The sequence below is a fragment of the Salipiger marinus genome, from assembly GCF_035481585.1.
GTDB lineage: Bacteria > Pseudomonadota > Alphaproteobacteria > Rhodobacterales > Rhodobacteraceae > Salipiger > Salipiger marinus.
Map to the genome: position 1 here is coordinate 150,120 of NZ_JAYKSL010000005.1, position 55,600 is coordinate 205,719.

Here is a 55,600-nt window from a genome sequence, read left to right on the forward strand (position 1 = left end):
CTCGGCAACGCCGCAGCCGAACTTTGGACCAAGAATGCCCAGATCCTCGCGCAGCGCCCATAAAAGCGGTTTGTCCGCGCTGCCCTCCAGCGCGACCGCGCGTCCATTGACGGTGAATTCGACCATGTCCCGGCTCCGTATCTGATCGGACGAGCTGCCGGTCGGTGGGACCGGGCACCCCTTATACTATACGGTATAGTATACTCAAACTCGGGGTGTCAATCTGGCGCCGATTGGTGCATACGCTATCGTGATCGAGGCCCGAGCTATGAAAAAAGACGACAAACTCTCCCTGCCCGCCCGTATCCTGAGGGCCGCCTTCATCACCTTTGGTGAGCGTGGCTATGACAAGGCGTCGATGGATGAGGTGGCGCAGGCCGCCGGGACCACGAAGCGCACGGTCTACGCGCATTTCACCAACAAGGAGACGCTGTTCCGCGCGTCCTTCGGGCAGGCCGTCGAATGGTTTCTGGCCGAACTCCCCGAGCTTGACCCCGCAGGCGATGTAGCGGCGGAGCTCACGCATTTCACCAGCCGGTTCAGCGATCTGTCCACATGGCGCGGGCCGGTGCGTCTGCAGCGCGTTGCGATCAGCGAGGCAGAGCGCCTGCCCGATCTCGCCGAGATGCTGCACGAGCGGGTCATCCGCGGCGCGGAGGACCGCATCGCCCGGTTTCTGATGGAAAGCCCCGGCTTCGGCAGCGTGGAGGCGGAGCGGGCGCTGCAGCTGGCCCGGCTGCTTCTGAACATGACGACGGCTCCGCAGCGCTTCGCCACCCTGATGGAGGCGACAAAGCCCGTTCACCTCCACCCCTCCGTCTCCGGCTTCGACCGCGACGAGGCATGGATCCGCCTTGCGGTGGAGTTCTTTCTTGGCGGTCTTTTCGCAGGCCAGTCGCAGGCCGGTGACGGGAACGCCCGGTAGACGCGGCCCCGCCCCCGCCTTTCCGCGGCGCCCTGACCAATGCCGCCAGCATCGCGGAACTGAAGGTGATGATCCCCCATGTCCCCAGCTCTTGCGGTGTGCCGGTGGGGGTGGAATGCCACCGCGTCGCCAACTGCGGGCTGGCCAACGAGGGGCTGCAGGCATGACCCCGGGAAAGCCTAGCACCCGGAACGCGGGCGGGCGGGGCGCCTCGGCCTGCCTGCCCGCCCCAAGGCTCTGCCCAAGTTTCGGGTCGGGCCCGCACCGTCTGCCCGAACTTCGGGCACTGCCTTGGCAAGACGCGCCACGCCGCCAGAAAAATATGTTAGACAGGTCCATTACGCTTTGAATGGGGCATCGCGCCTTCTGCCCTCCGTCCCGGGCAGGCGCGCAGGATATGGACCGCCCATGCTGAATGTCCGACAGATCGAGGCCTTCAAGGCCGTCATCGAAACCGGCACGGTCAGCCGCGCCGCCGCGCGGCTCTGCGTGTCCCAGCCCGCGATCAGCAAGCTGATCCAGCATCTGGAGCAGGATACCGGGCTGGAGCTTTTTGAACGCAGCCCCGGACGGATCCGGCCCACCGGCGACGCGCTGCTGCTGTTCGAGGAGATCAGCCGCCTTTATCGCGGGCTGGAGCGGCTGGAAACGGCGGCCTTCGACATCCGCAACAGCAACGGCACCATGCTGACCATCGGCGTGATGCCTGCGCTGTCGACCGGGTTCATTCAGGATCTGATCGTGGAATACCAGACCGCGAACAGCAGCGCGCGGGTCGCCCTGCACGCGCGTAGCACGATGAAGATCGCCGACATGCTGATTTCCGGCGGGCTCGACATCGGCCTGTCCTCCCATCCGGTCGACGATCCGGAGATCGAGCTGATCCCGCTCGACCGTCGCCCCTATGTCTGCGTCATGCCGCATGGCCACCCGCTGGCCGCGCGCGCGGCGCTGACGCCGCAGGATCTGGCCGGGATCCGCTTCATCAACTTCACGCCGACCTCGGATGTCCGGGCGCAGATCGACGAGATCTTCTCCTCTGCCGGGGTGCAGCGCGACATCGTGACAGAAGCCTCCATGGCGCCCAGCATCTGCGCCATGGTGGCGCGCGGATCGGGCGTGGCGCTGCTCAACCCGCTTTACCTTGGCGCCTTCACCGAACTGGTGACCTGCCGCCCCTTCACGCCCACGGTCAGCTCCGAAGTGTCGCTGCTGCTGTCCCGCCACCGGCCCCGCACCTCGCAGGTGGCGCGGTTCATCGATCTGGCCCGGGCCCATGCCGAAAGCCTGAGCCCGGCGCTTGGCACGCCGCTGCCCGGCACCGGTCGGGTCACCGCCACCTCCTGACCGCGCCGCCCGCAAGGGAAAGGCCCCGCCAGCCCGGCGGGGTCTTTCGGCATGGAACCAGCGCGCCCATAACCTGAGTTTCGCGCATAGCAATTATTTGGAATTTGACCGAAGAGGTCGCCGCATCCCAACCTGAGACCATGAGAACCCCCTGAAATCATTGCTCCGCAGGTGCGCAGTCGCGCCCCGCGGCAACGGGAGAGCCTTGGCTTGCTGGTCACCCAATTCATCATCCGCCGTCTGGTCTTTTCGATCTTCCTGCTGTTCGGCGTCAGCGTCATCGTCTTTGCGCTGGTCAATGCCGTGGGCAATCCGATCGAGATCCTGCTGGCCGAACGCCCCGGCATCAGCCAGCAGGCCATCGACCAGATGACCGCCTATTACGGGCTCGATCAGCCCGCGACGACACGCTACCTGATCTGGGCGGGAAACCTGCTGCAGGGCGATTTCGGCACCTCCATCATCTACAACCAGCCGGTCTGGCAGATGATGACAAGCTGGGGGCTGGAAACCCTCAAGATACAGGTGCCGGGCATCCTGATCGCGCTCGCGCTGGCCACGGCCATGGCGGTGACGGCGGCGATGCGCCAGTACAGCCGTGTGGATTTCGGCGTGATGGCCAGCGCGATGCTGGGCCAGTCGCTGCCGGGCTTCTTCGTCGGCATCCTGCTGATCCTGATCTTTTCCTACTGGCTGGGCATCTTCCCGTCTTACGGCGCCTATTCCATGCGCTCCCCGCTCTGGGGCAGCCATCTGCTGGACGCGCTCTGGCACATGGTGCTGCCGGTGGCGATGCTGACCTTCTTCAACACCGCCGCGCTGACGCTGCTGATGCGGTCCAACCTCGTGGACATCCTGCGCCACGATTTTGTCACCGCCGCCCGGGCCAGCGGCCTGCCGGAACGGCGCATCATCTACGGCCATGCGCTGCGCAACGCGCTGATCCCGGTGCTGACCTATCTGTCGCTGCTCTTTGGCCTGATGCTGGGCACGGCGCCGGTGACCGAGACGGTCTTCACATGGCCCGGTGTCGGCTACCTTTATATCAACGCGATCCAGCAGCTCGACTATCCGGTGATCCTTGGCGTCACCATGGCCATCGCGGTGATGCTGGTCGTCGTCACGCTGCTGACCGACATCGCCTACGTCCTCATCGACCCCCGCATCAGATTGGACTGATCCATGGCCTCCATCGACCATATCTCCGCCGCCAGCACGGCGCGGACAGACAAACCGCGCGGCATGTGGGCGCAGGGCTGGGCGCGCTTCCGCCGCAACCGGACCGGCATGCTGGGGCTGGGGCTGGTCAGCTTCGTCGTGCTGGTGGCGATCCTGTCGCCGCTGATCGCGCCCTATGCGGCCAATGACCAGTCGGCGATGATGAATTTCGGCTCGCGCAGCGGTCCAAGCCTTGCCCATCCCTTCGGCACCGACCGGATGGGGTATGACGTGCTGACCCGGATCGTCTATGGCGCCCCCACGGCGCTGGCGGTCGGGCTGGGCACCATGCTGGTCGCCTCGGTGCTGGGGCTGCTGATCGGCGGCATCAGCGGCTATGTCGGAGGCTGGGCCGACGAGGTGATGATGCGCCTCACCGAATTCTTTCTGGTGCTGCCGGTCTTCGTGGTGATCCTTGCGGTGGTGCGGCTCTTCGGCGTGATCGTCGTGGGCACGCCGCTGGAAGACATCCCCTATCTCAACCTGACCACCATCGTGCTGCTGCTGGGGCTCTTCGGCTGGCCCCCCATCGCGCGGATCGCCCGGGCGGAATTCATGCGGCTGAAAAGCATGGAATTCGTCGAGGCCGCGCGCTGCATCGGCGCCACCCGGTCGGACATCCTGCTGCGCCACATCCTGCCCAATGCCATGCCCTCGCTGGTGGTGGTGATCGCGCTCGGCATCGGTTCGGCGATCCTGTCAGAGGCGATGGTCAGCTTTCTTGGCTTCGGCGACCCCGAGGCGATCAGCTGGGGCCAGCTGCTTTATTTCAACTATGCGCAGCTCAAGGTGTCGCCCTGGGCCTCCATCGCGCCAAGCACGGCGATCTTCATCACCGTTCTGGGCTTCAACCTTCTTGCAGATGGGCTGTCCGATGCTTTCAACCCCCGTGTCAAATAAACCCGCCCCGCAATCCGAACCGCTGCTGGACGTGCGCGGCCTGTCGGTCAGCTTTGGTCGCGGCACCAGCGCCGTGCCCGTGGTGATGGGTGTCGATCTGCGCGTGGGACGGCAGGAGACGCTGTGCCTTGTGGGCGAAAGCGGGTCGGGGAAATCCGTCACCTCGCTGGCGCTGATGGCTCTGGCACCGGGCGGGGCGGAGATCACCGGCGGGCAGGTGCTGTTCGAGGGGCAGGATCTGACCGCGATGGGTCCGGCGGCGCTTGGCAAGGTGCGCGGGCGGCGGATGGCCATGGTGTTCCAGAACCCGGCGCATTCGCTGAACCCGATCCTGACCGTAGGCAAGCAGCTTGGCGAGATCTATGCGTGGCACACCCGGGCCAACCGGCGCCAGACCCGCGAGCGCGTCGCCGACCTGCTGCGGCAGGTGGGGATCACCGATGCGCATGGGCGGCTGGACCAGTTCCCGCACGAGCTGTCCGGCGGGATGAAACAGCGCGTCTGCATCGCGCGCGCCCTGCTCTGCGATCCGGCGCTGATCCTTGCCGACGAGCCGACCACCAATCTTGACGTGACGATTCAGGCGCAGATCCTCGATCTGCTCGACGAGATCAAGGAGACCTTCCGCACCTCCATCCTGCTGGTGACCCATGACATGGGCGTGGTGGCGCGGATGGCCGACCGGATCTCTGTCATGTATGCCGGGCGCATCTGCGAAAGCGGCGAAGCGCGCGCGGTGTTCCGCGATCCGCAGCATCCCTATACCCGCGCGCTGCTGGACAGCACGCCGCGCATCGACATGCGCTACGAGCCGGGCGCGCGCGATCTGCCCGCCATCGGCGGACGCCCCCCCAATCCGGCGCAGCGGCCGGACGGCTGCCAGTTCCACCCGCGCTGCGCCGAGGCGGGCGAGGACTGCCGCACCCTGCTGCCGCGCATGACCGCCAGCGGACCCGGCCACGCGGTCAGCTGCCTGCGCCGTGGCTCTCGGGTCGAGGAGAACGCCGCATGAGCGCCCCCCTGCCCTTCCCCGCCCGCGACCTGCTGGAGGTGCGCGGCCTGCAGAAGCTTTATCCGGTCAGCCGGCGCGGCATGTTCCGCCGCCACCGCATTGGCGAGATCCGCGCCGTGGATGACATCTCGTTCGGCGTGGCGCGGGGCCAGACGCTGGGGCTGGTCGGCGAAAGCGGCTGCGGCAAGTCGACCACGGCCCGGGCGATCCTGCACCTGATCGACGCCAGCGGCGGCGAGGTCCGGCTGGGCGGGCAGGATCTGCTGCAGACGCTGCGCGGACCGGACCGCAAGGCCGAACTGGCGATGCGGCGGCGCGTGCAATACGTGTTTCAGGATCCCTACCTGTCGCTGAACCCGCGCTGGACCATCGCGCAGACCCTGTCGGAACCGCTGCGGGTGCATGACCTGCTGCCCCGGCCCGCGTGGCGGGACAGGGTGATCGAACTGCTCGACCTTGTGGGGCTGGAGCCGCATCACGCCGACCGCTACCCGCACGAGTTTTCGGGCGGCCAGCGGCAGCGCGTCGGCATCGCGCGGGCGCTGGCGGTGGATCCCGAACTGCTGATCCTCGACGAGCCGGTGTCGTCGCTCGACGTGTCGGTGCGGGCGCAGATCCTGAACCTTCTGGCGCGGCTGCAGGCGGAACTGGGACTGACCTACCTGTTCATTTCGCACGATCTCAGCTCGGTGCGGTTCCTCAGCACCCGCGTCGCGGTGATGTATCTGGGCAAGATCGTCGAGATCGCCGATGTGGACCGCCTGTTCGAGGCGCCGCGCCACCCCTACAGCCGCGCCCTGCTCAGCGCGATTCCGGTGCCCGATCCCGACCGCCCTTCGGCGCGCAACACCCTGCTGGGAGAGATCCCCAGCGCGATGAACATGCCCGCCGCCTGCCGCTTTCACACCCGCTGTCCCCGCGCCAGCGCCGTCTGCAAGGCGCATGAGCCCCCGATGGAACCCGGCCCGCAGGGCAGCGCACTGGCCTGCCACCACCCGCTGGAGCCCCCCGCGCCCTGATGAGGCGCGGCAAAGATGACCCACACAAAACCGACAACAGGGAAAAGACCATGCAAGTGAACCAGACACGACGGAATTTCCTCAAGACCACCGGTGCTGCGGCAACCGCGCTGGCAGGCGGCGCCGGAACCATGGCCCGCGCTCAGGCGCCGTTCTTCCGCATGTACATGATGATCCCCAACAACCAGCCCGCCCGGATGATCTGGGGCACGCTGGCGGCGCAGCAGATCTCCAAACTGGGCATCGACGTGCAGTCCAGCTATGTGCCGTGGTCGGTGATCACCCCGCGCCGCACCAATGGCGAGGGCAAGCCCCATGCCGACGGCGGCTGGGATGCCTATCTGGAGCGCTATTACTACAATTCGATCACGCCGGTGCCGAACAACCTGTTCTCGTCCTCGGCCTTCCCGCCGAACGGGCAGAATTTCTACTATGTCGATGACCCGGAAATCGACGCCTCGCTTGCCGATTACGCCGCCGCCCGCGAGGAAGCCCCCCGCATGGAGGCGATCACCCGCTTCCAGAAGCGCTGGTATGACATCCAGCCGATGACCATCCTGTTCTACCCCGAGGACGTGATCGCCACCAATCCCAAGCTTTCGGGGTTTTCGGGCACCACCTTCAATCCGGTGTTCTTCCCCGATCCCGAAAACTGGACCATCGCGGATGCGGGCGACGAGGCCAGCGCGGCCTTCGCCTCGTGGCAGCCGCCGCAGAACCTGACGCCGATGTATACGGGCGGCTATTCCGACGCCAATGTCTTTGGCCCGGTGTTCAACCGGCTTTATGAATACAAGGACTGGGACAGCAAAGAGATCCAGCCGGCGCTGGCCACCGGCCACACCGTGTCCGAGGACGGGCGGCACTGGGTCATCACGCTGCGTGAAGGCGTGCGCTGGCACAGCGGCGAGGAATTCACCGCCGAGGATGTGGTGTTCACATGGGCGATGATCCTGAACGAGGCCTATGCCTCGCCCTTCAACGCGCCGTTCAAGGAGATCTTCGCCTCGCCCGAGGCGTTCAGCGCCACCGGCAAATACGAGGTCACCGTGGATCTGCCCAAATTTACGGTGCAGTTCGAACACTGGGTGATGAACGCGATGCAGGTGATGCCGAAACACGTGCTGGAAGGCATCGCCCCCGAAGATCTGCGCGCCCATCCGTTCAACACATGGAACGGCACCTTTGATGTCACGCTGTCGGACGGATCGACCTATTCCGCGAAGGGCGGCGTGGGCACCGGCCCGTGGATCAGCGAGGGTCAGGACCAGATGCGCAACACCTTCGTCTACACGAAGAACCCCGATTACTGGAAAGAGACGCCGGGCAATGTCACCACCTATTATCTGGTGAACATCCAAGGGTCGGATGCGGTGCTGTCGGCGCTGCGCGCGGGAGAGATCGACGCGCATGATCCCATGTATGACATCGGATCGCTTGTCGACACGATCGACCCGTCATGGGGCAAGGTGCAGACCTATGACAGCTACAAGTGGCAGCATGTCTGCTACAACCTGAGGCACCCGATTTTTGGCACCGGTGTCGACACGCCCCTTGGCCGCGAGGATCCCTCCCGTGCGGCAGAGGCTGCGGCCTATGTCCGGCAGGCCTTCAGCCATGCGATGCCGCGCGAACAGATCGTGCAGGAAATCGCCAGCGGCTTTGGCGCGCCCGGCACGGTGCCGATGCCCTTCACCGCACCGGAATACGCGGCGGATCTGCTCAAGCCCATCGAGTACGATCTCGAAATCGCGCGCGAATTCATGACCAAGGCCGGTTACGTCTACTGACGGCCCGCCGGACGCGGCGCGGCCCGCGTCCGGCCCCCCTTCCAGAACCGTCCGAACCTATGGAAAGCAGAACCATGACCAAAAAGATGATGCGGCTCGGCCTGTCGATGCGCGGGCTTGGATACCACCCCGCCGCGTGGCGTCACCCCGATGTGCCGGTCAATGGCGCCAGCGAAATCGAGCATTACCACACCGTCGCCCGCCATGCCGAACGCGGCAAGATCGACATGATCTTCTTCGCCGATGGCGCGGGCGTGCGGGCCAAGGACACGCCAAAGGGCTCGCTGGCGCGGCTGGGGCAATACATCACCGACATCGAACCCACGGTGCTGCTGGCCTCGATCTCGGCGGTGACCACGCATCTGGGGCTCGTGACCACGGCATCCACCGCCTATAACGAACCCTATAACCTTGCCCGCCGCTTTGCGGGGCTGGACCTGATGAGCCATGGCCGCGCCGGGTGGAACATCGTGGCCTCATGGTCGAACGAGGAGGCCAAGAATTTCGGCCTTGAACAGGTGCGCGACTATGGCGAGCGCTACGAGCGCGCCGCCGAATGCGCCGAGGCGGTGACCGGGCTCTGGGACAGCTGGGAAGACGGGGCCTTCGTGCTCGACAAGGAGTCGGGGATCTTCTTCGACGAAAGCCGCATGCACCGGCTGAATTTCGAGGGCAAGCATTTCAAGGTGCGCGGTCCGCTGAACGCCCGGCCTTCGGAACAGGGGCGGCCCATCGTGGTGCAGGCGGGCAATTCCCCCGCCGGGCGCGACATCGGCGCCAAGCTGGCCGAGGTGATCTATACCGCGTCCAACACCATCGAGGACGCGCTGACCTATTACGCCGACATGCGCGAGCGGCTGGCGAAATTCGGCCGCCCCCCCGATGCTCTGCGGGTGATGCCGGGCTTCCGCACCTATATCGGCAGGACGCGCGAAGAGGCGCAGGAGAAGTTCGAGATGCTGCAGGATCTGATCGATCCGGTGGTGGGGCTGTCCTTCCTTGCCGACACGTTCGGCGATCTGTCCGGCCTGCCGCTGGACGAACCGATCCCGGCGGATTTCAAACCCGCAGGCGACCGGGAAGGGATCAGTGGCTGGGCCGACCGGCTCATCGCGCGGTCCCGTCAGGACGGCAAGACCATCCGCGAGCTTTACCTTGAACAGGCGGGGCAGGCGTCCAGCAACTACATCGGCACCGCCGCCGACATCGCCGACATCATGGAGGACTGGTTCCACAAGGAGGCCTGCGACGGCTTCAACCTGACCGTGCCCCACCTGCCCGGCGGGGCTGCCGATGTGTCCGACCTGCTGGTGCCGGAACTGCAGCGCCGGGGGCTGTTCCGCACCGAATACGAAGGGCGCACCCTGCGCGAGAACCTTGGCCTGCCGCCGCATCGCAACCGCTATACCGGCGCCGACCGGGTGCGCGAGGCCTCTATCGCCTGAGATCCGGTGCGGCCCCCGGACCGGGTCATGCAAAAAGGGCGGACCTGCGGGTCCGCCCCAAGGGATGCCGGAAAGAGGGAGCGCCCTCCGGCATCATGCTCTGGCCTCAGTGCGACACGGCGATGGCCTCGTCCGAGGCCGACTGCGCGTCGCCGCTGCGCAGGTTCGGGCGCAGTTCCAGCCCCAGCCGCGACCGCAGCGTGTCCCCGGCATAGTCGGTCTGCGCCAGACCCCGGCGCCGCAGTTCCGGCATCAGCAGCGTCAGGAAATCCTCGGCGCCGCCCGGCATGTAGGGGGCCATCAGGTTCCAGCCGTCGCAGGCGCCATCCTCGAACCAGTCCTGCATCAGATCGGCGATCTGCGCCGGGGTGCCGCAGCAGACATTATGCCCGGACGAGATCGAGATCTCCTCATAGACCTGCCGGATGGTCATCGGGGTGCGTTCCAGCCGCCGTTCCCACTGCACGATGGCGCTTTTGACGCCGTTCGATTCCGGCAGCGGCAGCGGCATCAGCTCTTCGGGGTCGCGGTCGCTGAGATCGCCGAACATCTTGGAAATCAGCTGCAGCCCCACCGCCGGATGGACCAGCGATTTCATCTCGTCAAGCTTGGCCTGCGCCTCGGCTTCGGTGGTGCCGATGATCGGCATGATGCCCGGCATGATCATCACCTTGTCGGGATCACGCCCGGCGGCGGCCACGCGCGCCTTCATGTCGGCATAGAACTCCTGCGCGATGCCCTTGTCCTTCTGCCCGGTATAGATGATGTCGGCGATGCGCGCGCCAAGATCGCGCCCCGGCCCCGATCCGCCCGCCTGCGCGATCACCGGATGCCCCTGCGGCGAGCGTGCAAGGTTCAGCGGCCCGCGCACCTGATAATGCGGCCCCTTGTGATTCAGCAGATGCATGCCTTCGGGCCGGAAATAGCGCCCCTCCGCCTTGTCGCGCACGAAGGCGTCGTCATCCCAGCTGTCCCAGAGCCCGGTAACCACGTCGAAGAATTCATTGGCGCGCTCATAGCGTTCGGAATGGTCCATCAGCGCATCGCGGCTGAAATTCAGCGCCTCTTCCTCGGACCAGCCGGTGACCACGTTCCAGCCCGCGCGCCCGTCAGAGATGTGATCCAGCGAGGCGAACTTGCGGGCCAGCGCATAGGGTTCGTTATAGGTGGTGGAGGCGGTGCAGATCAGGCCGATCCGGTCGGTGACGGCCGCCACGGCGGCCAGCAGGGTCAGCGGCTCGAACCGGTCGATATGGCCGTGGCGGCTCAGTTCTTCGGCATCCTTGTGCGGGATGCGCACGGCGGCGCCGTCGGCCAGGAACATGAAGTCGATCTTCTGCTCCTCGGCGGCCTTGATGATCCGGGCATAGCCTTTGAAGTCATTCGCGATCCCGGCATCGGCATCGGGATGGCGCCAGCCCGAATTATGGGCGCCGTTCTGCACCATGTTGATGCCGATCTTCATGCGACGGGGGGGGTTGGTCATGGTCGTCTCCTTTTCCGGCGGCGCCGGGTGGTCAATGGTCGGAAGCGGGGGCGGCCCCCAGCGGGAAATGGCAGGCACAGCCCCGCCCCCCGTCATGGCTGGCCAGAGGCAGATCCTCGACGCAGCGGCGCGGAAGCTCGTGACCCCCCTGCGCCACCCGCGCGGCGGCGGGCAGGCCGGGCGCCACGCGCCGCGCCTGCGGACAGCGGGTGTGAAAGACGCAGCCCGAGGGCAGCGCGAGCGGGCTGGGGATGCTGCCCTCCAGCAGCGCCACCTCGCGGCCGCGCTCAAACTCGGGATCGTCGCTGGCCACCACGGACAGCAGGCTTTCGGAATAGGGATGGCGCGGGCTCATGCAGACGTCGCGCGCAGGGCCCTGTTCGACGAAGCGGCCCAGATACATGACGCCCGTGTCATCGGCGAAATGGCTGACCAGCGCCAGATCATGGGTGATGATGACATAGGTCAGCCCCAGCCGGTCCTGCAGTTCCACCAGCAGGTTGACGATCTGCGCCTGAATCGACACGTCAAGCGCGCTTACCGGCTCGTCGAGCACAAGGATTTCCGGCTCGAGGATGATGGCGCGGGCGATGGCCACGCGCTGACGCTGGCCCCCCGACAGTTCGTTGGCGTAGCGGTCCAGATGCGCGGGGCTCAGCCCCACCTGACGGATGACCCGTTCGATCCGGGCGCGCTGGTCGGCGCGGTCGCGGGTGATGTCATGCACCACCAGCGCCTCGCGCAGCACCTCGCGCACCCGCATGCGCGGATCGATGGAGGCGCGCGGATCCTGCAGCACCAGCTGCACCCTGCGCCGCAGCCGCCGACGGTCGCGGGCGGTCAGCCCCGACAGGCGGGTGCCGTCCACGATGACCTCGCCAGAGGTCATCCGCACCAGCCCGACCAGCGCGCGGGCGAGCGTGCTTTTGCCCGACCCGCTTTCGCCGACAATGGCGTAACAGCTGCCGCGCGGGACGCTGAAGCTGACATTCTGGACCGCGCGCACATGGCGCTGCACCCCGGTCCGGAAGAAGGAGCGCCCGACCGGGAAGGACACGCAGAGATCCTGCACCTCCAGATGGCGGGCGGCAGGCGCGGTCGCGGGGGCCTGCTGCGCCGGGCTTTCCTGCGCGGGCTGGGCAGGGCGAAGGTGGCGCAGGTCACGCGGCATGAAGGCTCTCCGTCTCGTCGGGAAAATGGCAGGCCACGTCGGCCTTGCCGCAGCGGGTCAGTTCGGGCGCGTGTGTGGTGCAGGCCGCCCGGCCCCCGGACCGCGCGCAGCGCGGCGCAAAGGCGCAGCCCGGCGGCAGCTGGCCCAGCATCGGCGGCTCGCCTTCGATGGCGGGCAGCATCCGGGTGCCGCCGCCATGGCGCAGCTTGGGCGTGGAGGCCGCCAGCGCGCGGGTATAGGGGTGGCGGGGCCTGCGGAACACCTCCTCCACCGGCCCGGTCTCGACGATGCGTCCGGCATAGATCACCGCCACGTCATCGGCATACCTCGCCACAAGGCCCAGATCGTGGGTCACCAGCATCATCGCCATGTCCCGTTCTTTCTGCATCTGGCGCAGCAGGGTCAGGATCTGCTGCTGGATGGTCACGTCCAGCGCCGAGGTCGGCTCGTCCGCAAGCAGCAGTTCAGGCTCCTGCGCCAGCGCGATGGCGATGACGATGCGCTGTTTCATCCCGCCGGAGAACTGGTGCGGCCACGCGTCCAGACGGCTTTCGGGATCGGCGATCTGCACCGCCTTCAGCAGCGCGATGGACCGGTCGCGCACCTCTGCCGGGGTCATCCGGCGGCCCGAGGTAATCGCCTCCGCCAGCTGCGCGCCCACGGTCATCACCGGGTTGAGCGCGCTTGCCGCGTCCTGAAAGACCACGCCGATATGCTGCCGCCGCAGCGCCTGCACCTGCGCCCCGCTGAGCGACGAGACCTCTTCGGACCCGATCCGCAGCGAGCCGCCCGACACCAGCGCCTGACCGCGGGGCAGCAGCGTGGCGACGGCGCGCAGCAGCGTGCTTTTGCCCGACCCGCTTTCGCCCACCACGGCCAGCGTGCGCCCGCGCCGCAGCGCAAAATCCACGCCGCGCACCGCCGGAAGCGGACCCTTGTCGGTGAGATAGGAAATCTCCAGATCCCGCCCGATGGCGGCAGCATCGCCCACGGTTTCTGCCCGGGCCCGCGCCTGTGCGGCGGTTTCGCGGGGCACCGGCAGCGCCCGCCCGCCGTTCAGCAGCCGGGCCAGCAGCCCCTGCCCCCGCCGCCGCCGCGCGCTGGTGGGATCGTAGATGTTGCGCAGTTCCTCGCCCAGCAGGTTGAAGCCAAGTGCCGACAGCGCAAGGAACAGCCCCGGAAAGGTCGCCATATAGGGATGGGTGCGGATGTAGGACCGGCTTTCGCCCAGCATCGTGCCCCATTCCGGTTCGGGCGGCTGGGTGCCGAGGCCAAGAAAGCTCAGACCGGAGGCGTTGAGCAGGGTCGAGGCGAAGAGCAGGCTGCAGAGCGTGACAAGGATGCCGCCCATATTGGGCAGGACGTGCCGCCCCATCACCCGCAGCGGCGAACAGCCCAGAGAGACGCTGCCCTCCACGAAGGGTTCGGCAAGGGTGCTCATGGCGACGGCGCGGGTGGTGCGGATGAACACCGGCACCGACACGATGCCCACGGCAAGGATCACGTTCAGCGTGCTGGGCCCCATGATCGCCACGATGGCCAGCGCAAAGACGATGTCGGGAAAGGACAGCAGGATGTCGACGCCGCGCATCAGCAGGCTGTCGAAGGTGCCGCGCAGATAGGCCGCCGCCAGCCCCAGCGGCACGCCGATGACAAAGGCCACCGCCACGCCGCCCACGCCGATGCCGATGGAGGTCCGCGCGCCCAGCAGGATGCGGCTGAACACGTCGCGGCCCAGCTGGTCAGTGCCGAACCAGTGCGCCGCCGAAGGGGGCTGCAGCGTGGCCATGAAGTTCTGCGCGTAAGGATCCTGCGGCGCGAGCCACGCACCGAACAGCGCAAGGATCATCATGAAGCCGACCAGCAGCAGCCCGATCAGGCCTTTCGGCGCGCGGGCGATGCGGCGCAGGGTGGCCAGCCGCGGATGCATCAGCAGGCCTGCGCGGGGCGCTGCGGCGGAAGGATGTGTCATGGTCATCGGAGGCCCCTTTTCACGCGGCGGTGTAATCGCGCGTCCGCGGGTCGAGCCATTGCCCGAGCAGATCCGTCGCAAGGTTGATGAGAACGAAGAACACCGCGAACATCAGCACGCTGTACTGGATGACCGGATAGTCGGAACTGCTGACGGCGCTGACCAGCAGCCGCCCCAGCCCGGGCACGCCAAAGACGGTTTCGGTCACCACGGAGCCGCCCAGCATGCCGCCGAACTGCACCCCCGCCACGCTGACGGCGGCAATCAGCGAATTGCGCAGCGCATGGCGCAGGATCACCACATGTTCCGACAGCCCCTTGGAGCGGGCGGTGTCGAGGTAATCCTTGCCCATCACCTCCAAGAGGTTGGCGGTGACCAGTCGGCTGAACAGCGCGGCAGGCCGGGTCGCCACCACCAGAACCGGCAGCACGTAATGCGCAGGCGTCGCCGCCCCCGCCGCCGGAAGCCAGCCCAGATTCACCGCAAAAAGCCAGATGCAGAGCAGGCCCAGCCAGTAGATCGGCATGGAAATGCCCGCCAGCGTCAGCACCGTCACCACGGCATCGAACCACCCGCCCTGCCGCAGCGCGCAGATGACGCCCGTCACCACCCCGAAGGCAAGCCCGATCACCAGCCCGCCGATGGCGATGATCAGCGTCTTGGGCATGCGCTCGGTGATTTCCAGAACCACCGGGCGCGAGGTCCGGAACGAGGTGGCGATCTCGGGATCGACCACGCCGCGCAGGAACAGCATGTAGCGTTCCAGCGGCGGGCGGTCGAGCCCGAGGTGATGCCGGATGTCGGCAAGCTCGTCTTCGGTGGCCATGTTCCCCGCAAGGTGCAGCGCCGGATCGCCGGGGATCAGGTCGACGAACCAGAAGGCCAGCAGACTGACCACAAAGAGGGTCGGAATGGCGACGGCGAAACGTCTGAGGATGAACATGGCCTGCCGTCCTCAGCCGTCGACCGAGACTTGGACGGTGTCGAACAGCATCGTCTCGTCCGGGCGGATGGTGAAGCCGGTGACGGTGTCGGCGATGCCGATGGCCTGCTTCTGATACCACAGGAAGACGAAGGGCATCTCGTCCCAGACGATCTGCTGGATCTCGGCGTAGATCTTCTTCTGCTCCTCAAGGTCGGTGGTCGCCCGTCCGTCGGCCAGCAGGCTGTCGACCCGCGCATTGTTGAACCCGGTGGTGTTGGCGGACACTCCGCTGCGGAACAGGCGGTAGACGGTAAAATCGATGCCCGCCGTGGCCCGCCCGATCATCGACATGTCATAGCTGCGCTCTTCGATCGGCACCTGATGGGCCGCGGACCAGCTGGGCAGATCCAGCACGTTGGGCGTGGCCTTGACGCCGATCGCCTGCCACTGGCCGGTCAGCGCCTGACAGACCTGCGAGTCCTTGATGTAGCGGCCGTTGGGGCAGTTCACCCGCAGTTCCAGCGGGCTGTCCGGCCCGAACCCGGCCTCGGCCAGAAGCGCCTTGGCGCGTTCGGGATCATAGGGTTTGGGCTCGAAGGTCACGCGCAGCGCGTCCTCGGTGCCGGGGCCCACCTGTCCCTGCGACGGCGTGCCGAGCCCGCCGAGGATGCCCTGCACCATGCCGTCGCGGTCGATGGAGATATTGAGCGCCTCGCGCACCCGCTTGTCTTCGAGCGGGCCGCGCAGCACCATTTCCATCGAGATGGAGAACATGCTGTCGGGCAGGATCACCGAGGCGGTATCCAGCGCGTCGATGGTCGGGATCGATTCCGCGGGCACCCGGTCGACGATGTCGACCTCGCCCGTCTCCAGCAGCGCCATGCGCGCGTGCCGTCCTCCGGCACGGCCATGAAGGTGATCCGTTCCAGCGTGGCCGGGCGCGCGCCCTTGTAATCGGGGTTCGGCACCAGAGTGAACCGCTCGCCGCCGATGAACTCCTCGACCATGTAGGGACCGCTGCCCACCGGCTTGCGGCCATATTCCGCCCCCATCTCGGCATTGGCGTCGGTGTCGATGATCCCGGCGGCGCTGTTGGCCAGCAGCATCAGGACGTGGCCATTGGGTTCGGCCATGTGAAAGACGACCGTATCCTCGCCCTGCGCCTCGGCCTTGCCGAGCGAGGCATAAAGCCCGGCATAGATCGAGCCGCTGTCAGGATCGAGCAGCTGGTTGAACGAGGCGGCGACCGCCTCTGCATTGACCGGCCTGCCATTGGTGAAGCTGTGCCCGGTCTCGAAGCTGACGGTAAAGGTCATGCCGTCTTCGGACCAGCCGTAATCGGTGGCAAGCGCGGGCACCACCTTGTTGTCGGCATCGATGCGGAACAGCTGCTGGAACACCAGCCCGTCCACCGTATTGCCCACGGGCAGCGAATTCACATGCGGATGGAAGGTGGTGGCATCGGCCCCCACGGCGATGCGCAGCTCGCCCTCGGGGGCGGCGATGGCGGCAAGCGGCAGCGCCGTCGCCAGCAGCAGCGAGGCGGCCACAGTGCGGGCGCGGAAGGAAGATCGGACAGCAGAAAGGATCTGGTTCATGGCGGTTCCCGTTGGCATCAGGTTTCTGGCCTCCGAAGCGACAGGCCACGGAGATCGTTCAAGAAGATCCGGATTGTCCCAAGCTGTCGGGCGGCGTTCTGCGGTCGCCTCGCGGCATTGGGTAGGACCAGCTTGGCCAAGCCGCACCCCTGCTGTCAAATTATGATTGACGGGTATCTATATCCTGAAGTTATGCTCTGGCATGAATTACCGACAATGCGAGATCTTCGTCACCGCGCTGGAAGCGGGGTCCGTCACCGCCGCGGCGGACCGGCTTGGCCTGTCCCAGCCCGCCGTCAGCAAATCGCTGAAGCTGCTGGAGACGGAACTGGGGGTGCGGCTGTTCCGGCGCGGCGCCAAGGGGCTGCAGCCCACCGACGAGGGGCGGTCGCTTTATCTGGAGGCGGCGCGGCTGACCGAAAGCTTCAGCCATCTCGAAGGCTATGCGCAGGGGCTGGCGCGGCTGGAGCATGCCCGGCTGGAAATCAGCTGCATTCCCGCCCTGTCCATCGCGTGGCTGCCCGAGGCGATTTCGGACTTTCTCAGGGAATATGGCGACCTGTCGCTGTCGTTCCGGTCCTTCAGCTCTCCGGAGACGGTGCAGCGGGTGGCGCGGGGCGAGCTGGACATCGGCATCTCTCAGGCGAGAAACGAAGATCTTTCCATCGAAAAGACACGGCTTTTCGATCTGCACGCGGTCTGCGTGCTGCCGCCGCGGCACCGGCTGGCAGGGGCCGCGCAGATCCGGCTCGACCAGATTGCGGCAGAACGCATCCTGTCGCTGAGCACCGCCGACGAGATCCGCCGCAAGTTCGAGGCGCTGATGCTGATGGCCGGTCATCCGGTTCAGGGCGGGATCGAGGTGGCCATCGGCGCGATGCTGTGCCGGATGGTCGCCGACGGCCACGGGCTGGGCATTGTCGACGCGGAATCGGCGCGGCTTTTTGACGGGGCCGGAATCGTCGTCCGCCCGCTGGCCGAAGAGATCTCGGTGCCGATCTATCTGCTGCAGAACCCGCTCAAGCCGCAGTCGCTGATCGCGCGCAAATTCGTCGATCACCTGCTGCAGGTCACCGCCCCGCGCCGGGACGCTCCCCGCGCCCCATGAACCGCAGGTTATGGATCCATTCTGCACCACTGCCCGGCAGGCCGTAAAAATGCCGGTTTGATATGCATATTTTAGAGCGGGGCGCCGGTTCACGCCTTCTGGCGCGTCCGTCAGCCTGACGCCACGCGGGCTTGCAGCTTGGTCCGGCCTGCATCGCTCCGGCCAAGGATAACCCCCCGGATCTTGCCCTCCCCCCGCTCGCTGCAGCTGCGGCAGGAGCTGACCCTCCGGCGTTTCGCGGTGGCATGCCATGCCCCCGATCCAAGATCCGGACTGCGGGGCGGTCGCATTTTTGGTGGTCCGTGTCGCAATTCCCGCCATGCGCAGGACCACGGCATGAGAGCCTGCGACACCAAGGCACGGGACCGGAGGACCGACACACCGTCCTTCCCCACATGACAGCCAGCCCCGGATTCCGACGCGCCGCGCCGGACCAAGCCAAAGAAGATGCCGATGCGCTTGCCGTCCGACGTTCTGTCCACCCTGATGCGGCGCAAGCCGGACCATGCGCTTGCGCAGGATTTGTAGTGTGATCCCGGCGTGTTTCAGGTCGATCTTGATCTGATCTGGTATCGGGACTGGCTGTTTTCGATCCCCGCCTGTGAAATTCCCAAGGCTGGCAGCTATGTCGTCCACGAGGTGGGGGTCTATTCCGTGGTGATCGTCCGCGGCAGCGATGGCGACATCCGCGCCTTCCACAATTCCTGCCGTCATCGCGGATCTGTGCTGTGCAAAAGCAAGAATGGCACCGGCGCAAAGCTGGTCTGCCCCTATCACCAGTGGACCTATGAACTGGACGGGCGGCGGCTTTGGGCGCGCGACATGGGCCCTGACTTTGACGCGACCAAGCACGGGCTGAAGCCGGTGCATTGCCGCCACCTGTCGGGCATGGTCTATATCTGCCTTGCCGAGATCGCGCCGCCCCTCGAAGAACTGGCCGCCGAAACCGCACGCCATCTTGCGCCGCATGATCTTGAAAACTCGAAGGTCGCTTTTGAAAGCACCATCATCGAGAATGGCAACTGGAAGCTGGTCTGGGAAAACAACCGCGAATGTTACCATTGCGCCGGCAATCACCCCTCGCTCTGCCGCACCTTCCCCGAGGATCCGCGCACCATCGGCAATGACGGGTCGGGCGAGATCGCGGGCCTGCGCACGCCGCTGCTGGACACCGCCGAAAGCTATACCATGGACGGCAGGGTGGCGGTGACCAAGCCCAACTCCTCGCTGCCGTTCCGCGATGGCGGCGCGCTGCTGAAGTTCAAGTATTCGGGCTGCTGGACCCATGTCCTGTCCGACCACATCCTGCTGTTCCGGGTCACGCCGATCAGCGCCACCCAGACCGAGGTCTGCACCAAGTGGCTGGTCCACAAGGATGCGGTGGAGGGGCAGGATTACGACCTGAAGCGGCTGACCGAGGTGTGGATCGCCACAATGACGAGGACCGCGAGGTGGTGGAAAACAACCAGCGCGGCATCCGCTCCCCCGCCTACCAGCCCGGTCCCTATTCGCCGACCCATGAAGGCGGCAACATCCAGTTCGTCGACTGGTATGTCGCGACGATGATCCGGGCGATCACCGGCACAGCCGCCCCGCTTGCGGCGGAATAGGGCGATGGCGCTGTCATCCGCCCTGACCGCCACAGCCGAGCCCGGGATCTGGACCGATGCCGAGCCGCTTCTGTGCTGCTCGGTGGTGCCCGAGGCCCCAACGCCGCAAGCTTCAGCTTCGTGTCGCCGTCAGGGTCGCAGTTCCGCTATGAGCCGGGGCAGTTCGTGACGCTGGACCTGCCGCTGCCCGGCGGAACGGTCTGGAAAACCTGCACGATCTCCTCCTCGCCCTCGCGTCCGCTGACCCTTTCCGTCACGGTCAAGGCGCAGGCGGCCAGCCTGGGCACGCGCTGGATGGCTCGATCATTTGACGCCGGGGATGCGGCTGCGCGCCTCTGGTCCTGCGGGGATCTTTACCCTGCCGCGCGCCGAACGGAAGAAATACCTGTTCATCTCGGCGGGCTCGGGGATCACCCCGTCGCTGGCGATGACCACCTATCTTTATGATCGCGGCACCGATATCGACGTGACCTTCGTGCATTGCGCGCAGCGTCCGCAGGACATCATCGCGCGGCAGCGGCTGGAACAGATGGCCTCGCGCGTGCCGTCGATCCGGCTGGTCTTCATCGTCGAACAGGACGACCCCTACCGGGTCTGGACCGGGCTGCGCGGGCGGCTGAACCAGCTGATGATCGGGCTGATCGCCGGGGATTATCTGGAACGGGAGGTTTATTGCTGCGGGCCGGAGCCGTTCATGGATGCGGTGCGGGAAATGCTGATCGCGCTTGGCTTCGACATGGCGCGGTATCATCAGGAAAGCTTTGGCGCGCCGGTCCGGAAAGAAGACCAGCTTGCGCAGCATGACGATGTGATCCCCGACGAGGAGGCCGCCGCCAGCATCGCCTTTGCCCGGTCGGCGGTAAAGGCCAGCTGCACCCAGACCGACACCGTTCTGGCGGTGGCGCGCGGCGCGGGGATCGTCATCCCTTCCGGCTGCACCTTCGGGGTCTGCGGCACCTGCAAGGTCAGAAAGACCGCGGGCGATGTTCACATGGTCCATAACGGCGGCATTTCCGAAGAGGACATCGCCGAGGGATATATCCTTGCCTGCGGTTCGAAACCCATCGGGGCGGTCGCACTGGATCTCTGAAACCACGCCCCCTCTCCCCCCTCACGCCCGGAAAGTTCCTTTCATGCGGATCGCGAAAATCCACCTCTTTCAATACGAGCTGCCGGTGACCAACGGCCCCTGCCGCTGCACCGCCGGATGGACGCGCTGCTGTGCGGGCATAATTACGCCAAGGCGGCGGTGGACATCGCCGCGCATGACCTGTGGGGCAGGCAGCTTGGCGTCAGCGTGTCGTACCTGCTGGGCGGGGCGCCGACCGACCGGGTGGCCTCTTATTACTCCATCGGGGTGGCTGCCCCCGACGAGGCCGCGCGCATCGCCGCCGAAAAGGCCCGCGAAGGCTATCCCCAGCTTCAGGTCAAGCTGGGCGGTCGCGACGTGGCGCTGGATATCGAGACGCTGCGCAAGGTCTGGCAGGCGATCCGCGACACCGGCATGACGCTGGCCGCTGACGGCAACCGGGGCTGGACCACGCGCGACGCGCTGCGGATCAGCCGGGACTGCGCCGATATTCCGATGGTGCTGGAACAGCCCTGCGACACGCTGGAGGATCTGCAGAAAATCCGCCCGCTCTGCCATCACCCGATCTATCTGGACGAAACCGCCACCAGCCTCAACACCGCGATCACGGCGGCGGGCACCGGGCTTGCCGACGGGTTCGGGATGAAGATCACGCGGATCGGCGGGCTGCATCCCATGCGCGCCTTCCGCGACCTGTGCGCGGCGCGCAACCTGCCGCATACCTGCGACGATTCATGGGGTGGCGACATCATCGCGGCGGCCTGCGTGCATATGGCGGCCACCGTCGCCCCCCAGCGGATGGAGGGCGCATGGCTCGCCGCGCCCTATATCGACGGGCATTATGACGCGGAAAACGGCATCAGCATCAGGGACGGCCACATCGCGCGCCCTTGGGGCAGGGTCTGGGCGTGTCACCCGATGAAAGCCTGTTCGGCGCCGCCCTGCTTTCGGCCTGACACCTGCCTGCCGCGCGGGGCCCCGAACAGGCGCCGCGCGGCACGGGCTGTCATTCGTGGCGGGCGCGCCATTCCTTGTAGCGCAGCACGGCATTGCCGCCGATCTGCTGGAACGGCTGCGGCGGCAGGCGTCTGGGTGGCGCTTCGGCGGTGAAATGCCGGGTGATGTCGGTTTCGATGCCGCAGGCCAGGTCTGCCGCACCAATCCCGGTCAGCGTGCCGCGCGCGGTGCCAAGCCCGTTCTGCACGCAGCCGGAATAAAGCCCGTGGTCCAGCTTGCGCATGACCGCCACGCCATTCAGCGTCAGGCACAGATGCCCGGCCCCGGCGTGTTCCATCTTCATGCCGCGCAGCTGCGGAAAGCGGGCATCGAATTTCTGCTGCATGACCCGCGCGGCGCGCTGCACATGCCCCGGCCCGATCCGCCGGTCCGGGGCCAGCGTGGCACAGGTGCGCGTGACGATGCGGTTGCCGCCCTGCCCGCTGTCGATCCGGCGCACGGTGGTGCCCATCGGATCCGAAGGCGTGATGCCCCAGCGGCTTTTTCCGCCCAGCCGGGCGAGCGCCTCGGCATCCAGTTCCGGCGTCATCACCGCGTAAAGGAAAATCTGCATCAGCCGGCCTTTTTCAAAACCGAAGCTTTCCAGATGGCCGTTGACGGTCAGGATGACGCGGCCCGCGCTAACCTGCCCCTGCGGCGTTGTCACCGTCCAGCTGTCGCCGGTGCGGGTCAGCGCCGTCACCGGGCTTTGTTCGTGGATCTGCACGCCGCCGCGCGCCAGCCCCGCCGCAAGCCCCCGGATATAGCCCGCAGGCTGCAGCATCACCGTGCCGGGCGTGTAAACCCCCCCCCAGATAATGCCGCGATCCGGTCAGCTGGACCATCGCCTGCGCGTCGAGCATTTCGCACTGCTCACCCAGCGAGGCCAGATGCGCCGCATAGCTCTGGTTATGGGCATGGGCGGTGGCGCTGGCGGCACCGTTCACCTTGCCCGCACGGTCGAAGAAATGCGCGTCGATCTGGTAATCGGTGACCGCCCCGAAGGCAAAGGCGATGGCCTGCCGGTTCAGCGCGATCATGGCGCGGTCATCGCCCGCCCCGGCATAATCCTCCGAGGCAAGGTCGTGCGGCAGATCGATCATGAACCCCGAATTGCGCCCCGCCGAGCTTTCGGCGATGCGCCCCGCCTCCAGCACCGTGACGGCGGCGCGGGGGTCGATCTGTTGCAGCCGTCGGGCAGCGGAAAGCCCGGCAAAGCCCGCGCCCACGATGACCACATCCGCCGTCCGCGCGCCGGTCAGGGGGGCGCGTTCGGGCGCTGGCCCCAGGATCAGGTTCCAGGCAGCCGGCCCCTGAAGGGCCGGCAGACGGTCTGCACGCAGGTGCTTCAAGCCACGGCCTCATCCGCATCGTCGGACAGATCCACCCAGATCGTCTTGAGTTGGGTATACTGGTCATGCGCGTGGATGCTGTTGTCGCGCCCGCCGAAACCGCTGGCCTTGAACCCGCCGAACGGGGTCGAGATGTCGCCCTCGCCAAAGCTGTTGACGGTGACCGTGCCCGCGCGGATCGCCCGCGCGCCCCGGATCGCCCGTTTCACATTGGCGGTGAAGATCGAGGCGGCCAGACCATATTCGGTGTCATTGGCCAGCGCGATCGCCTCGTCGAAACTGTCGACGGTCAGCACCGACAGCACCGGGTCAAAGATCTCCTCGCGCGCCTGCGGGGCGTCGGGCGCAACCTCGAGGATGGTCGGTTCGACAAAGCCAGCTTCGGCACTGCCGCCCATCACCACCTTGGGGCCCTTGCCCAGATGGGACCGGACCTTGTCGAAATGCGCGGCAGAGACCAGCGCCCCGACCCGGTTCTGCGGATCCAGCGGATCACCCATCGGCCATTCGCGGGCATGCGCCTTGATCCGATCGAGCAGCGCGTCCTTGACGCCCTTCTGCACGATCAGCCGCGAGGAGGCCGAGCAGTTCTCGCCCATGTTCCAGAACGCGCCATTGACCACATGCGCCGCGACCCGATCAAGGTTTTCGGCATCGTCCAGAACCACGGCCGGAGTCTTGCCGCCCATTTCCAGCGTGACTTCCTTGAGGTTGCTTTCCGCCGCATAGCGCAGGAACCGCCGCCCGGTTTCGGTGGAGCCGGTGAAGGACACCGCGTCCACATCCATGTGACGGCCCAGCGGTTCGCCCACATCCGGGCCGCTGCCCGGCAGCACGTTGAACACGCCCGCCTCCATCGCCAGTTCGGCGATGCGCAGCGCGGTCAGCGAGGTTTCCTCGGCGGGCTTGACGATGACCGAACAGCCAGCGGCCAGCGCCGGGCCGATCTTCCATGCCAGCATCAGCAGCGGAAAGTTCCACGGCAGCACCAGCCCCACCACGCCCACGGGTTCACGCACCACCATGGCGATATGGTTGTCCGAGGCGGGCGAGACCTGATCGTAGATCTTGTCGATCAGTTCGGCATGCCATGTCAGGCAGTGGATCGTCTCCGGCAGGTCGACGGTTTCGCAGTCACAGATGGTCTTGCCGGAATCGAGGCTTTCCATCACCGCCAGGTCGCGGGCATGGCGCCGGACCAGCTTGGCGAGCCGGATCAGCACCTCCTTGCGCGCGCCGGGATGCAGCCGCGACCAGCGGCCATCCTCGAAGGCGTCGCGGGCCTTCTGCACGGCAAAATCCACGTCATCGGGACCGTAGGCCGCGACCTTTGCCAGAAGCGCGCCCGTGGCGGGGTTCACGCTGTCAAAGGTCCTGCCGGATCTGGCAGGCCGGAAGCTGCCATCGACAAAGGCCTGTGTCGGCAGGTCCAGCCCCGCCGCGATGGCCTTGTATTCCTCGGCCGTCAGAAGATCGCTCATTCGGCTGCCTCCGCCTGCGTTCCGGCCTCGATCTCGGCCACGGTGCGTTTGAGAACCCGCACAACCTGTTCCAGCTGCCGCTTGTCATCCTTGTTGAGCGGCTTCAGCGGCGGGCGCGGCGGCCCGGCATACTGCCCCATCATCTCGCAGCCATGTTTGACGCACATGATCCGGCGGCCCCTGTCGTAATCGCCCGTCACCGCGCAGGCCCGCCACAGCGCCAGATGTTCGCCCGGCAGGAAATTCGATCCCGCGCAGACCCAGCTGCGCGCGCCCCATGCAAAAATTCCAGCGCCTGATCGTCCATCCCGCAGGACAGCTGCACATGCGGATAGTCCCGCGCCAGCAGATGCACGCGGTTGATGTCGCCCGAACTTTCCTTGATCGCGCAGAAATTCCGGCTGCGGCCCACCCGGTCAAGGAATTCCTCGCCCATGTTGATGCCCATGCGGCCGGGGTAATTGTACAGCATGATCGGCAGATCGGCGGCACGGTCGATGGCCAGCGCGTTCAGCGCGTTTTCGCGCTCGGTCGGCGCCGCATAGGGCGGCGAGCCCACCAGCAGGGCCGCAGCCCCGATGCGGGCGGCATGTTAGGCCATGGCGATGGAATCGGGCTGGCGGATCGCCACGGTGCCCACCATCAGCGGCAGGCGGTCGCCCACCACGTCCTTGACGAAACTGGCAAGCTCCATCCGCTCCTCAAGGGTCTGGGCGTAATATTCGCCCGTGGAGCCTCCGTTGATAAGGCCATGGACCCCCGAGGCGATCAGATACTCGATCTGTGCCACAAGCGCGTCCCGGTCCACGCTGCCATCCTCGCGATGTGGCGTGATCACGGACGTATAGATGCCTTCGAATTTCATGAGGCGCCTTTCTGGCTCAGGTCGCCCGGCGCGCGGCCAAGCGGAATCTGCATTCCCACTGGGGTGACAAAACTTTCGATCTCGGCTCTGGACAGCTCCCAGTGGTCGATGGCCAGCTGCCCGGCGCGATCGACATCGCCCTTTTCGATCAGCTCGATGAACTGGTCATGCTGGTCGGCGGCGACGCTGCGCTGTGCTGCCATGGACTGGTTGCGCGGGTTGTAGAACGACATGCCGATCCGGGTGTGGTCGATCAGCAGACGCCGCAGGCTGGGGGTCAGGAATTGGTTGTCGGCCATGTCGCCGATGATGGCATGAAAGCGCTGGTTCATCAGCGCGCGTTCGGCGGTGTCCCCGCCTGCCAGCTGATTCAGCGCCTCCCGCAGGGGCGGGCGCGAGATCTCGTAGGTTTCGGCAAGGTTGACCTCGTCCAGATAGGCGCCGGGTTCCAAATCCTGGGTCAGGATGCGGCCAGCGCGCGAACGAGGCGCTGAAGGCCGTCAAGACGCGCGGGCTTTCCAAGGAGGAGATCCGCGACCAGTACGACTGTGTGGTGGGCGTCCGCGATGCCAGCTTTTCTGTCAGCCGGGGCGAGATCTTCTGCATCATGGGCCTGTCCGGCTCCGGCAAGTCGACGCTGATCCGCCACATCAACCGGCTGATCGAACCGACATCCGGCACGATCCATATCGAAGGCCAGAACATCAACGATCTGTCCCAGAAGGATCTGCGCGCACTGCGCGCCGAAAAGATCGGCATGGTGTTCCAGAACATGGCGCTGATGCCGCATCGCACCGTGCTGGAAAACGTCGCCTTCGGCCAGCAGGTGCGGGGCCATGACGTGAAGGCCCGCACCCAGACCGCGCTGCGCGCCATCAAGGCGGTCGAACTGAACGGCTGGGAACGGAAATATCCCGACGAACTGTCGGGGGGCATGCAGCAGCGCGTGGGTCTGGCCCGCGCCATCGCCGCCGATCCCGCGATCCGGCTGATGGACGAGCCGTTTTCGGCGCTGGATCCGCTGATCCGCCGCCAGCTTCAGGACAAGTTCATGGCGCTTTCCGCCGAGATGAAGAAGACCACGCTGTTCATCACCCATGATCTGGACGAGGCCATCCGCATCGGCGACCGCATCGCCATCATGAAGGACGGGGTTCTGGTCCAGATCGGCACCCCCGAGGACATCGTGACCAATCCCGCCGATGACTATGTGGCCGATTTTGTCGCGGGCATCTCCAAGCTGGACCTGATCTCGGCGAAAAAGATCATGGAGCCGGTCGCCGCCTATATGCAGCGCAAGGGTCCGCTGGATCTGGACGCATGGCCCGAAGCCCATCCCGACCAGTCGCTGGACCAGCTCGTCGATCTGTCGATCGCCACCCGGCATCCGATCATCGTCAAGATCGACGGCAAGCCGATGGGCGTGGTCACCAAGAATGCCCTGCTGCGCGGCATCAAGGGTGACACCGCACCGACAGGCCAGGCGGCATAACCAAGGAACCGGACCATGGGCGGAGATCAGACATTCAACATTCTGGACCCCTTCTCGTCGGTCGATTTCGGCATTGCCGACAGCGCCGACGGTATCAAGCAATGGACGATTTCCAACCGCGAGGTCATTCAGCCGATCAAGACGGTGTTCAACGATCTCATCGTTGCCATCGACACCGGGCTGCACGCGGTGCCGCCGCTGGTGATGCTGGCGCTGATCGCGCTGATCGCGTGGCAGGCCGCTGGCGCGCGCACCGCTGTGCTGGTCGGGGTGTGCCTTGTGGCGCTTGGCCTGCTGGATCCCAACGCATGGGGGCTGGCCATGACCACGCTGGCCATCGTGATCGCCTCGGTCATCGCCTGTTTCGTGATCGGCCTGCCGCTTGGCATTCTTGCCGCCAAAAGCGACATGTTCGAAAAATCCTGCGCCCCGTGCTGGACCTGATGCAGACCATCCCGGCCTTTGTCTATCTGGTGCCGGTGGTCATGCTGGTCGCGATCGGCAACGTGTCCGGCGTGATCGTGACCATCATCTTCGCGCTGCCGCCGCTGATCCGGCTGACCTCGCTGGGGATCCGGGGGGTCAATCCTTCGGTGGTCGAGGCGGCGCAGGCCTTTGGCGCGAGCCCCCGGCAGATCCTGGTCAAGGTCGAACTGCCGCTGGCCGCGCCCACCATCCTTGCCGGGGTCAACCAGACCATCATGCTGGCGCTGTCCATGGTCGTCATCGCCTCGATGATCTCGGTCGGCGGGCTGGGAAACGAGGTGCTGCGCGCCATGGGGCGGCCTGATGCGGGCAAGGCCATCGTCGGCGGGCTTGGGCATCGTGATCCTTGCCGTGGTGCTGGACCGGATTTCGCAGGGGCTGGGTCAGTCCGGACGCGACCGGGGACACCGGCACTGGTGGCAGGGCGGGCCGGTGGGGCTGGTGCTGCGCCTGATCCCGTCGCGCACCGATGCGCTGCCGCAGCAGGCCCCCGAACTCAAGACAACAACAAACTGAACCAAACAGGGGAGTATCCACATGTTCAGAAGAACGCTTTTCGGGGCGCTGGCCGCCTCCACCACCCTCGTCGGGGCCGCTCTGGCACAGGACAGGCCGGGCGAAGGCGTCACCGTTCGCCCGGTGATCGGCCTTATCACCGAGGAATATTTCCAGAGCCGCATCCTGTTCCGCGCGCTGGAAGATCTGGGCTATACCGTCGCCACGCCGCTGGAAACCGAGATTCAGACCGCGCATCTGTCGGTTGGCACCGGGGATGGCGAATTCTACCCGATCCACTGGCAGAACCTGCATCAGGCCTTTTTCGACGAATCCGGCGGCGACGAGGTTCTGGAACGCGTCGGCCCCTTCGTCGGCGGCATGCTGCAGGGCTATCTGGTCGACAAGGCCAGCTATGATGCCGGAGTGACCGATATCGGCCAGCTCTCCGATGCCGCCGTCGCCGCGCGTTTTGATGCCGATGGCAACGGCACTGCCGATCTGGCGGGCTGCGTGCCGGGCTGGGGCTGCGAGCGGGTCATCGAACACCACCTGACCGAATACGGCCTGCGCGACACCGTCACCCACAATCAGGGATCCTATAACGCCCTGATGGCGGATTCGATCGCGCGTCTGACTTCGGGCAATTCGATCCTCTATTTCACATGGACCCCCTACTGGGTGTCGGGCGAACTGGTGCCCGGCGCGCATGTGGAATGGCTGTCCGTGCCCTATACCTCGCTGCCGGACGGGGTCGAGGCCGATACCGAAATCGACGGGCTCAACCTCGGCTTCGCCGTGGATTCCATGTATATCCTCGCCCGTGACGAATTCCTTGCCGAAAACCCCGCAGCGGCCCGGCTGTTCGAAATGGCCCGGCTCGACGTGAACGACATTTCGGCGCAGAACCTGCTGATGTCGAAAGGCGAAGACAGCTCCGCCGATATCGACCGCCATGTGGACGCATGGATCGAGGAACACCGCAGCGATTACGACCGCTGGCTTGACGCCGCCCGCGCCGCCGTCGCGAATTGATGCGATCCTGTGCCGCGCGGCCCATGGCCGCCACGCAGCATTTCGTCTTTGCCCTTGTCGACGACTTCACCCATATCGCCTTTGCCTGCGGGGTGGATCCGCTGCGCATCGCCAACCTGATTTCGGGCAAACCGCTGTACCGCTGGTCCTATGCCTCGCTCGACGGACAAACCGCGCGCAGTTCCGACGACACCCATATCCAGACCCATCACCGATTTGACGCGCTGCCCGAGTGCGACCGGCTGTTCCTCCTGTCCGGCATCAACATGCAGAGCAAGGATCACGGCGATCTGCTGGCAGCGGTCCGGCGCAAGCTGCGGCTCAGCGAAACCCGGATCGGGGCGCTGTGTTCGGGCAGCTGGATCCTTGCCAAAGGCGGGTTCCTTGATGGACAGAAAGCGGCGATCCACTGGGACTATCACGACAGCTTCATGGAGCAGTTTCCGGACGTCACGCTGGTGCGCAACGTGTTTGTCGCGGATGAACGCCACATCACCGCCTCCGGCGGGACGGCGACGGCGGATCTGATGCTGCATCTGATCGCCAGGGATCACGGGCTGGAGCTGTCGGTCGCCGTGGCCGGCCAGATGGTCTACAATGCCGTGCGGGAGTCGACCGCCGCGCAGAAAGTGTCGCTTCAGTCGCGAAACGGCATGCGCAACAGCCATCTGTCTGCCGCCATCGCCAGCATGGCGGGGCGAATGGACGATCCATGGCCGCCCTCTGCCATCGCGCGCGGACCGGGCATTTCCACCCGGCAGCTGGAGCGGCTGTTCGGCAAATACCTCAACACCTCGCCAAAGAAATACTACATCGAGATGCGGCTGGAACGCGCCCGGAACCTGTTGCTTCAGACGGAAATGTCGGTGATCGACGTGGCCATGGCCTGCGGTTTCGACAGTGCCGGGCATTTCTCCCGCACCTACCGCACCGCCTATGGCGTAACGCCAATGACCCAGCGCACCCGCAGGGCCTAGGCTCCGCACCGGTAACGGTCTTGAGGGCGCGGCGCTCTGTCCGCATCCGATCAGGCCTCCGCGCCGCCGTGGGGGCTGCCGTCGACGCGGTGGGTCACTGGGTGAGGACAAGATCGGCGGGGCGGCTTCTGGTGCGGACGGTGCGGCCATTGGGGAGGTCGTTGCCTTCCAGCTTCTGGCGGATCTGGTCTTCGGTCAGATCGTAATGGCTCCAGCGTGCGCGCAGGCGGTCGGCCAGAACCGGCTCGGGCACGTCCACCATGACCGTCCTGTCAAAACAGGCGGCCAGCCGGTCCCATGGGGCGCTGTCCAGCAGCAGATAATTGCCCTCGCACAGGATCAGCCTGACGCCGGGTGTGATCAGCCGCGCCGATCCGCGCGAAATCTCCAGATCGCGGTCAAAGACCGGGACCGCCACCGTTTCGGCCCCCGTCCGCAGCCGGTCGAGCACCGAGGCGAGCCCGCCCACATCGAACGTGTCCGGGGCGCCCTTCCACGGGCGGCGGCCCATGTCGTGCAGCACCGCGTCATCGTAGTGAAACCCGTCCATGGGCAGGATCGCCGAAAGCCCGGGATGGGCCCGCGCCAGCCCCGTCTGCAGCGCCTGCGCCGTCGTGCTTTTGCCCGAACCCGGCGCGCCTGCGATGGCCATGATCCGGCGGCCGGGCTGCTCCAGCAGGGTGAGGGCCTCCGTCAGGAGACCCTCCATGGTCACATGTCGCGCCATCAGATCAGCCGGTACTGGGCGGCCTTGTTGCGCAGGAAGGGCAGCCCTTTGGACATGACCTCTTCGTGATCCTTGGCGACGGGGCGCCAGACCGCCAGCCCGAACCCGATCTCCGGAGGCATGTTGATGAAGCTTTCCATCGCAAGCCCGCCCTTGAAATCGATGGCCTTCAGCGTGGCAAAGACCTCGTCCCAGTCGCAGCAGCCCTCTCCCGGGGTGCCGCGGTCGCTTTCGCTGAGGTGGATGTATTTCAGGTAATCGCGGCAGTCGAGAATGCCGTTGGCGGCGCCCTTTTCCTCGATGTTCATGTGATAGGTGTCGAGATGGACGAAGATGTTGTCCGACCCCACGCGTTCGATCATCTCGCGCGCCTGCCAGCCGGTATTGATGAGGTGGTTTTCGTAGCGGTTCACCGGCTCGATGCCAAAAAGCAGCCCGACCTCTTTCGCATATGTCGAGGCGGCATCCAGCACCTTGGCGACGTTGTCATATTCGGCCTGTGTCGGCCATGATCCGGTGCGCTGGCCGATGCCCCCGAACGTCACCCCCGACAGCGCCTCGGCGCCGCAGGCCTTGGTCTTGTCGATGGCAAGCCGGAGATAGTCGATCGCGCCTTCGGGATTGACCGAGGCCCAGTACTGTTCCGGCAGACCCAGCGAACAGACCGCGCGCAGGTTGTTCCGCTCCAGCAGCGCGGCGGTGTGGGCGGTGTCGATCTCTGCCGGGCGCAGCATCGGGATCTCGATGAAATCGACGCCGTAGCTGAGGGCCCCCGTCACGGCGCGCTCTGCGCCCTCGCGGTCCCAGTTCATCGTCCACATGCTGGTGTGTACGCCAAAGCCTTCCATTTAGGTGTCCTTTCGGGAAAGAAGTCCGATATATCGTTGAATCTGGCCGGATCGCAGCACCATCACCGCGATCAGGAACAGGCCCCAGACGGCCGTCGAAAGATGCTGGTTCGCCCCCACAAGGTTGAGCCCCGAGGACAGCACCTGCAGGATCACCAGCGCGAGGATGACTGGTGCCACGCGGCCATGGCCGCCGAACGGATCGATGCCGCCCAGAAAACAGGCCAGCACGGTGATCAGCAGCATCGCTTCGCCATGGCCCACGCGGACCGAACTGAACCGCGCGGCCATGAGGATGCCCGCAATGGCGCAGAGCACGCCCGACAGGGTATAGATCAGCACCAGCGTGCGCTTCGCATTCAGCCCCGCATATTCCACCGCCTTCAGGTTCGACCCGGTCATGTAGACCGAAAACCCATGCGGCGTGCGGCGCAGCAGCACATGCCAGCCAAGCGCGATCACCGCGAACAGGATCAGCGGCACCGGAATGCCCATGACGCTGCCATGGCCGAGCGTGTGCATGTGGTCTGGAAAGCCCGAAATGTCGCCGCCACGGGTCAGGAATTCGCCCAGTCCGCGCAGGAAGATCATCATCGCCAGCGACACGAGGATCGGATGCGCGCCGACATAGGCCACGACGCCACCCATCACCGCACCCGCCAGCGCGCCCACGATCACGGCGAGCGCGCAGCCGAGGATGAAGGCGGGAATGCCCGCCTCTGGCCCGCCGAACTGCATGAGCGTCCAGGCCAGCGTCAGCCCGCTGATATTGGCGGTATAGACGATGGCAAGGTTCAGCCCGCCCGACAGGATCGGGGCCAGCATGGCCAGAGTCAGCAGGCCGAGCAGCGGCATCTGGAAGCCCATGGAGCCAAGGTTTGCCCCGGTCAGGAAGCGCGGCGAGGCGATGGCGAAGACCACCACCAGCAGCACGAGCATGACCAGCAGCGACAGGTTCTCTCTGGCGGGACCGCCTGTCTTGAGGTTTTTGAAGCCCTTGAGGCCGGGCAGGCGTCTGGTGTCGCTCATCACGACCGGGCCTCCTTGTTGCGGAAGAATTGGCTGAGATCGATATTGGCGGTGGAGATGGCCACGAGGATCACCGCGCCGATGATCATCTGGAAGGCGAAGGGCGACACGCCCAGCAGGTTCAGCCCGTTCTGGGTGACCGCCACGAACATCACCCCAAGGATGCAGCCAAGGATCGTGCCCTTGCCGCCGCCCAGACGGGCGCCGCCCAGCACCACCGCCGCCAGCACGTCGAGTTCGCGACCGTAAAGCGCGTTTGGCACCACCTCCTTGACGATGTTCACCTGACAGAGCCCGGCAATCCCCGCCATGAGCCCCATCCAGCCGAAGGCCACGCCCTGCATCACCGCGATGTTCACGCCCGCGCGGCGCGCGCCTTCGGGGTTGTCACCAAAGGCGTAAAGCTGCCGACCGATATTGCTGCGCCGGATCAGCGCCCATGTGGCGATGACGCAGCCGATCATCACCGCGACGGACAGCGTCAGTTCCGACCAGATCCCTTGGGCGTTCTCATGTTCGAAGATGAAGATGCGCGCGGTCCACCAGTCCGGCAGGTTGTAGATGTTGCGCCCGCCGCTGAAGAACATCAGCAGCCCGAAAAACGCGTTGAAGGTGGCGATGGTCACCACGATGGAGATGATCCGAAAGCCATGGATCAGCCACGCGTTCAGCAGGCCCAGCAGGATGCCGAGAGAGCCGCAGAACAGGAATCCCAGCAGCCAGTTGCCGCCGCCGACGCTCATCAGCAGCTGCGCCGCGACGTATTGCACCACCGAGGAGGCCACGGCGAAGGAAATGTCGATGCCCCCGGCGATCAGCACCACCAGCAGACCCACCGCCCAGATCAGGTTCACGGCGCTGTTGTTCAGCAGCGAGGTCAGGTTGGGCAGGGTGGCAAATTGCGGCGCGCCGAGGGACAGGGCAATGCAGAGCACCGCCAGCACCACCGCAAGGCGCACCTCGATCGTATGACTGCGCAAGGCGTCACGCATAGATCCGCTCCTCCAGCTGGGGCACCGAAACGGTGCGCGGGTCGTAAGCCTGCACGATGCGGCCATCGGCCATGTGCAGGATGCGGTCGGAATGATGCATGACCTCGGTCACCTCGTCCGAGATCAGCAGGATGGCGAGGCCCTGCTCCGCCAGCGCGCGCACGATGCGGAAGATGCCCGCCCGCGCGCCCACGTCAACGCCCACCGTCGGGCTGTCGAGGATCAGCAGCCGCGGTTCTGTCGCCAGCCATTTCGCCAGCACGACCTTCTGCTGGTTGCCGCCGGACAGGGTGGAAATCGCATCCTCCGGCGCGCCGATCTTGACCCCCAGTTCGCGGATCCAGTGCCGCACCAGATCGGCCTTGCGCCGGTCAGAGATCAGCCCGCTGGCGGTGGTCAGCTGGCGGAGCACGGAAATCACCGTGTTGTCGGCGATGGACTGTTTCTGCAGCAGCCCCAGCGACAGGCGGTCCTCCGACACATAGGCCATGCCCTTGGCAATCGCCTCGCGGATGGAGCCGGGGCGAAAGGCCGACCCCTCCAGCGTCATGCTGCCCGCATCGGCCCGGCGCATGCCCATCATGACATGGGCCAGTTCGGTCCGCCCTGCCCCGATGAGCCCGGTCAGCCCCAGAACCTCGCCCGCCCGGATGGTCAGCGAGACATCCTCGAATTCGCCGTGACGGCTCAGGCCACGGGCCTCGAACACCACGGGCGCATCGGGCAGGTCGCGGGCATCGACCTTGTTTTCGATCAGATGGCCGGTCATCAGCTCGCCAAGCCGCGCCTGCGTCATGCCCTCGGTCGGGTAGACGCCCACAAGATTGCCGTCGCGCACGACGGTGACGCGCTCGGCGATCTCCAGCACTTCGGCCAGCCGGTGCGACACAAAGACAACGGCCACGCCATCCGCCGACAGCTTGCGCACGATGTCCAGCAGCCGGTCCGTTTCGGACTGGGTCAGCGAGGCGGTGGGTTCATCCATGAAGATCAGCTTCGCATCATTCATCAGCGCGCGGGCGATGGCCACCACCTGCCGCTGCGCGATGGACAGATCGTTGAGCGGCGCGGTCAGCGGCAGGGAGACGCCAAGCCGCTCCAGCACCTCGCCCGCCCGCGCGCTCATCTCGCGGTAGCGCACGGAACGGGGCCGCAGCCCGACAAGGTCGTCAAAGGCGATGTTTTCGGCCACGCTCATATGCGGGAACAGCGCCAGATCCTGCCAGATCACCGACACGCCCCGCTGCCGCGCCTGCACCGGGGTGATGCGGTCGACGCGCGCGCCAAAAAGTTCGATCAGATCGGCGCTTTCCGGCTGGTGGACGCCGGTCACCACCTTGATGAGGGTGGATTTGCCGCAGCCATTCTCGCCGGCAAGGCAGTGCACCTCGCCCGCGCGGACCTCGAAATCGATCTTGTTCAGCGCCTGCACCCCGCCGAAAGCCTTCGAGACCTTGTGGAGCCGCAGCGCGAACCGTTCTGCCGGGGCAGTTGTCATGGTTCACCTATGGGACATGAAGGAAAGGCGGGCAGGACCGGAGCCCCGCCCGCAGGGCGCCTTGGATCAGAGACCCTTTTCGGCCAGGTCGTCCACCGTGCTGGCGTTGATTTCCAGCAGGTTGTCGGTGATGATGTCCCGCGCGTCGGCGTCCGGTTCGATCACGCCGAGGCCCGGCACATCCATGCCGGATTCCAGCGTCTCGCCCCGCGCCAGCATGTCGCCGAGCGTGACAAAAACCTCGCCCGCCTGCGCCGGATTCCACATGAAGCCCCCGGTCAGCACGCCGGAATGGATCATCTTGCGGCCCTGCCCGGGAGAGAACGGCCCCATGACGTGGATCTCGCCGGTCTTGCGGCGCTCTTCCACGGCACGTCCCGCCCCGATCGGCCCTTGGCTGCCAAAGGCAAGGAAGCCCTTCAGATCCGGGTTGGCCGCGATCAGGTCAAGCGCGGTGGACCGGCTGTCATCGACATTCTCGGCCACGCCATACCGGTCGCCGACGATTTCGAGATCGGGGCGGTTCTCTGCCATCCACGCGATTGCGGCATCGGCCCATGCATTGTGCAGCGGCACCGTCAGCGAGCCGACATAGACCGCATATGTGCCGCCCTCGGGGGTCTTGTCGGACAGCAGCTTGGCATGCGCCTCGCCGAACCCCTCGGCAGAGGCCAGTTCGAAATTCCAGTCGACATTTTCCAGCCCCGGCCCTTCGTGCGAGATCACGATGATGCCCGCGTCCCGCGCCTTCTGCAGCACCGGCTCCAGCGCCGCCTCGTCATTGGGGACCACGCCGATCACGTCCACGCCCTTGGCGATCAGATCCTCGATGGCCTGCACCTGCAGCGCCGGATCGGCGGAAACCGGGCCGATCATCTCTGCCGTCACGCCCAGTTCCTCGGCGCGGCGGGTGATGCCGTCTTCCATGGCATTGAACCACGGAATGCCGCCGATCTTGACGACGATCCCCATGGAGGTTTCCGCACTGGCAGATGTGGCAAGGCCAAAGGTCAGCGCCAGCGCGCTGACCATTCCGGTCAATTTCGTCATGTCTTCCTCCCTCGGCGCGAGGTTTCGCGCCCTCCTGAACGTGCACAACCGATTGTGCTGATTCCGCCGAAAAAACCACGCGACCTTTTCGGGCGTCGTGGCTGCGGGATGCTGCTGAGTTTCCTCAGGTTGCGCAATCGATGTTGCAAGAGAAGCCGATTTCCGGTCATGCTGTCAACAGCCCTTTGCGACGTCTGTCGAAACGTCCCGGATCGAGACTCCAACCCTATGACAAAACTGCAGAAAGAGACGATTTACGACATCGCCCAGAAGGCCGGTGCCTCGGCGTCGACCGTCTCGGCGGCGCTGAACGGCACGTGGAAAAAGCGCCGCATCGCCAAGGTCACCGCCGAGCGGATCATCGCCATCGCGCAGGAACAGGGCTATTCGGCGAATCTGCAGGCGCGCGCGCTGCGCACCTCGCGCTCGGGTCTGGTCGCGCTGCTGATCCCGGAATACAACCGCTTCTTCTCCAACATCGCCCAGACCTTTTCCGCCGAGGTCCGCGCCCGCAACCAGTGCCCGGTAATCATCTCGACCGCGCGCGATCCCGAGGAGGAACGCCGCACCGTCTCTGACCTGACCGCATGGAATATCGACGCGATCTTTTTTGTCGGATCCGTGGCGCCAGAGGATCTCAGCCGTCACTGCACGGCGGCGCAGGTGCCCCATGTCTTTGTCGACCAGCCCTGCGCCATCGCGCCCTCGGTGGTGACCGACAGCCGGACCGGGGCGCATATCCTGACCCGCGAGATCATCGCAAGCATGCGCGCCCGCGGCGTTCCCATCGGGGCGTCGCCCCGCGACACGATCTATTTTGTGGGGGGCGACCGTCTGCTGCCCTCGACCCGCAACCGGGTGGAGGGCTTTTCAGAGGCGCTTTATGCTCATCTCGGGCGTCTCGACCCCGATCAGATCATCGCGCAGACCTATGATCTTGACGCGGCCACCGCCTCGATCAGCGCGCTTTACACCCGGCTGGGCGGTCTGCCGCGCGGGCTGTTCATCAACTCCGATTCGGTGTTCGAGGGCGCGCTGCGCTTTCTGGCCACCCTGCCCGAGGCCGAACTGACCTCCTGCTCCTTCGGCGTCTTCGATTACGAACCTTACGGACAGCTTCTGCGCTTTCCGGTCCATATGATGCGGCAGCGTCACAAGATGCTGGTGCACAGGGCCTTTGCCCTGCTGGACGAGGCGAGCCCCCCGGTGATCGAGATGGTGCAGCCCGAACTTTATCCCGCGCCCCTGCGCTGATCCGGCCCTGCCTCCGTCTAAGCGCGGCTCGCAGATCCACGTCGACAACCTGCTGCGGCTGAATTATCTATAATCCATGCAACACGCCCCCGAAGACACCCACGCCACGCGGATCGCCCGCATTCTGGCGGACCGCATCATCACCGGCGAAATTGCGCCCGGCACGCGGCTGCGGCAGGATCATATCGCCACGGAATTCGGCGCAAGCCATGTCCCGGTGCGCGAGGCTTTCCGCGAGCTTCAGGCGCAGGGTCTGGCGGAAAGCCTGCCGCGCCGCGGCTTCCGCGTCACCGAATTCGACGTGGCCGAACTGCGCGAGGTCGCCGAAATGCGGGCCAGTCTGGAAAGGCTGGCGCTGCGCCATGCCGCGCCCCACCTCACCCGGGCAATTCTGGCGGAAGCTGAAGAGGTTACGAGGCGCGGCGACAGCGCCGCCACGGTGCGCGACTGGGAGGCGGCGAACCGGCATTTCCACCGGCTGATCCTTGCGCCCTGCCAGATGCCGCGCCTGCTGCGCGCCATTGACGACCTGCAGGCCGCCAGCGCCCGCTTTCTGTTCGCCGCGTGGCGGCGCGACTGGGAGGCGCGCACCGATCACGACCACCGCGCCATTCTGGAGGCGCTGCGCAAGGGCCAGACCGATCTGGCCTGCAGCACGCTGGCCCGGCATGTCGGCTGGATCGGCAAGCGCAAGGCCGCAACAAAAAACGCAGATCCCAGAGAGACTTACGAGATTCTTGGGTAATTATCTATAATCTCGATTGCTGGCACGCGACACCTCTCCGTAACTATAGATAGAACCGCTATCTTGCAACGGAGTCCGCCCATGTCCTCGCTCACCCTCTCCCTGTCCCGCGCAGCGCCCCTGTGGCGCGGGCTGGTGCTCGCGCTGTGTGGCGCGGCGCTGATCACCCTTGGCGCCAAGGTGCAGATCCCGTTCTGGCCGGTGCCGATGACGCTGCACACGCTGGCGGTGTTCGCGGTTGCCGCAGCCCTTGGCCCGCGCCTTGGGGTGGCGGCAATGCTGGCCTATCTGGGCGCGGGGGCCTTGGGGCTGCCGGTGTTTTCGGGCACGCCCGAGCGGGGCATCGGGCTTGCCTATATGGCCGGGCCGACGGGGGGTTATCTGGCGGGCTATCTGCTTGCCGCCGGGCTGATCGGCGCGCTGGCGCAGCAACGCGGCTGGCTGGGCCGGGGGCTGGCGATGCTGGCGGGGCTGGTCGTGGTCTATGCCGCCGGGATGGCATGGCTTGCGGCCTTCGTGCCCGCGTCAAAGCTGCTGGCCACCGGCGTTGTGCCCTTCCTGCTGGGGGATCTGGTCAAGATCGCGCTGGCGGCCACGCTTCTGTCCGGCCTGAACCGGATCAAGGCGCGCGGCCAATGATCCGGACCGACTGGACCATGGCAGAGGCACGGGCGATCCACGCCCTGCCCTTTCCCGACCTGCTGCACCGCGCGCAGACCCTGCACCGCCGCCATTTCGACCCCACCGTGATCGAAACCGCGAGCCTGCTCAGCATCAAGACCGGCGGCTGCCCCGAGGATTGCGGCTATTGCTCGCAATCCGCGCATCACGACACCGGGGTGACAGCGACCAAGCTGATGGCCACCGAGGAGGTGCTGGCGGCAGCAAGCCGGGCCAAGGCCGCAGGCGCGCAGCGGTTCTGCATGGGGGCCGCGTGGCGCAGCCCCAAAGACCGCGACATGGACCGGCTCTGCGATATGGTGCGCGGCGTCGCCGATCTGGGGCTGGAAACCTGCATGACGCTGGGGATGCTCTCCCCCGGTCAGGTGGCGCGGCTGAAGGCGGCGGGGCTGGATTTCTACAACCACAACATCGACACATCGCCGGACTATTACGCCCGCATCGCCACGACCCGGACCATGGCCGACCGGCTCGACACGGTCGACGCGGTGCGCCGGGGCGGCATCAGGGTCTGCTGCGGCGGCATCCTTGGCATGGGCGAGGCGGAAGACGACCGCATCGCGATGCTGGTGACGCTGGCCACCCTGCCCGCCCATCCCGACAGCGTGCCGGTGAACCTGTGGACCAAGGTGGAAGGCGTGCCGGTGCAAAGCCGCGCGGCACCCGTCGATCCCTTCGCGCTGGTCCGCTGCGTGGCACTGGCGCGGATTCTGATGCCCGCCTCGGTGGTGCGCCTGTCGGCAGGGCGCACGGGGATGAGCGACGAGCTGCAGGCAATGTGCTTTCTGGCCGGGGCGAATTCGATCTTTGTGGGCGACCAGCTGCTGACCACCGGCAACCCGGCAGCTTGGCAGGATGCCGATCTGCTGGCGCGGCTCGGGATGCAGGTCGCCCCGGCTGCGGCCCGGCAGGGGGCGGCGGACTAGCCCCCGCCGTCTTTTCGCTTGATCCCGGATGCGCCTGCGGGCGAGGTCAGGGCAGGACCGACACCGCCAAGAGGCCCCGCATGACAACGATCACCCTGCTGACCGGCCCCGCCGCCCCCCTGCCCGGCAGCCCTGTGCGAAGCGGGATCGTGAAGCGCCCGGTGGACCGGCCCCTCGCCCTTGACGTCGAAGGGCTGCAGGGTGACGAACAGGCCGACCGGCGCGTGCATGGCGGGGTGGAAAAAGCGGTGCATCACTACCCGGCGGAGCATTACGCCGACTGGCGCACCGAACTGGGCGCCCTGCCCGCGCTGGCGGGGCCGGGCGGGTTTGGCGAAAATGTCTCCACCTTCGGGCTGACCGAGACCACGGTGGCGGTGGGGGACATCTTCCGGCTGGGCACGGCGCTGGTGCAGGTGTCGCAAGGCAGGCAGCCCTGCTGGAAGCTGAGCCGCCGCTTCGACACCCCGGACATGGCGCGGCGGGTGCAGCAGAGCGGGCGCACCGGCTGGTATTACCGCGTGCTGCAGCCCGGCACCGTCGCCCCCGGCGACAGGCTCGATCTGCTGGACCGCATCGCCCCGGACTGGACCCTGCAGCGGCTGTGGCACGCGCTTTACGTCGACCGGCTGAACCGGGACGAACTGCAGGGCCTTGCGGCACTTGACGTTCTGGCCGAAGGCTGGCGCAAATATGCCGTGCGGCGGCTGGACAGCGGTCGTGTCGAAGACTGGACCAAGCGACTGGATGGCCCCCAATGAGCCGGATTTTTTCATGACCCCTCCCCCCTTCGTGATCTCGATCCAGAGTCAGGTGGTCTTTGGCCATGTCGGCAACTCTGCCGCGCTGTTCCCGATGCAGGCGGCAGGGCTGGAGGTGGCGGCGATCCCCACGGTGATCTTTTCGAACACGCCCGATTATCCCACGCTGCGGGGCCGGGCGCTTGACCCGGATCTGTTTGCCGACCTGCTGCTGGGGGCACAGGAACGCGGGCTGCCCCAACGCGCTGACTATATCCTCACCGGCTATATCGGCTCGGTCGAGGTGGCCCGGAAGGTGGCCGATTTTGTGGCCGGGGCGAAGGCGGCCAATCCCCGGCTGATCTATCTCTGTGATCCGGTGATGGGCGATGCCGGGCCGGGGCTTTACGTGCCAGAGGCCATTGCCGATGTGATGCGCGACCGGCTGCTGCCGCTGGCGGACATCGCCACGCCCAACCCGTTTGAACTGTCATGGCTGACCGGCCACCGGGTTGCCACTCTGGCCGATCTGGGGGCCGCCCGGGAGGGTCTGTCGCTGCCAGCACGGACGCAGCTGATCGTCACCGGCTGCAGGCTGGAGGACACCGCCCCCGGCCAGATCGAAAGCGTGCGGCTTGGCCCCGACGGCACCAGCCGGCACCCGACCCCGCATCTGCCGATCGCCCTGCCCGGCACCGGCGACCTCTTTGCCGGGCTGATCGTGGCGGGGGTGGCGCGCGGGCTTGGCCTGCCCGCCGCCATCGAGATGGCGCAGAGCCTGACCTCCCGCGCCCTGACCCATGCGCAGGCGCTTGGCGCGGGAGAGGTGGTGCTGACCGAGCCGGAATTCCGCCACACGCTGCTGACCCTCGCCCCCGACTAAGGCAGCCTAGGGCCGGGGATCGGTCGGCTTGCGGGCGGCAGCATCCAGCATCGCCTGCCCGATCTGCCGGTCCCCTTGGGCAACAAGCGTTTCCCCCGCACTCCGCAGGTCATCCGCCGTCTTGTTCTGGCTCAGCTTGGCCTTGCCGACAAGGCGGGTGATCTCGATTTCAAGGCCGACGATGGCCTTGACCAGAGCCGCCGTGAAGTCTTTTGGCGCATCCCCCATCTTCCACGGCACGGGCTGATCTGCCTCGTGGCTTCGGGTCAGCCGGGCCACGTTGCGCCTGACGAAGCCCTCGTCATCCTGAACGGTGATGCGCCCATGGGCATGCGCCACAAGGTAGTTCCATGTGGGAACCTGCTTGTGGGCCTCGTGTTTGCTTGGATACCATGTTGGTGACACATAGGCGTCGGCCAAGCGGAACACCACAAGCACCTCGTCGCCGGTCGTGACATCGGTCCAGACCGGATTGCTGCGCGCGACGTGGCAGCGCAGGGTTCCGTACTCTCCCTGCGTCCGGTCCAGTTCGAACGGGATGTGATTTGCGTCAAGCCCGCTTGCGCCGTGGGTGACCAGAACACCCAGCGCGGTCTTTTCGATCAGGTCTTGAAGAACCGCGCGGTCGGGCTCGTCAAAATGGGGCGGGACATACATGCGGCGTCCTGTCGGTGGCGGTGAAAAAATGTCGGCTCTCGGCAGAGGGCAACACGTCAGGCACCCGGCATCGCTACGGCTGACGGGGCGGTGTGCGGCGCTGCGGTGGCGGGCGGGCCTGTCCTGATCATGACACTCGAACCTTCTCTTGGATCTCCGGCAGGGTGGCGGCAAACTGGATCAGATGAAACGTCCAGTTGGCAGAAATTGAGATGGTCCAGTTCGGGGCGGACGGGCGCGGGGGCAAACCGGGAGCCCGGCAGATCTATGAGGCGCTGCGCGACCAGATCATCGCGGGCGTCTACCCGCCGGAAAGCCAGATCCCGTCCTCGCGCGGGCTGGCGGACGAGCTTGGCGTTGCGCGGACAACCGTCACGGTCGCACTGGAACAGCTCGCCGCCGAAGGCTTTATCGAGATCACGCAAGGCAGGCGGCCCCGCGTCGTGTCCTCGCCGGTCAGACCGGCGCCAAGCGAGCCCGCCGCGCCGCGATCCGGTCCGGTCCGTCTGTCGGCTTATGGCGACCGTCTGCGATCGGCCCCGCGCTGGACAGGCGACCTTGCGACCGCGCCGCAGATCGACTTCCGCTATGGCGATCTGGCACCCGGAGATTTTCCAAGCCTTCTCTGGAGGCGTGCCCTGACCGAGGCGCTGGCAAGACGGCCGCAGCGGCTGGCCTATCAAGACCCGCGCGGATCGCTGCGCCTGCGTCAAGCGCTGCAGGGCTATCTGTGGCGGGCGCGGAGGATACGCTGCGATCTGGATCAGATCATGATCGTCAACGGCTCGCAGCAGGGTCTTGATCTCTGCGCGCGCCTGCTTCTGGACCCGCGCGAGCGTTTCGTGATGGAGGATCCCGGCTACCGGATGGCGCGGCAGGTCTTCGAAGCGACCGGCGCCACGCCGGTTGCCATTGATGTCGATGCGGACGGGATGAGGACGGCAGGTCTGGAGACAGTCGAGGCACGGCTGGCCTATGTGACGCCGTCGCATCAGTTCCCGCTTGGCGGCGTCATGCCGGTTGCGCGTCGGCACCAGCTTCTGGACTGGGCGCGCGCCCGCTCCGCCTATGTGCTGGAGGATGATTACGACAGCGAATATCGCTATGACATCAACCCGGTTCCGCCGCTGCACAGTCTCCAGCCCGATGCCGCCGTCATCTATCTTGGCACGGTGTCAAAGACGCTCTCCCCGATGCTGCGCATCGGCTATCTGGTGGTTCCCCCCGAACTGGTCCCGGTTTTCAGCACCGCCAAGCAGATCACCGACCGGCATTCCCCGGTTGCGGAACAGGAGGCTCTGGCCCGCCTGATCGAAACCGGCAGCTACGAGCGGCATGTCCGCCGGGTGCGCAGGCTGAACGGCGAACGGCGCGCCACCCTGCTGGCGGCGTTGCGGCGGCATTTCGGCGACCGCATCAGGGTGCAGGGGGCAGAGGCCGGGCTGCATGTCGTCGTCTGGTTCGATCATCTCCCCCGCGCGCGGGAGCCGGACCTGATCGCAGCCGCCCGGCGCTTGGGCCTCGGGCTGCACCCGATCTCGTCGCTTTACGGGGGGTCGGCAGGCGGACCGGACCGCGTCGGTCTGGTCATGGGCTACGCGGCACTTGGCCTCCGGCAGATCGAGAAAGGTGTCGATCTGCTTGCAGAGGTCATCGCGCGGCTATGACCAGACCGGTCGGCCCCGCCCCCGTTACAGATCAAGGTCAAGCAGCGCCTGCCGCATCACTTCGGCATCGGCATCAATCCCTGTCCAGTATTTCAGCCCGATCACGCCTTGGCCGACCAGCATCCCCAGCCCGTCCGCCGTCCGGCAGCCGCGCGCCTGTGCCGCCTGCAGCAGCCTCGTGCGCGGCGGATTATGGATGCCGTCCGCCACGACCATGTCGGGCTGCAGGCTGTCGTGGTCGATGTCTGGGGTCGCCTCCACATCAGGGTAAAGCCCGACAGAGGTGGCGTTCACCACGATGCCGGTCCCTGCGGGGATGGCAAAGGTGCCGTCCCACGGATGATAGACGGCCTCTGCCGGGGTCTTTTCGGTGATCAGCCGCGCCAGAGTTTCGCCCCGCGCCGCGCTGCGGTTGACGATGGTCAGATGGGTCACGCCCGCAAGCGCCAGTTCCACCGCCACGGCCCGGGCCGCCCCGCCCGCGCCCAGCACCACCGCACGATGCCCGGCAGGATCGCAGATCTGCCTCAGGGCGCGGACGAAGCCCTTGCCGTCGGTGTTTTCTCCGATCAGCTTGCCGTCGCGGGCAACGATGGTGTTCACCGCGCCGATGATCCGGGCGGAGTCGCCCAGCCCGTCAAGATGGTCGATCACCGCGACCTTGTGCGGGATGGAGCAGTTGAAGCCGCGCCAGCCCATGGCCCGCGCCCCGGCCACGGCAGCCCCCAGATCCTCCGGCGCCACCTCGCAGTTGATGTAGCGCCACGGCAGGCCGTGATGCCTGAACGCGGCCTCGATCATGGCGACGGTCGGGTTCTCGGCGGCGGGGCAGGCAAAGGAGCCGGTGAGAGGCTGGAGGAAATCATGCGACATCGGAGATCCTTTCAGGCAGCGGCAGAGGTGCTGAGGCTGCGCGCCAGATGGGCGCCAACGCGCAGCCCTTGGGCCGCGATGGTCAGCGCGGGGTTCACGGCGGCGGAGGACGGGAAACAGCCCGCATCCACCACGTGAAGGTTGGGATGGTCATGGGCGCGGCACAGCGCGTTGAGCGCAGAGGTGGCCTGATCGTCGCCCATCCGCACGGTGCCGCACTGGTGCGACGGGGCCTCGATCCCGAAGCTGTGGCGCAGGACCAGCGGAAACCCGATCCGCCGCAGAAGCCTGCGGACATGCCGCACGAAGCGGTCATGCGCCGAAAGATCGGCCGGATGCCATGTGACCTCGGGCGTGCCGTCCGGCATAAGCCGCACGCGGTTGCTGGCCAGCGGCGGGTCTTCCGACATGACCAGCCAGTCCACGCTGTGCCGCCCCAGCCAGTTGGCAAGCGGCTTCGGCGTGGCGGGATAGGCCGCGCGGATCATCGGGCCGCGGATGTTGCCCAGCATCTGGATATTGCCCCGCGCCATCGGATCACCGGATATGCCGCCGTAAAAATCGTTCACGGACAGGGTTTTGGGAAAGGCCGTGTCGTTGACCTCGAACGGCAGGACGCCCATCAGCCCGGTCAGGTGGTGGTTCATCAGATAGCGCCCCACCACGCCGGACCGGTTGGCAAGGCCATCGGGGCAGCGGTCGGTGGCCGAGCGGAGCAGGATCAGCGCCGAATTGACCGCGCCCGCGCTCAGCACGACATGCGGGGCCTCGATGTGCTGCAGCACGCCGTCCCGCAGCACCTCGACAGCGGTGATGTGCCGCCCCTGCGCGTCATGCAGCAGACGGCGGACTTCGACTCCGGTGCGGATCTCGACATTGGGCATGGCCTGCAGCTGCCGGATCAGCCGCGTTTCGGCATCGCCCTTGGCGCCGAAGCGGCAGGCAAAAGCGTCACAGGTGCCGCAAAGAGTGCAGGCCCCGCCGGGGCCGTAATCCACCGCCGCAGGCATATGGAACGGGTGCAGCCCGGCGCCCGCCAGCCGCTCCGCCATGCGCCCGATCAGCGGCGCATGCGGCACGGGCGCATGCGCATAATCCGCCTGTCGCCACGGCTCTGTCGGATCGGTTCCGGCAGCACCCCTGACCCCGAAGATCTGCTCGGCCTGCGTGTAGAACGGTTCAAGCTCGGCATAGCTGACCGGCCACGCCGGAGAGACGGCCTCCTCGTGCTGCGTTTCGGCGAAATCGCTCTCGCGGAAGCGGAACATGGCGGTGCCGTAGAATTTGGTGTGCCCGCCAAGGTAATAATACTGGCCGGGGCGGTAGCGGCGCCCGGTCTCGTCCTGCCACTGCTCCTGCGTCCGGTAGCGGTTTTGAACGAAAACCGCTTCGGCATCGCTCAGTTCCGGCTCGTCCGGCAGGGCCTTGCCGCGTTCCAGCAGAAGCACGCGCATCCCGGCGCGCGCCAGCTGCATCGCGACGGTGCCCCCGCCAACCCCGCTGCCGACCACGATGACCTGCGGGCTGTCCATCTGCTGCTGCCTTATGTCGTTCATGCCGGGCTCCTCCCTCCCCAACCTAGCCGCTGCCCGCTCTGGCACCATTCCCAACCGCTGCGTCTTCTTGTACGATTGCCGCATGAGGAAGGAGACAGGATGCAGCCCTGGTTCGAAGCCGTCACGATCCCCGAACGCCAGAGCTGTCTGGTCTATGACCGCCGCCTGCCGGAATTCGGCTTCAACTGGCACTACCATCCCGAATACGAACTGACGCTGACGCTGGGCAGCCGGGGCACGCGGTTCGTGGGCAGCGACGTGGCGCCCTATGCCGAGGGCGATCTGGCGCTGATCGGCCCGAACCTGCCGCATGCCTGGCACTCGCACGACCTTGCGGACGGGGCGGCGGAACATCGCGCCGTGGTCTGCTGGTTCACCGAAAGCTGGATCCGGTCCGTGCTGCGGGTGATGCCGGAACTGGGCCCCATCTCCGCCCTGCTGGCGGAGGCCGAAGGCGGGGTGCTTTTTGGCCCGGCCCCGCAGATCCGCGCCCGCATCCTTGATCTGTGCGACCTGCCGCTGGCAGAGCGGGCGCTGCGGCTGACCGGGGTCCTGCTCGATCTGTCGCAGCAGACCGACCGGCGGGTCCTGTCCGCCACGGCACTGGCGCCCGAAGGCCTGCCGCGCGACCAGCGGCGGATGGAGGCGGTGCTGGCCTATCTGCACAAGAACCTCGACGCGCCGATCCGGCTCGCGCCGCTCTGCGCGCTGGCGCATGTCACCGAAAGCCAGCTGCAGCGGATTTTCCGGCGCAGCACCGGGCTGTCGGTCAGCGCCTATGTGACACGGCTGCGGATCGGGCGCGCGGCAACCCTGCTGGCCCGGACCGACCAGCAGATGTCGGCCATCGCGGACCAGTGCGGCTTCCATGACGCGGCGCATCTGGCGCGGAAGTTCCGGCAGACCGCCGGCACCACCCCCTCCGCCTATCGCCGCGACTTCCGGTCCCGCGGCGACCCCTGCCCCGAGGGAGGCTTTCCCATGCGGAAATAAGCCGGATCACCGCATGCCCCGCAGGCGCTAGGCTCTGCGCCTGCGGGGAAATCCGGTCAGGTTGCGGCGCAGCAGGCTTTCCTGCGTGCCGCCCGCGATATGCGGTGTCAGCGGCAGGCTGGGGGCGGTCAGGACCGCCTGCAGTCTCACCGGGCTGGACACCGCAGAAGCGGTCGTGTTTCGCAAGCGCCTCCAGCGACATCGGCTTTTGGAATTCCCTGCTAGGCTGCCGCCCTGTGTCGCTGCAATGGCAGCCGGTGGTGGCGGGCATCCCATCGGCCGCTTTTGCCGTCATGTGCCCAGTATCCCGGCGGCAGCATGGTCTGGGCCGCGGTGCCCTGCCCCGGCAGGGCCGCCTGATTGAACGCCTGCATAGGGGATCGCCTGCGGCGTGCGCGAGGCGCTGCTGCAGCTTGCGGGGATCTGGTCATCAGCCTGCGCCACCGCGTCGCGCAGACCCCCGAGCGGATCGCCGACATCGTGCGCCAGCATCGCAGCATGCAGCATCGTTGCAGCTGTCCGCGCGCGCAACATCGATCAGGCGGTCCGCGCGGTGCAGGAACATCGCGATTCCGCGCGCGACGATCTGCTGGCCCGGATGTAGCCGCAGCCGCAATGCCCTGCCCACACAAAACCCCGCGTCAGCAGGGTGCGCTGGCGCGGCAAACCCGGGTCCGAGATCCGGGGGCGGCAGACGCTGCGCGTCGGGGGCTGAAGGTCAAAGCCCGGAACCCGGACCGGCAGTTCGGTCAGGCGTCCTGCCGCTGCGCCATGCTGTGGCTGCCGACGCGCACCGACACCTCCACCGACAGATCGCGGACGGCGTTCGGGTCTCCGGAAAAGCTGCCGGACACCGGCACGACCAGATGAATGTCGCGGCCCACCGCGACCGGCACAAGGTTCTGCGATCCGACGCTTCGGTTGGTCGGATCAAAGGCGATCCAGCCCGCGCCGGGCAGATAGATCTCGACCCAGGCATGGGTGGACCCGGCGCCTGCAGACCCGACGCTGCCGCCCTCCGGATCGGAGAGATAGCCGGAGACGATGCGCGACCCCAGACCCAGCCTGCGCGCGGCTTCGGCCAGCAGCACCGCAAAATCGCGGCACGACCCCCAGCCGCGGTCGATGGTCTCGATCGGGGACTGGGTGCCTTCGGTTTCGCGGCTTTGATAGGACATCTGCGTGAACACGCCATTGCTGATGTCCTTCAGCAGCGACAGCGTGTCCGTGGGGCGCCCCATCACAAACCCTTCGACCCAGCGGGAAAACCGGCCATCGGGATCGGCATATTGCGGCACGGTCAGCGCGCCCAGATCCGTCCAGTCATCGGCGCTGTAGATAAAGGGATAGCTGGCGGCAGAGGCGGAGATGGCAAAGACCGGCCATTCCGGCGCGGTCAGTTCCAGCCTTGCCCGGCTTTCGATCACAAGATGATCCGTCGGGGCGTCAAACGTGGCGGTGGCGATGGCATTGCCCGCAACATCATGGGACCAGGTCACGGTGGCCTGCGGCGTGATGGTCAGGCTGTGCGAGAACAGCCGCAGTTCCCGGGTTTCGCGGGGACGCAGCATCAACCGGTGCGGCCCCAGCAGAACCTTGTGCCGGTACCGGTAGGTGGTCTTGTGAAAGGTTTCGAGGCGGAACAAGATGGAGTCCAGTCTGTTATGAGGGGAAAGCGGCGCGTGCGCCGCTTCCGGGTCAGCGGCGGCGGGAGGAGACCGGGCCGGAAAGCGCGCTCTGCCATGCCTTCAGCCCCTTGCAGCGGCGGCAGATCCGCTCTCCGAAACCTTCGCTCCAGAAGACGGTGCTGCAGCGCAGGCAGCGGCGTTCGCGGGGCACATCGCCCGCGGCTCTTGGCGGCGAAATCTCGGGGGCGGACTGCTCTGTCATGGCCATGTGTCTCATGAGGAAGTGCCTCCGGACGGCAGGGTCAGGGGGGCAGCCCCCACCTGTGGCGACACACTGGCCACACCCGCCGCAGCCTCCACCGCGCTGTGCCGCTTGGGGTCATCCTGCGGGCCGAAATGCGGCGCGCCTTCGCCGGGCGGCGTGGTCAGGTTTCCGGCATAAAGATGCCGCAGATCCGCTTCCGACACGCCGTCCGCCTGCATGACAAGGCGCACCATCGGATCGACAAGCATCTCTTCCAGAAAGAAATCCGACAGCGCCCGGCCCGACAGCTTGTCCTTGGCGCGGGCGTGATCCAGATCCGCCAGCGACACGGTCAGCGTGCGCGTCAGCCCGGGATGGGACACCAGAGGATGCAGCCTGACCAGCACGGAGGCTTTCCATGCCTCGGCGCGCTGGCTGTCGGGGGGCGAGACCAGTTCGGTTTCGATCTCGTATTCTCCGGCGGGCAGCGTGTCGCCGAATCCCGGCACGGTGAACGGGCGGGAAAAGACGGCCACCGTCTTGCTGATCTGATTTTCCATTCGGTGCGGTCTCTCCCATAGGGCGGGGGCAGCCTGCCCCCTGTTTCCGACCGGGGCGCGGGGCCGGTCCAAAGGTCTGGATGTCACGGGCGCGGGCAGTCCCGATGGCCCCGCAACGATCAAAGTTCGAGCGCCGCGAGACAGGCCTGCGCGATATCCCGGTCCGGGCCGTCCGTTCCCGGCACCGTCGCCCAACCGCCCGCCATCAGCGCATTGCGCCGTTCATAAGACGATGCGGCCCGGATCGTTTCCATCTTCTCGTCCCGCGCCGGATCCTGCTGCGCCATGTCCAGACACACCGGCACCATGGAGGCCACGACATCGCCCCGCGACATTTCCATGGCCTGCGCGTTCGCGGTCCTGCCGGTGACCCAGCCACCCAATGTAAAGCCAAGGGCGGCAACTAGGATCGCGCCGATCAGCGCGCCGTAAAGTCCGGGCTTCAGCCAGTCGGGAGTGGTCATGTTCTGTCCTCCAGCGGAGAAAGCGCCGCTTCGCTGTTTTGCTTGGTCTGGGTCATGGCCCCGTCCCGGCTTAGCACGGCGACCAGTTCCCGGTCGGAAACCGCGCGCATTTCGGCAAGACCGGGTTGGCTGTCGCTGTGGCCCACCATCAGATAGGTCGCCGTCCGCAGCCACGTCTCAAAACTGAAGCCCTCAAGAAGCTCTTCTTCGACGATAATTTCGTAATCGCCTGCGGGCAGCTGCCCCGCATATCCCCGCAGGGCAAAGGCATTGAAAAACGTCACCGTCGATCTGGCAGACCGCATGGTCATCCTAGGTCTCCGTCATGTGGGCAAATTGACACGTTCCGCACCTCCTCGGCTCGAGGACCGGCACAGTTGAACGACTTCCACTCTTCTAGGTCAGAATCACGGGCGGGGCGCTGACACATGTTAGTCCCGCCTTCGAAAGGCCACACACGCCCCCGGCGCGCAGGATGCGGCACAGGCACTGACCTGTGTAAGGGCGCCGGAGCCGGTCCGCGCCTAGGCTCCGGAAAACACGGGGGCAATGCGCGCCCGCAACCCATGAACGGAATGATGATGACCCGACTCCGTGGTCTCTACCCGCATCCCCCAGAATTCGAGCGGTTTCTCTATGCGCCTGTCGGCACGGACAGAAAGGGATCCAGCGTGACGGTGCTTTCGGCGCTGGCGCGGCTGGGACTGGATCCATGGACCGAAACCGCCGCCCTTGTCGCCCTGAGCCGGGATGCGGCGCGCGCCCGGCTGGGTCTGCTGCTGTCAAAGGTCTGGGACGTGCCCGCGCTGGGGCGCGATCATGGAACGGTCGCGCAGGAACTGACCCTGCTGCTGCCCGACACGCCGCCAAAAGCCGCGCCGACATGGCAGGCGGCCCCCCTTGCCGCTGGCCGTCTGGGGTCAGGCACCGCGATCTGGACGATCCTCGCGATCCTCTTTGTTGTGGCGCAGCTTCTGTTCGGCGGCCTGTTCGGGTCCGGGGAATGAACCATCAGGCATCCTGCGCCCCTTGCTGCCCGGGATGCCAAGGCGCCGCCGCATCAGCCCCACAGCGGCGGCCAGTCCTTGCCTTTTTGTCAAAAAAGCGACGCATGGACCGCGCGGGCACTAACCTGCATCAGTGCGCAAGGCCTCTGGCCCCGGCACTCTGAACCATGGCTGCTGCGTGTTTGGCGGCTCAGGTTCCGGGTAGCAAGAGACATGCCAACATGCCAGCCCCGCAAAGGGCAGGCATGTTGGCACGCCTTTTGTCTGCGAACCAGCTGCGGGCGCGCCCCGGGCCGCTGTCACGTCGCGCCCCGCACCCAGTCCACCGCCTCCGCCAAGACCATCTGCATGGCCTCATCAAGCCCGGCGATCAGTGCTGCGGTGCTGTCGGAGGGGGCCGTCCTCATGCTGTCGATGCGCCGCGTTCCGGCAATCGCGCGGTCAGATTCGCGGATCAGGGTCAGCTGCACCGCAACATGGATCCGCGCCGATCCCGGCACCGGGCCGGGCAGTTCCGCCTGCAGCGCAAGCAGCTCCGTCATCAGCGTAAAATCCGGCATCAGCCCCGCCCCGGCGCGGCTGACCAGCCGAAGCCCGCCCCTGTACAGCAGCCCGGTCAGCAGAAGCGTCTGCATCATCGCCGGGGCGGGTTCGGACCAGCGCGCCTCGGGCAGGTATTCGGCCTGCCGGGCGGAGACCTTCATCAGGATGCGGTCGGTTGCCAGCTCCCCGCCCGAGGTGGGCAGTTCGACAACCAGATGGCCCTCGCCGCCGCGCAGCGGCGGGCCCGAGGTAAGCGGCGACAGCGTGTAGGTGTCCAGCGGCTCGCTGGCCTTTGACACGGCGGTCAGGGCGCCGCAGCCGGGCAGAGCCGAAAGAAGGGACAGAGACAGTATCCTGCGGCGCGACATCATCGTGGTCATCTCCTGTATTCGGGGGTTTCATTGCCCAGCAGAAACCGCCCCGGGTCGCTGGCGATCTGGCGGGCAAGCGCGTCAAACGTGGCGATCACGCCGCTGGTCTGCTGGATCAGGGCACCAGCCTGCGTGGACAGTCGGGGCACTTCGCCCTGCACGACACCGCGCAGGGCCGCCATCGCGCCGGTGGTGCTGGCAACGGCGGAACGCAGATCGGCGATCAGCGCGGGAATGTCGCGCGCCAGCAGCCCGTCGGTGGCGCCAAGCCCGGATTCGACGGCATCAAGAACGCCATCGACCTTGGTCAGCGACGCCTCGGCGCGGGTGGCCAGCGCATCGATGCGCCCGGTCGCCTGCTGCAGGTTGACGAGGATCCCCGCCACCGCATCGCGGTTTTCCGGCGAGGCAAAGCTGCGCACCTCGGCGATCAGCGCCGTCGCCTCGGCCAGCAGATCCGGGCCGGTGACCATCAGATCCTGCACCACCGACCGCTCTGACCGGATCACCGGCAGTTCGGCGGGGGGCACGGCCTGCAGCCGGTCGGCCCCGGCGCTGCCGCCTTCCAGCGCGATGAAGGCAACACCTGTGACGCCCTGCGAGGCCAGCGTGGCGATGGTGTCGGTGCGCACGGGGGTGCTGGCAAAAATCTCGATCCGCACCCGCACCAGGGCCGGGTCGTCGCGGTCAAGCGCGATGGCCACGACGCTGCCCACATCCACCCCGTTATAGCGGACGGCGGCGGTCTGGCTCAGCCCCGCAGCGGTGCCGAACAGGATGTCGTATTGCGCATAGGTGCGGTCGATCTGCACCTTGGCGAGCCACAGCACGAAGCCCAGCATGGCCACAAGGCCAAGGATGGTGAAGAGGCCGATCAGCACAAAGCGCGCGCGGGTTTCCATCAGCCCTCCGCCGCCGCCAGCGCCGCATGGGCGCGCGGTCCGTGAAAATAGGCATGCACCCAAGGATCGGCGACATCGCGCATTTCCGCCATGGTGCCGGTGACCAGCACGCGGCGGTCGGCCAGCACGGCGATGCGGTCACAGGTGGCCTGCAGGGTGTCGAGATCATGCGTGACCAGAAACACCGTCAGGCCAAGCGCGTCACGCAACGAGATCAGCAGCGTGTCAAAGGCCGAGGCGCTGATCGGATCCAGCCCGGCGGTGGGTTCGTCCAGAAACAGGATCTCGGGGTCCAGCGACAGGGCCCGCGCCAGCCCGGCCCGCTTGCGCATCCCCCCGGACAGCGCCGCCGGATAAAGATCGCCCGCCGTCGCGGGCAGGCCGACCATGGCGATGCGCAGATCGGCCAGCGCCCGTCGCGTCACCGGATCGACCTTCAGGCGTTCGCGCATCGGGGCCTCGACATTCTCGCGCACCGTCAGTGCCGAAAACAGCGCGCCATCCTGAAACATCACCCCCGTGCGGGCGCCCGCGGCGGCGCGGTCGGCGGCGCTGGCCCCCAGCACATCGGTCCCCAGCAGCGTGATCTGCCCGGCGCTGGGGGTCATCAGCCCGACGATGCTGCGCAAAAGCACCGATTTCCCGCTGCCGGAGGCGCCGACCACCCCCAGCACCTCGCCACGCCGCACGTCAAGCGACAGGTTCTCATGCACGATGGTCTTGCCGAACCTGTTGGTCAGGCCTTGGATCGCAATGACGGTTTCGGTCGGCATCAGATCCCCCAGACCGCAAAGAACACGGAAAACAGCGCATCCATCACGATCACCAGAAAGATCGCGATCACCACCGCGCGCGAGGTGCGCAGCCCCAGCGATTCCGCATCGCCCTTGACCTGAAACCCCTGATGGCAGCCCACCAGCGCGATGATCGCCGCAAAGACCGGCGCCTTGACCAGACCCACCAGCGCCTGCGCCGCGCTGACATCCGCCAGCATCTGGGTGCGGAACTGGCTGGGCGTGATGCCAAGCTCGATCCACGCCATCAGCCCGCCGCCAAAAAGGCCCGACAGGCTGGCGACAAAGCCAAGGATCGGCAGCACGATCACCAGCGCCAGAAAGCGCGGCAGCACCAGCAGCGCGATCGGGTCCAGCCCCAGCACGCGGATCGCGTCGATCTCTTCGCGCATTTTCATGGACCCGATGGCAGCGGTAAAGGCCGAGGCAGAGCGCCCGGCCACGATGATCGCGGTCAGCAGGATGCCAAGCTCGCGCAGGATCGACACGGCGATCAGATCGACGACAAAGACCTCTGCCCCGAACTGGCGCAGCTGTGCCGCGCCCTGAAACGCCAGCACGACCCCGATCAGGAAACCCATCAGCGCCACGATGGGCACGGCGTTCAGCCCGACCTCCTGCATGTGATGGACCAGTGCGGTCAGCCGCAGCCGCCGGGGCCGCAGCAGCAGGCCGGAAAGCCGCGCCATGACCAGCCCCAGAAAGCCAAGGCTATCGCCGGTCGCCGCCAGCAGGCGGCCCACCGCCATGCCGACAGAGGCGAGCCCGTCCCCTGCGCGATACCGCATCTTGCGGCGCGGCGCCTTGGCGGGGGCAGGCAGCGCGTCCTGCACGGTGCGCAGCAGCAGGGTCTGCGCGGCGTCGCCCCCGCCAAAAGCCCGGCCCGACGAGGCCAGAAGCCAAGCCCCGGCGGTATCAAGCGCCGTGACCGCCGACAGATCGACCGCGACATCGGCCTTGGCCCGGCGCAGGCGCGCGCCGGTCTCGTCCAGGGTGCCGAGCGTGACCGGACCGGCAAGCGCCAGCGGAGCCTCACGGGACGTGTCAGCCGCCAACGCGCATCGCGCCCATGTTGCCCATCAGCCCGAACCCGTAAAGCAGCCAGATGATCACGAAGATCACCACGACCACGTTCAGGATCTGCCTGATCTTGCGATCCATCGGGACATAGGTGTTGATCACCCACAGCCCCACACCCACCAGAACCAGCGTGACAACGAGATTGACAAGGGACATGACAAACCTTCCTGAAAGAGTGGCGCCGGTGCGGGGCCCGGACCCGGAGGAGGGATCCACGCCCGGCACCTGAGCGGAGCCTGCCTGCCGCAGCGCGGAGCATCGCCCCTTTGCCTGCACGGCCTGCACCCCCGAAATCCCATCATCGCAGACTGGACCCGCGCCGCACTTACCTGGATCAGCCCGGATGCCTCAGGCCGGAAACATCCTGTCCCCTGCCTTGGCTTTTGCCCCTTCGCGCGCCCGGGACTGATCCATGTTGTATCGCCCGTCAGGGGGGGCGCTACTGTCGGGCTGTGCGTTGCCGGTCCGACTCCCGTCGGGACGGTCCCGCCTGCGGAGACGCCGCAGCATGGACCGCTGCCATTGCCACCGGAAAACGCCTGCTACCGATGCTGAGAACGTTCTGAACACCTCGCTTCGAAAGGTCGATACATGGAAAAGAACAAGAAAAAGAAGGCCGCTTCCCTCACTCCGAAAAGCGTGAAGCAGCCCAGCGAATACAAAACCCGTGAAGCCGCCAACAAACCGCAGGATGGCGAGTTTCTCAAGGCATTCGGCAACCGGAAAGTCCCGCCACGTAAAGGCTGACCCTGCCGGACGGCTCCACCGCGGGTTCCCTCACGCGGTGGGGCCGATTTTTAGGGCTGGCTTGTGACCCGCCCTCCTCCCAGCGTCAGCACAAGATCCTGCCTGCCGGGGACAAGCCGCAGCCGCAGCCGTCCGTTTTCGACCGGATGCGCGACACCGTTCAGCTGCGCGGATCCGGCGCCCGTGCCGGTCCCGCCGGGATTGTCGATGGTGATCGCAAGATGGGTCTGCCCCAGCCGCAGCGTGGCCGTGATCCGGGGCCAGTGTTTCGGAAAACACGGGGCAAGCACGATCTCCGGCCCCTCCCGCGTCAGCCCCAGCAGCCCTTCGATCCCGGCGCGATACA

The 55,600-nt window shown here is 66.5% G+C and carries 56 protein-coding genes and 5 pseudogenes (2 of these 61 only partly in view); 29 read left to right on the plus strand and 32 right to left on the minus strand.

The window, feature by feature from the left end; all coding sequences use genetic code 11:
* On the minus strand, positions 1-126 hold the 5' portion of the coding sequence (locus VK682_RS08750; RefSeq protein WP_230795577.1) for a (2Fe-2S)-binding protein. Its footprint begins 339 nt before the window's first position; the window shows 126 of its 465 coding nt (coding positions 1-126); it begins with the start codon at positions 124-126; the stop codon falls past the left edge of the window.
* A gap of 142 nt (positions 127-268) precedes the next feature.
* Between VK682_RS08750 and VK682_RS08755 the strand changes: the two genes are divergently transcribed.
* The 8 genes from VK682_RS08755 (at position 269) to VK682_RS08790 (ending at position 9,656) form a co-directional block, all read left to right on the plus strand.
* On the plus strand, positions 269-925 hold the full coding sequence (locus VK682_RS08755) for a TetR/AcrR family transcriptional regulator (RefSeq protein WP_230795579.1): 657 nt from the start codon (positions 269-271) through the stop codon (positions 923-925).
* A gap of 408 nt (positions 926-1,333) precedes the next feature.
* The gene (locus VK682_RS08760) at positions 1,334-2,272 is read left to right on the plus strand and encodes a LysR substrate-binding domain-containing protein (protein WP_165616756.1); all 939 of its coding nucleotides are present in this window, start codon (positions 1,334-1,336) and stop codon (positions 2,270-2,272) included.
* 210 nt (positions 2,273-2,482) lie between these two features.
* Entirely contained in the window at positions 2,483-3,451 is a 969-nt protein-coding gene (locus tag VK682_RS08765; RefSeq protein ID WP_230795581.1) for an ABC transporter permease, read from the plus strand.
* A 3-nt stretch (positions 3,452-3,454) separates the two neighbouring features.
* Complete coding sequence (locus VK682_RS08770; protein ID WP_230795583.1) at positions 3,455-4,390, plus strand: ABC transporter permease; 936 nt, start codon at positions 3,455-3,457, stop codon at positions 4,388-4,390.
* On the plus strand, positions 4,380-5,402 hold the full coding sequence (locus tag VK682_RS08775; protein WP_324781685.1) for an ABC transporter ATP-binding protein: 1,023 nt from the start codon (positions 4,380-4,382) through the stop codon (positions 5,400-5,402). The genes VK682_RS08770 and VK682_RS08775 overlap by 11 nt, the downstream gene beginning before the upstream one ends.
* Positions 5,399-6,421, plus strand: coding sequence for an ABC transporter ATP-binding protein (locus VK682_RS08780; RefSeq protein WP_230795586.1), 1,023 nt, complete (start codon positions 5,399-5,401; stop codon positions 6,419-6,421). The genes VK682_RS08775 and VK682_RS08780 overlap by 4 nt, the downstream gene beginning before the upstream one ends.
* A gap of 50 nt (positions 6,422-6,471) precedes the next feature.
* A complete protein-coding gene (locus VK682_RS08785; RefSeq protein WP_324781686.1) occupies positions 6,472-8,211 on the plus strand; it encodes an ABC transporter substrate-binding protein in 1,740 nt (579 codons plus the stop codon).
* 74 nt (positions 8,212-8,285) lie between these two features.
* Positions 8,286-9,656, plus strand: coding sequence for an LLM class flavin-dependent oxidoreductase (locus VK682_RS08790; protein ID WP_089845652.1), 1,371 nt, complete (start codon positions 8,286-8,288; stop codon positions 9,654-9,656).
* Between the two features lie 106 nt (positions 9,657-9,762).
* On the opposite strand, the gene VK682_RS08795 is transcribed toward VK682_RS08790, so the two are convergent.
* From VK682_RS08795 to VK682_RS08820, 6 genes are read right to left on the minus strand one after another with little or no spacing between them, the layout of a single operon-like run.
* Entirely contained in the window at positions 9,763-11,142 is a 1,380-nt protein-coding gene (locus tag VK682_RS08795; protein WP_089845305.1) for an LLM class flavin-dependent oxidoreductase, read from the minus strand.
* 31 nt (positions 11,143-11,173) lie between these two features.
* The gene (locus VK682_RS08800) at positions 11,174-12,313 is read right to left on the minus strand and encodes an oligopeptide/dipeptide ABC transporter ATP-binding protein (RefSeq protein WP_230795589.1); all 1,140 of its coding nucleotides are present in this window, start codon (positions 12,311-12,313) and stop codon (positions 11,174-11,176) included.
* The gene (locus VK682_RS08805; protein WP_230795591.1) at positions 12,303-14,291 is read right to left on the minus strand and encodes a dipeptide/oligopeptide/nickel ABC transporter permease/ATP-binding protein; all 1,989 of its coding nucleotides are present in this window, start codon (positions 14,289-14,291) and stop codon (positions 12,303-12,305) included. The genes VK682_RS08800 and VK682_RS08805 overlap by 11 nt, the downstream gene beginning before the upstream one ends.
* A 13-nt stretch (positions 14,292-14,304) precedes the next feature.
* Positions 14,305-15,228 (minus strand): ABC transporter permease, encoded by a 924-nt coding sequence (locus tag VK682_RS08810; RefSeq protein ID WP_089845311.1) that lies wholly within the window; start codon positions 15,226-15,228, stop codon positions 14,305-14,307.
* Positions 15,229-15,240: 12 nt separating this feature from the next.
* On the minus strand, positions 15,241-16,092 hold the full coding sequence (locus VK682_RS08815) for an ABC transporter substrate-binding protein (protein WP_324781687.1): 852 nt from the start codon (positions 16,090-16,092) through the stop codon (positions 15,241-15,243).
* Entirely contained in the window at positions 15,999-16,808 is an 810-nt protein-coding gene (locus VK682_RS08820; protein ID WP_324781688.1) for an ABC transporter substrate-binding protein, read from the minus strand. The genes VK682_RS08815 and VK682_RS08820 overlap by 94 nt, the downstream gene beginning before the upstream one ends.
* A gap of 202 nt (positions 16,809-17,010) precedes the next feature.
* Here VK682_RS08820 and VK682_RS08825 point away from each other — a divergent pair, with 202 nt between their 5' ends.
* The 4 genes and pseudogenes from VK682_RS08825 (at position 17,011) to VK682_RS08840 (ending at position 21,726) form a co-directional block, all read left to right on the plus strand.
* A complete protein-coding gene (locus tag VK682_RS08825) occupies positions 17,011-17,916 on the plus strand; it encodes a LysR family transcriptional regulator (RefSeq protein ID WP_230795594.1) in 906 nt (301 codons plus the stop codon).
* 639 nt (positions 17,917-18,555) lie between these two features.
* Positions 18,556-19,526: pseudogene (locus tag VK682_RS08830) on the plus strand (aromatic ring-hydroxylating dioxygenase subunit alpha).
* A gap of 4 nt (positions 19,527-19,530) precedes the next feature.
* A pseudogene (locus VK682_RS08835) lies at positions 19,531-20,616 on the plus strand (FAD-binding oxidoreductase).
* Positions 20,617-20,733: 117 nt separating this feature from the next.
* Complete coding sequence (locus tag VK682_RS08840) at positions 20,734-21,726, plus strand: mandelate racemase/muconate lactonizing enzyme family protein (RefSeq protein ID WP_324781689.1); 993 nt, start codon at positions 20,734-20,736, stop codon at positions 21,724-21,726.
* Here the strand turns inward: VK682_RS08840 and VK682_RS27330 are convergent.
* The 4 genes and pseudogenes from VK682_RS27330 to VK682_RS08865 form a co-directional block, all read right to left on the minus strand.
* Positions 21,623-22,850, minus strand: a pseudogene (locus VK682_RS27330) (NAD(P)/FAD-dependent oxidoreductase). The gene VK682_RS08840 and the pseudogene VK682_RS27330 overlap by 104 nt on opposite strands.
* 110 nt (positions 22,851-22,960) lie before the next feature.
* Positions 22,961-24,445: an aldehyde dehydrogenase gene (locus tag VK682_RS08855; RefSeq protein ID WP_230795595.1), complete on the minus strand. Its 1,485-nt coding sequence runs from the start codon at positions 24,443-24,445 to the stop codon at positions 22,961-22,963.
* Positions 24,442-25,310, minus strand: a pseudogene (locus tag VK682_RS08860) (dihydrodipicolinate synthase family protein). Before VK682_RS08860 ends, VK682_RS08855 begins: the two are co-directional and overlap by 4 nt.
* Positions 25,307-25,762 (minus strand): FCD domain-containing protein, encoded by a 456-nt coding sequence (locus tag VK682_RS08865; protein ID WP_230795596.1) that lies wholly within the window; start codon positions 25,760-25,762, stop codon positions 25,307-25,309. The pseudogene VK682_RS08860 and the gene VK682_RS08865 overlap by 4 nt, the downstream one beginning before the upstream one ends.
* Positions 25,763-25,800: 38 nt before the next feature.
* Between VK682_RS08865 and VK682_RS08870 the strand changes: the two genes are divergently transcribed.
* The 6 genes and pseudogenes from VK682_RS08870 to VK682_RS08895 all read left to right on the plus strand — a co-directional run bounded on the left by VK682_RS08870 (position 25,801) and on the right by VK682_RS08895 (position 29,795).
* A complete protein-coding gene (locus tag VK682_RS08870; RefSeq protein WP_269061964.1) occupies positions 25,801-26,802 on the plus strand; it encodes a quaternary amine ABC transporter ATP-binding protein in 1,002 nt (333 codons plus the stop codon).
* Between the two features lie 15 nt (positions 26,803-26,817).
* Positions 26,818-27,246 (plus strand): ABC transporter permease, encoded by a 429-nt coding sequence (locus VK682_RS08875; protein ID WP_230795598.1) that lies wholly within the window; start codon positions 26,818-26,820, stop codon positions 27,244-27,246.
* A pseudogene (locus VK682_RS08880) lies at positions 27,246-27,518 on the plus strand (ABC transporter permease subunit); the annotation flags it as partial. The gene VK682_RS08875 and the pseudogene VK682_RS08880, both read left to right, overlap by 1 nt.
* A 73-nt stretch (positions 27,519-27,591) precedes the next feature.
* Positions 27,592-27,804 (plus strand): hypothetical protein, encoded by a 213-nt coding sequence (locus VK682_RS08885; RefSeq protein ID WP_230795817.1) that lies wholly within the window; start codon positions 27,592-27,594, stop codon positions 27,802-27,804.
* Between the two features lie 21 nt (positions 27,805-27,825).
* The gene (proX, locus tag VK682_RS08890) at positions 27,826-28,818 is read left to right on the plus strand and encodes a glycine betaine/L-proline ABC transporter substrate-binding protein ProX (RefSeq protein WP_230795599.1); all 993 of its coding nucleotides are present in this window, start codon (positions 27,826-27,828) and stop codon (positions 28,816-28,818) included.
* Between the two features lie 23 nt (positions 28,819-28,841).
* Positions 28,842-29,795, plus strand: coding sequence for a GlxA family transcriptional regulator (locus tag VK682_RS08895; RefSeq protein WP_230795600.1), 954 nt, complete (start codon positions 28,842-28,844; stop codon positions 29,793-29,795).
* 94 nt (positions 29,796-29,889) lie between these two features.
* On the opposite strand, the gene VK682_RS08900 is transcribed toward VK682_RS08895, so the two are convergent.
* From VK682_RS08900 to VK682_RS08925, 6 genes are all read right to left on the minus strand, one after another.
* Positions 29,890-30,522: a nucleoside/nucleotide kinase family protein gene (locus VK682_RS08900; protein ID WP_230795601.1), complete on the minus strand. Its 633-nt coding sequence runs from the start codon at positions 30,520-30,522 to the stop codon at positions 29,890-29,892.
* Positions 30,522-31,370, minus strand: coding sequence for a sugar phosphate isomerase/epimerase family protein (locus tag VK682_RS08905; protein ID WP_089845336.1), 849 nt, complete (start codon positions 31,368-31,370; stop codon positions 30,522-30,524). The genes VK682_RS08900 and VK682_RS08905 overlap by 1 nt, the downstream gene beginning before the upstream one ends.
* Entirely contained in the window at positions 31,371-32,399 is a 1,029-nt protein-coding gene (locus tag VK682_RS08910; RefSeq protein WP_324781691.1) for an ABC transporter permease, read from the minus strand.
* Positions 32,399-33,391 carry an ABC transporter permease gene (locus VK682_RS08915; RefSeq protein ID WP_230795603.1) on the minus strand — a complete coding sequence of 331 codons (993 nt, stop codon included), beginning with the start codon at positions 33,389-33,391 and terminating at the stop codon, positions 32,399-32,401. The genes VK682_RS08910 and VK682_RS08915 overlap by 1 nt, the downstream gene beginning before the upstream one ends.
* Positions 33,384-34,889 carry a sugar ABC transporter ATP-binding protein gene (locus VK682_RS08920; RefSeq protein ID WP_089845342.1) on the minus strand — a complete coding sequence of 502 codons (1,506 nt, stop codon included), beginning with the start codon at positions 34,887-34,889 and terminating at the stop codon, positions 33,384-33,386. The genes VK682_RS08915 and VK682_RS08920 overlap by 8 nt, the downstream gene beginning before the upstream one ends.
* Before the next feature lie 66 nt (positions 34,890-34,955).
* Complete coding sequence (locus tag VK682_RS08925; protein ID WP_230795604.1) at positions 34,956-35,939, minus strand: substrate-binding domain-containing protein; 984 nt, start codon at positions 35,937-35,939, stop codon at positions 34,956-34,958.
* A 228-nt stretch (positions 35,940-36,167) separates the two neighbouring features.
* On the opposite strand from VK682_RS08925, the gene VK682_RS08930 reads away from it, so the two are divergent.
* The 6 genes from VK682_RS08930 to pdxY all read left to right on the plus strand — a co-directional run bounded on the left by VK682_RS08930 (position 36,168) and on the right by pdxY (position 41,168).
* On the plus strand, positions 36,168-37,193 hold the full coding sequence (locus VK682_RS08930) for a LacI family DNA-binding transcriptional regulator (protein WP_230795605.1): 1,026 nt from the start codon (positions 36,168-36,170) through the stop codon (positions 37,191-37,193).
* A gap of 76 nt (positions 37,194-37,269) precedes the next feature.
* Positions 37,270-37,938, plus strand: a complete 669-nt coding sequence (locus VK682_RS08935; RefSeq protein WP_324781692.1) for a GntR family transcriptional regulator — start codon at positions 37,270-37,272, stop codon at positions 37,936-37,938.
* Positions 37,939-38,019: 81 nt separating this feature from the next.
* Complete coding sequence (locus VK682_RS08940; RefSeq protein ID WP_324781693.1) at positions 38,020-38,577, plus strand: biotin transporter BioY; 558 nt, start codon at positions 38,020-38,022, stop codon at positions 38,575-38,577.
* A complete protein-coding gene (gene bioB / locus VK682_RS08945) occupies positions 38,574-39,545 on the plus strand; it encodes a biotin synthase BioB (protein WP_230795610.1) in 972 nt (323 codons plus the stop codon). Before VK682_RS08940 ends, bioB begins: the two co-directional genes overlap by 4 nt.
* An 80-nt stretch (positions 39,546-39,625) precedes the next feature.
* Positions 39,626-40,306, plus strand: a complete 681-nt coding sequence (locus tag VK682_RS08950) for an MOSC domain-containing protein (protein WP_230795612.1) — start codon at positions 39,626-39,628, stop codon at positions 40,304-40,306.
* A gap of 13 nt (positions 40,307-40,319) precedes the next feature.
* Entirely contained in the window at positions 40,320-41,168 is an 849-nt protein-coding gene (gene pdxY / locus VK682_RS08955) for a pyridoxal kinase (protein ID WP_230795614.1), read from the plus strand.
* Positions 41,169-41,174: 6 nt separating this feature from the next.
* Here pdxY and VK682_RS08960 read toward each other — a convergent pair whose 3' ends face one another.
* Positions 41,175-41,825, minus strand: a complete 651-nt coding sequence (locus VK682_RS08960; RefSeq protein ID WP_230795617.1) for an FMN-binding negative transcriptional regulator — start codon at positions 41,823-41,825, stop codon at positions 41,175-41,177.
* Between the two features lie 197 nt (positions 41,826-42,022).
* Here VK682_RS08960 and pdxR point away from each other — a divergent pair, with 197 nt between their 5' ends.
* The gene (gene pdxR, locus VK682_RS08965) at positions 42,023-43,492 is read left to right on the plus strand and encodes a MocR-like pyridoxine biosynthesis transcription factor PdxR (RefSeq protein ID WP_230795618.1); all 1,470 of its coding nucleotides are present in this window, start codon (positions 42,023-42,025) and stop codon (positions 43,490-43,492) included.
* Positions 43,493-43,516: 24 nt separating this feature from the next.
* Here the strand turns inward: pdxR and aroE are convergent, their stop codons facing one another.
* Positions 43,517-44,365: a shikimate dehydrogenase gene (gene aroE / locus VK682_RS08970; protein ID WP_230795620.1), complete on the minus strand. Its 849-nt coding sequence runs from the start codon at positions 44,363-44,365 to the stop codon at positions 43,517-43,519.
* An 11-nt stretch (positions 44,366-44,376) separates the two neighbouring features.
* Positions 44,377-45,921, minus strand: coding sequence for a GMC oxidoreductase (locus tag VK682_RS08975; RefSeq protein ID WP_230795622.1), 1,545 nt, complete (start codon positions 45,919-45,921; stop codon positions 44,377-44,379).
* Between the two features lie 99 nt (positions 45,922-46,020).
* Between VK682_RS08975 and VK682_RS08980 the strand changes: the two genes are divergently transcribed.
* A complete protein-coding gene (locus VK682_RS08980) occupies positions 46,021-46,914 on the plus strand; it encodes a helix-turn-helix domain-containing protein (RefSeq protein ID WP_230795623.1) in 894 nt (297 codons plus the stop codon).
* 27 nt (positions 46,915-46,941) lie between these two features.
* Here VK682_RS08980 and VK682_RS08985 read toward each other — a convergent pair whose 3' ends face one another.
* A complete protein-coding gene (locus VK682_RS08985) occupies positions 46,942-47,064 on the minus strand; it encodes a hypothetical protein (protein WP_324781694.1) in 123 nt (40 codons plus the stop codon).
* 241 nt (positions 47,065-47,305) lie between these two features.
* Here VK682_RS08985 and VK682_RS08990 point away from each other — a divergent pair, with 241 nt between their 5' ends.
* Complete coding sequence (locus tag VK682_RS08990) at positions 47,306-47,518, plus strand: hypothetical protein (RefSeq protein WP_324781695.1); 213 nt, start codon at positions 47,306-47,308, stop codon at positions 47,516-47,518.
* Between the two features lie 145 nt (positions 47,519-47,663).
* On the opposite strand, the gene VK682_RS08995 is transcribed toward VK682_RS08990, so the two are convergent.
* The 5 genes from VK682_RS08995 to VK682_RS09015 all read right to left on the minus strand — a co-directional run bounded on the left by VK682_RS08995 (position 47,664) and on the right by VK682_RS09015 (position 50,121).
* On the minus strand, positions 47,664-48,560 hold the full coding sequence (locus tag VK682_RS08995) for a transglutaminase family protein (protein WP_089845364.1): 897 nt from the start codon (positions 48,558-48,560) through the stop codon (positions 47,664-47,666).
* A gap of 52 nt (positions 48,561-48,612) precedes the next feature.
* The gene (locus VK682_RS09000) at positions 48,613-48,810 is read right to left on the minus strand and encodes a hypothetical protein (RefSeq protein ID WP_089845366.1); all 198 of its coding nucleotides are present in this window, start codon (positions 48,808-48,810) and stop codon (positions 48,613-48,615) included.
* A gap of 5 nt (positions 48,811-48,815) precedes the next feature.
* Positions 48,816-49,346: a hypothetical protein gene (locus tag VK682_RS09005; RefSeq protein WP_324781696.1), complete on the minus strand. Its 531-nt coding sequence runs from the start codon at positions 49,344-49,346 to the stop codon at positions 48,816-48,818.
* Positions 49,347-49,465: 119 nt separating this feature from the next.
* Complete coding sequence (locus VK682_RS09010; protein WP_324781697.1) at positions 49,466-49,810, minus strand: hypothetical protein; 345 nt, start codon at positions 49,808-49,810, stop codon at positions 49,466-49,468.
* Positions 49,807-50,121 (minus strand): hypothetical protein, encoded by a 315-nt coding sequence (locus tag VK682_RS09015; protein WP_324781698.1) that lies wholly within the window; start codon positions 50,119-50,121, stop codon positions 49,807-49,809. The genes VK682_RS09010 and VK682_RS09015 overlap by 4 nt, the downstream gene beginning before the upstream one ends.
* A 360-nt stretch (positions 50,122-50,481) precedes the next feature.
* Between VK682_RS09015 and VK682_RS09020 the strand changes: the two genes are divergently transcribed.
* Positions 50,482-50,817, plus strand: a complete 336-nt coding sequence (locus tag VK682_RS09020) for a hypothetical protein (protein WP_324781699.1) — start codon at positions 50,482-50,484, stop codon at positions 50,815-50,817.
* A 299-nt stretch (positions 50,818-51,116) separates the two neighbouring features.
* Here the strand turns inward: VK682_RS09020 and VK682_RS09025 are convergent, their stop codons facing one another.
* Genes VK682_RS09025 through VK682_RS09045 form a run of 5 tightly spaced genes read right to left on the minus strand, consistent with a single transcriptional unit; the run spans position 51,117 to position 54,663 of the window.
* Complete coding sequence (locus tag VK682_RS09025; protein WP_230795632.1) at positions 51,117-51,740, minus strand: ABC-type transport auxiliary lipoprotein family protein; 624 nt, start codon at positions 51,738-51,740, stop codon at positions 51,117-51,119.
* Complete coding sequence (locus tag VK682_RS09030; protein WP_230795633.1) at positions 51,737-52,633, minus strand: MlaD family protein; 897 nt, start codon at positions 52,631-52,633, stop codon at positions 51,737-51,739. Before VK682_RS09030 ends, VK682_RS09025 begins: the two co-directional genes overlap by 4 nt.
* A complete protein-coding gene (locus VK682_RS09035) occupies positions 52,633-53,406 on the minus strand; it encodes an ABC transporter ATP-binding protein (protein ID WP_089845371.1) in 774 nt (257 codons plus the stop codon). The genes VK682_RS09030 and VK682_RS09035 overlap by 1 nt, the downstream gene beginning before the upstream one ends.
* Positions 53,406-54,482 carry an MlaE family ABC transporter permease gene (locus tag VK682_RS09040; RefSeq protein WP_230795634.1) on the minus strand — a complete coding sequence of 359 codons (1,077 nt, stop codon included), beginning with the start codon at positions 54,480-54,482 and terminating at the stop codon, positions 53,406-53,408. Before VK682_RS09040 ends, VK682_RS09035 begins: the two co-directional genes overlap by 1 nt.
* A complete protein-coding gene (locus VK682_RS09045) occupies positions 54,472-54,663 on the minus strand; it encodes a Thivi_2564 family membrane protein (RefSeq protein WP_089845373.1) in 192 nt (63 codons plus the stop codon). The genes VK682_RS09040 and VK682_RS09045 overlap by 11 nt, the downstream gene beginning before the upstream one ends.
* Before the next feature lie 435 nt (positions 54,664-55,098).
* Between VK682_RS09045 and VK682_RS09050 the strand changes: the two genes are divergently transcribed.
* A complete protein-coding gene (locus VK682_RS09050) occupies positions 55,099-55,254 on the plus strand; it encodes a hypothetical protein (protein ID WP_165616761.1) in 156 nt (51 codons plus the stop codon).
* Positions 55,255-55,304: 50 nt separating this feature from the next.
* Here the strand turns inward: VK682_RS09050 and VK682_RS09055 are convergent, their stop codons facing one another.
* Positions 55,305-55,600, minus strand: partial view of a glycoside hydrolase family 94 protein gene (locus VK682_RS09055; RefSeq protein ID WP_324781700.1) — the 3' end only. 8,158 nt of this gene lie beyond the right edge of the window; only the last 296 of its 8,454 coding nucleotides appear in the window; its start codon lies off the right edge, out of view; its stop codon occupies positions 55,305-55,307.

Bases quoted from the DNA above. Each gene is read 5' to 3' on its own strand.
- VK682_RS08780 (WP_230795586.1), top strand. From the start codon at position 5,399: ATGAGCGCCCCCCTGCCCTTCCCCGCCCGCGACCTGCTGGAGGTGCGC.
- pdxY (WP_230795614.1), top strand. From the start codon at position 40,320: ATGACCCCTCCCCCCTTCGTGATCTCGATCCAGAGTCAGGTGGTCTTT.
- VK682_RS08840 (WP_324781689.1), top strand. From the start codon at position 20,734: ATGGACGCGCTGCTGTGCGGGCATAATTACGCCAAGGCGGCGGTGGAC.
- VK682_RS08785 (WP_324781686.1), top strand. From the start codon at position 6,472: ATGCAAGTGAACCAGACACGACGGAATTTCCTCAAGACCACCGGTGCT.
- VK682_RS08980 (WP_230795623.1), top strand. From the start codon at position 46,021: ATGCAGCCCTGGTTCGAAGCCGTCACGATCCCCGAACGCCAGAGCTGT.
- VK682_RS08930 (WP_230795605.1), top strand. From the start codon at position 36,168: ATGACAAAACTGCAGAAAGAGACGATTTACGACATCGCCCAGAAGGCC.
- VK682_RS08950 (WP_230795612.1), top strand. From the start codon at position 39,626: ATGACAACGATCACCCTGCTGACCGGCCCCGCCGCCCCCCTGCCCGGC.
- VK682_RS08805 (WP_230795591.1), bottom strand. From the start codon at position 14,291: ATGACCATGACACATCCTTCCGCCGCAGCGCCCCGCGCAGGCCTGCTG.
- VK682_RS08875 (WP_230795598.1), top strand. From the start codon at position 26,818: ATGGGCGGAGATCAGACATTCAACATTCTGGACCCCTTCTCGTCGGTC.
- VK682_RS08960 (WP_230795617.1), bottom strand. From the start codon at position 41,825: ATGTATGTCCCGCCCCATTTTGACGAGCCCGACCGCGCGGTTCTTCAA.
- VK682_RS08755 (WP_230795579.1), top strand. From the start codon at position 269: ATGAAAAAAGACGACAAACTCTCCCTGCCCGCCCGTATCCTGAGGGCC.
- VK682_RS09045 (WP_089845373.1), bottom strand. From the start codon at position 54,663: ATGTCCCTTGTCAATCTCGTTGTCACGCTGGTTCTGGTGGGTGTGGGG.
- VK682_RS08910 (WP_324781691.1), bottom strand. From the start codon at position 32,399: ATGAGCGACACCAGACGCCTGCCCGGCCTCAAGGGCTTCAAAAACCTC.
- VK682_RS08820 (WP_324781688.1), bottom strand. From the start codon at position 16,808: ATGAACCAGATCCTTTCTGCTGTCCGATCTTCCTTCCGCGCCCGCACT.
- VK682_RS08760 (WP_165616756.1), top strand. From the start codon at position 1,334: ATGCTGAATGTCCGACAGATCGAGGCCTTCAAGGCCGTCATCGAAACC.
- VK682_RS08815 (WP_324781687.1), bottom strand. From the start codon at position 16,092: ATGGCGCTGCTGGAGACGGGCGAGGTCGACATCGTCGACCGGGTGCCC.
- VK682_RS08915 (WP_230795603.1), bottom strand. From the start codon at position 33,391: ATGCGTGACGCCTTGCGCAGTCATACGATCGAGGTGCGCCTTGCGGTG.
- VK682_RS08855 (WP_230795595.1), bottom strand. From the start codon at position 24,445: ATGAGCGATCTTCTGACGGCCGAGGAATACAAGGCCATCGCGGCGGGG.
- VK682_RS08975 (WP_230795622.1), bottom strand. From the start codon at position 45,921: ATGAACGACATAAGGCAGCAGCAGATGGACAGCCCGCAGGTCATCGTG.
- VK682_RS09025 (WP_230795632.1), bottom strand. From the start codon at position 51,740: ATGACCACGATGATGTCGCGCCGCAGGATACTGTCTCTGTCCCTTCTT.
- VK682_RS08895 (WP_230795600.1), top strand. From the start codon at position 28,842: ATGGCCGCCACGCAGCATTTCGTCTTTGCCCTTGTCGACGACTTCACC.
- VK682_RS08770 (WP_230795583.1), top strand. From the start codon at position 3,455: ATGGCCTCCATCGACCATATCTCCGCCGCCAGCACGGCGCGGACAGAC.
- proX (WP_230795599.1), top strand. From the start codon at position 27,826: ATGTTCAGAAGAACGCTTTTCGGGGCGCTGGCCGCCTCCACCACCCTC.
- VK682_RS08925 (WP_230795604.1), bottom strand. From the start codon at position 35,939: ATGACGAAATTGACCGGAATGGTCAGCGCGCTGGCGCTGACCTTTGGC.
- VK682_RS09050 (WP_165616761.1), top strand. From the start codon at position 55,099: ATGGAAAAGAACAAGAAAAAGAAGGCCGCTTCCCTCACTCCGAAAAGC.
- VK682_RS09000 (WP_089845366.1), bottom strand. From the start codon at position 48,810: ATGGCCATGACAGAGCAGTCCGCCCCCGAGATTTCGCCGCCAAGAGCC.
- VK682_RS09010 (WP_324781697.1), bottom strand. From the start codon at position 49,810: ATGACCACTCCCGACTGGCTGAAGCCCGGACTTTACGGCGCGCTGATC.
- VK682_RS09005 (WP_324781696.1), bottom strand. From the start codon at position 49,346: ATGGAAAATCAGATCAGCAAGACGGTGGCCGTCTTTTCCCGCCCGTTC.
- VK682_RS08800 (WP_230795589.1), bottom strand. From the start codon at position 12,313: ATGCCGCGTGACCTGCGCCACCTTCGCCCTGCCCAGCCCGCGCAGGAA.
- aroE (WP_230795620.1), bottom strand. From the start codon at position 44,365: ATGTCGCATGATTTCCTCCAGCCTCTCACCGGCTCCTTTGCCTGCCCC.
- VK682_RS09015 (WP_324781698.1), bottom strand. From the start codon at position 50,121: ATGACCATGCGGTCTGCCAGATCGACGGTGACGTTTTTCAATGCCTTT.
- VK682_RS08810 (WP_089845311.1), bottom strand. From the start codon at position 15,228: ATGTTCATCCTCAGACGTTTCGCCGTCGCCATTCCGACCCTCTTTGTG.
- VK682_RS08905 (WP_089845336.1), bottom strand. From the start codon at position 31,370: ATGGAAGGCTTTGGCGTACACACCAGCATGTGGACGATGAACTGGGAC.
- VK682_RS09035 (WP_089845371.1), bottom strand. From the start codon at position 53,406: ATGCCGACCGAAACCGTCATTGCGATCCAAGGCCTGACCAACAGGTTC.
- VK682_RS08790 (WP_089845652.1), top strand. From the start codon at position 8,286: ATGACCAAAAAGATGATGCGGCTCGGCCTGTCGATGCGCGGGCTTGGA.
- VK682_RS08795 (WP_089845305.1), bottom strand. From the start codon at position 11,142: ATGACCAACCCCCCCCGTCGCATGAAGATCGGCATCAACATGGTGCAG.
- bioB (WP_230795610.1), top strand. From the start codon at position 38,574: ATGATCCGGACCGACTGGACCATGGCAGAGGCACGGGCGATCCACGCC.
- VK682_RS08885 (WP_230795817.1), top strand. From the start codon at position 27,592: ATGCGGGCAAGGCCATCGTCGGCGGGCTTGGGCATCGTGATCCTTGCC.
- VK682_RS08900 (WP_230795601.1), bottom strand. From the start codon at position 30,522: ATGGCGCGACATGTGACCATGGAGGGTCTCCTGACGGAGGCCCTCACC.
- VK682_RS08935 (WP_324781692.1), top strand. From the start codon at position 37,270: ATGCAACACGCCCCCGAAGACACCCACGCCACGCGGATCGCCCGCATT.
- VK682_RS08825 (WP_230795594.1), top strand. From the start codon at position 17,011: ATGAATTACCGACAATGCGAGATCTTCGTCACCGCGCTGGAAGCGGGG.
- VK682_RS09030 (WP_230795633.1), bottom strand. From the start codon at position 52,633: ATGGAAACCCGCGCGCGCTTTGTGCTGATCGGCCTCTTCACCATCCTT.
- VK682_RS08920 (WP_089845342.1), bottom strand. From the start codon at position 34,889: ATGACAACTGCCCCGGCAGAACGGTTCGCGCTGCGGCTCCACAAGGTC.
- VK682_RS08940 (WP_324781693.1), top strand. From the start codon at position 38,020: ATGTCCTCGCTCACCCTCTCCCTGTCCCGCGCAGCGCCCCTGTGGCGC.